Annotated in this window: 48 protein-coding genes, 2 tRNA genes and 2 pseudogenes (1 of these 52 cut by a window edge); 13 read left to right on the top strand and 39 right to left on the bottom strand. The window is 44.5% G+C overall.

Going from position 1 to position 57,671, the window contains the following annotated elements:
- Positions 1-29: 29 nt before the first annotated feature.
- The 13 genes and pseudogenes from HC752_RS24770 to HC752_RS08000 form a co-directional block, all read right to left on the bottom strand.
- A pseudogene (locus HC752_RS24770) lies at positions 30-161 on the bottom strand (GNAT family N-acetyltransferase); the annotation flags it as partial.
- 206 nt (positions 162-367) lie between these two features.
- Positions 368-553 (bottom strand): hypothetical protein, encoded by a 186-nt coding sequence (locus HC752_RS07945; RefSeq protein WP_190334600.1) that lies wholly within the window; start codon positions 551-553, stop codon positions 368-370.
- A 134-nt stretch (positions 554-687) separates the two neighbouring features.
- Positions 688-1,593, bottom strand: a complete 906-nt coding sequence (locus tag HC752_RS07950) for an AraC family transcriptional regulator (protein WP_190334601.1) — start codon at positions 1,591-1,593, stop codon at positions 688-690.
- The gene (gene xylB / locus HC752_RS07955; RefSeq protein ID WP_190334602.1) at positions 1,580-3,073 is read right to left on the bottom strand and encodes a xylulokinase; all 1,494 of its coding nucleotides are present in this window, start codon (positions 3,071-3,073) and stop codon (positions 1,580-1,582) included. Before xylB ends, HC752_RS07950 begins: the two co-directional genes overlap by 14 nt.
- A gap of 29 nt (positions 3,074-3,102) precedes the next feature.
- Positions 3,103-3,912, bottom strand: a complete 810-nt coding sequence (locus HC752_RS07960) for an L-iditol 2-dehydrogenase (RefSeq protein ID WP_190334603.1) — start codon at positions 3,910-3,912, stop codon at positions 3,103-3,105.
- Positions 3,909-5,288 (bottom strand): mannitol dehydrogenase family protein, encoded by a 1,380-nt coding sequence (locus tag HC752_RS07965; RefSeq protein WP_194717312.1) that lies wholly within the window; start codon positions 5,286-5,288, stop codon positions 3,909-3,911. Before HC752_RS07965 ends, HC752_RS07960 begins: the two co-directional genes overlap by 4 nt.
- Complete coding sequence (locus HC752_RS07970; protein ID WP_190334605.1) at positions 5,278-6,387, bottom strand: ABC transporter ATP-binding protein; 1,110 nt, start codon at positions 6,385-6,387, stop codon at positions 5,278-5,280. The genes HC752_RS07965 and HC752_RS07970 overlap by 11 nt, the downstream gene beginning before the upstream one ends.
- The gene (locus tag HC752_RS07975) at positions 6,384-7,196 is read right to left on the bottom strand and encodes a carbohydrate ABC transporter permease (RefSeq protein WP_190334606.1); all 813 of its coding nucleotides are present in this window, start codon (positions 7,194-7,196) and stop codon (positions 6,384-6,386) included. Before HC752_RS07975 ends, HC752_RS07970 begins: the two co-directional genes overlap by 4 nt.
- Before the next feature lie 8 nt (positions 7,197-7,204).
- Positions 7,205-8,065, bottom strand: a complete 861-nt coding sequence (locus tag HC752_RS07980; protein WP_190334607.1) for a carbohydrate ABC transporter permease — start codon at positions 8,063-8,065, stop codon at positions 7,205-7,207.
- 92 nt (positions 8,066-8,157) lie between these two features.
- Positions 8,158-9,471 (bottom strand): ABC transporter substrate-binding protein, encoded by a 1,314-nt coding sequence (locus HC752_RS07985; protein WP_190334608.1) that lies wholly within the window; start codon positions 9,469-9,471, stop codon positions 8,158-8,160.
- Positions 9,472-9,756: 285 nt separating this feature from the next.
- Positions 9,757-11,349: an ABC-F family ATPase gene (locus HC752_RS07990; RefSeq protein ID WP_190334609.1), complete on the bottom strand. Its 1,593-nt coding sequence runs from the start codon at positions 11,347-11,349 to the stop codon at positions 9,757-9,759.
- Between the two features lie 181 nt (positions 11,350-11,530).
- A complete protein-coding gene (locus HC752_RS07995) occupies positions 11,531-13,567 on the bottom strand; it encodes a sensor histidine kinase (protein WP_238930457.1) in 2,037 nt (678 codons plus the stop codon).
- Complete coding sequence (locus HC752_RS08000; RefSeq protein ID WP_190334610.1) at positions 13,557-15,041, bottom strand: sigma-54-dependent transcriptional regulator; 1,485 nt, start codon at positions 15,039-15,041, stop codon at positions 13,557-13,559. The genes HC752_RS07995 and HC752_RS08000 overlap by 11 nt, the downstream gene beginning before the upstream one ends.
- A gap of 320 nt (positions 15,042-15,361) precedes the next feature.
- On the opposite strand from HC752_RS08000, the pseudogene HC752_RS08005 reads away from it, so the two are divergent.
- The 6 genes and pseudogenes from HC752_RS08005 to HC752_RS08030 all read left to right on the top strand — a co-directional run.
- Positions 15,362-16,192, top strand: a pseudogene (locus HC752_RS08005) (substrate-binding domain-containing protein); the annotation flags it as partial.
- A gap of 125 nt (positions 16,193-16,317) precedes the next feature.
- The gene (locus tag HC752_RS08010) at positions 16,318-17,016 is read left to right on the top strand and encodes an ABC transporter permease (RefSeq protein ID WP_190334611.1); all 699 of its coding nucleotides are present in this window, start codon (positions 16,318-16,320) and stop codon (positions 17,014-17,016) included.
- An 11-nt stretch (positions 17,017-17,027) separates the two neighbouring features.
- A complete protein-coding gene (locus HC752_RS08015) occupies positions 17,028-17,732 on the top strand; it encodes an ABC transporter ATP-binding protein (RefSeq protein ID WP_190334612.1) in 705 nt (234 codons plus the stop codon).
- A complete protein-coding gene (gene mobA / locus HC752_RS08020) occupies positions 17,710-18,294 on the top strand; it encodes a molybdenum cofactor guanylyltransferase MobA (protein ID WP_190334613.1) in 585 nt (194 codons plus the stop codon). The genes HC752_RS08015 and mobA overlap by 23 nt, the downstream gene beginning before the upstream one ends.
- Positions 18,291-20,123 carry a bifunctional molybdopterin-guanine dinucleotide biosynthesis adaptor protein MobB/molybdopterin molybdotransferase MoeA gene (locus HC752_RS08025; RefSeq protein ID WP_190334614.1) on the top strand — a complete coding sequence of 611 codons (1,833 nt, stop codon included), beginning with the start codon at positions 18,291-18,293 and terminating at the stop codon, positions 20,121-20,123. Before mobA ends, HC752_RS08025 begins: the two co-directional genes overlap by 4 nt.
- Before the next feature lie 105 nt (positions 20,124-20,228).
- Positions 20,229-20,495, top strand: coding sequence for a DUF2960 domain-containing protein (locus HC752_RS08030; RefSeq protein WP_101113804.1), 267 nt, complete (start codon positions 20,229-20,231; stop codon positions 20,493-20,495).
- A gap of 100 nt (positions 20,496-20,595) precedes the next feature.
- Here the strand turns inward: HC752_RS08030 and nagK are convergent, their stop codons facing one another.
- Positions 20,596-21,504, bottom strand: a complete 909-nt coding sequence (gene nagK / locus HC752_RS08035) for an N-acetylglucosamine kinase (protein ID WP_190334726.1) — start codon at positions 21,502-21,504, stop codon at positions 20,596-20,598.
- Positions 21,505-21,669: 165 nt separating this feature from the next.
- Entirely contained in the window at positions 21,670-22,464 is a 795-nt protein-coding gene (locus HC752_RS08040; RefSeq protein ID WP_190334615.1) for a tRNA-uridine aminocarboxypropyltransferase, read from the bottom strand.
- 97 nt (positions 22,465-22,561) lie between these two features.
- Between HC752_RS08040 and HC752_RS08045 the strand changes: the two genes are divergently transcribed.
- A complete protein-coding gene (locus tag HC752_RS08045; RefSeq protein ID WP_190334616.1) occupies positions 22,562-23,350 on the top strand; it encodes a sterol desaturase family protein in 789 nt (262 codons plus the stop codon).
- A 191-nt stretch (positions 23,351-23,541) separates the two neighbouring features.
- Positions 23,542-23,994, top strand: a complete 453-nt coding sequence (locus HC752_RS08050; protein WP_238930458.1) for a C40 family peptidase — start codon at positions 23,542-23,544, stop codon at positions 23,992-23,994.
- 195 nt (positions 23,995-24,189) lie between these two features.
- Here the strand turns inward: HC752_RS08050 and HC752_RS08055 are convergent, their stop codons facing one another.
- The 3 genes from HC752_RS08055 to HC752_RS08065 all read right to left on the bottom strand — a co-directional run bounded on the left by HC752_RS08055 (position 24,190) and on the right by HC752_RS08065 (position 26,591).
- Complete coding sequence (locus HC752_RS08055) at positions 24,190-24,534, bottom strand: DUF3802 family protein (RefSeq protein ID WP_190334618.1); 345 nt, start codon at positions 24,532-24,534, stop codon at positions 24,190-24,192.
- Positions 24,535-24,672: 138 nt separating this feature from the next.
- Positions 24,673-25,629: a sensor domain-containing diguanylate cyclase gene (locus tag HC752_RS08060; RefSeq protein WP_190334619.1), complete on the bottom strand. Its 957-nt coding sequence runs from the start codon at positions 25,627-25,629 to the stop codon at positions 24,673-24,675.
- Positions 25,629-26,591, bottom strand: a complete 963-nt coding sequence (locus tag HC752_RS08065; protein ID WP_190334620.1) for a response regulator — start codon at positions 26,589-26,591, stop codon at positions 25,629-25,631. Before HC752_RS08065 ends, HC752_RS08060 begins: the two co-directional genes overlap by 1 nt.
- A gap of 259 nt (positions 26,592-26,850) precedes the next feature.
- On the opposite strand from HC752_RS08065, the gene HC752_RS08070 reads away from it, so the two are divergent.
- Positions 26,851-27,711, top strand: a complete 861-nt coding sequence (locus HC752_RS08070; RefSeq protein WP_190334621.1) for a fructosamine kinase family protein — start codon at positions 26,851-26,853, stop codon at positions 27,709-27,711.
- A gap of 381 nt (positions 27,712-28,092) precedes the next feature.
- Entirely contained in the window at positions 28,093-28,296 is a 204-nt protein-coding gene (locus tag HC752_RS08075) for a CPXCG motif-containing cysteine-rich protein (RefSeq protein ID WP_190334727.1), read from the top strand.
- Positions 28,297-28,392: 96 nt separating this feature from the next.
- Here HC752_RS08075 and HC752_RS08080 read toward each other — a convergent pair whose 3' ends face one another.
- Complete coding sequence (locus HC752_RS08080) at positions 28,393-29,001, bottom strand: riboflavin synthase subunit alpha (protein ID WP_190334622.1); 609 nt, start codon at positions 28,999-29,001, stop codon at positions 28,393-28,395.
- On the opposite strand from HC752_RS08080, the gene HC752_RS08085 reads away from it, so the two are divergent.
- Both HC752_RS08085 and HC752_RS08090 read left to right on the top strand, forming a co-directional pair.
- Positions 29,002-30,474, top strand: a complete 1,473-nt coding sequence (locus HC752_RS08085) for an MATE family efflux transporter (RefSeq protein WP_190334623.1) — start codon at positions 29,002-29,004, stop codon at positions 30,472-30,474. It abuts the gene before it with no gap.
- Between the two features lie 115 nt (positions 30,475-30,589).
- Positions 30,590-31,600 carry a DUF3080 family protein gene (locus HC752_RS08090; protein WP_190334624.1) on the top strand — a complete coding sequence of 337 codons (1,011 nt, stop codon included), beginning with the start codon at positions 30,590-30,592 and terminating at the stop codon, positions 31,598-31,600.
- Between the two features lie 15 nt (positions 31,601-31,615).
- On the opposite strand, the gene HC752_RS08095 is transcribed toward HC752_RS08090, so the two are convergent.
- Positions 31,616-32,458, bottom strand: a complete 843-nt coding sequence (locus tag HC752_RS08095) for a DNA ligase (protein ID WP_190334625.1) — start codon at positions 32,456-32,458, stop codon at positions 31,616-31,618.
- A 681-nt stretch (positions 32,459-33,139) separates the two neighbouring features.
- On the opposite strand from HC752_RS08095, the gene HC752_RS08100 reads away from it, so the two are divergent.
- Entirely contained in the window at positions 33,140-33,379 is a 240-nt protein-coding gene (locus HC752_RS08100; RefSeq protein WP_190334626.1) for an RNA recognition motif domain-containing protein, read from the top strand.
- A 234-nt stretch (positions 33,380-33,613) separates the two neighbouring features.
- On the opposite strand, the gene HC752_RS08105 is transcribed toward HC752_RS08100, so the two are convergent.
- The 19 genes from HC752_RS08105 to tssM all read right to left on the bottom strand — a co-directional run.
- Positions 33,614-33,690 (bottom strand) — tRNA-Val (locus HC752_RS08105).
- A 55-nt stretch (positions 33,691-33,745) separates the two neighbouring features.
- A tRNA-Val gene (locus tag HC752_RS08110) sits at positions 33,746-33,822 on the bottom strand.
- A gap of 330 nt (positions 33,823-34,152) precedes the next feature.
- Entirely contained in the window at positions 34,153-35,301 is a 1,149-nt protein-coding gene (locus HC752_RS08115; RefSeq protein WP_190334627.1) for a flavohemoglobin expression-modulating QEGLA motif protein, read from the bottom strand.
- Between the two features lie 108 nt (positions 35,302-35,409).
- A complete protein-coding gene (locus HC752_RS08120; protein WP_190334628.1) occupies positions 35,410-39,498 on the bottom strand; it encodes an RHS repeat-associated core domain-containing protein in 4,089 nt (1,362 codons plus the stop codon).
- Positions 39,499-39,511: 13 nt separating this feature from the next.
- Positions 39,512-40,423: a hypothetical protein gene (locus HC752_RS08125; protein WP_190334629.1), complete on the bottom strand. Its 912-nt coding sequence runs from the start codon at positions 40,421-40,423 to the stop codon at positions 39,512-39,514.
- Positions 40,424-40,465: 42 nt separating this feature from the next.
- Positions 40,466-42,277, bottom strand: coding sequence for a type VI secretion system tip protein TssI/VgrG (tssI, locus tag HC752_RS08130; RefSeq protein ID WP_190334630.1), 1,812 nt, complete (start codon positions 42,275-42,277; stop codon positions 40,466-40,468).
- A gap of 56 nt (positions 42,278-42,333) precedes the next feature.
- A complete protein-coding gene (locus HC752_RS08135) occupies positions 42,334-42,813 on the bottom strand; it encodes an Hcp family type VI secretion system effector (protein ID WP_101115393.1) in 480 nt (159 codons plus the stop codon).
- Positions 42,814-43,035: 222 nt separating this feature from the next.
- Positions 43,036-45,603, bottom strand: a complete 2,568-nt coding sequence (gene tssH, locus HC752_RS08140) for a type VI secretion system ATPase TssH (RefSeq protein WP_190334631.1) — start codon at positions 45,601-45,603, stop codon at positions 43,036-43,038.
- A 35-nt stretch (positions 45,604-45,638) separates the two neighbouring features.
- Positions 45,639-46,604 carry a type VI secretion system baseplate subunit TssG gene (gene tssG / locus HC752_RS08145; RefSeq protein ID WP_190334632.1) on the bottom strand — a complete coding sequence of 322 codons (966 nt, stop codon included), beginning with the start codon at positions 46,602-46,604 and terminating at the stop codon, positions 45,639-45,641.
- Positions 46,601-48,424, bottom strand: coding sequence for a type VI secretion system baseplate subunit TssF (gene tssF, locus HC752_RS08150; RefSeq protein WP_190334633.1), 1,824 nt, complete (start codon positions 48,422-48,424; stop codon positions 46,601-46,603). Before tssF ends, tssG begins: the two co-directional genes overlap by 4 nt.
- Positions 48,421-48,903: a type VI secretion system baseplate subunit TssE gene (tssE, locus tag HC752_RS08155; protein WP_190334634.1), complete on the bottom strand. Its 483-nt coding sequence runs from the start codon at positions 48,901-48,903 to the stop codon at positions 48,421-48,423. The genes tssF and tssE overlap by 4 nt, the downstream gene beginning before the upstream one ends.
- Before the next feature lie 9 nt (positions 48,904-48,912).
- Positions 48,913-49,716, bottom strand: coding sequence for a type VI secretion system accessory protein TagJ (locus HC752_RS08160; protein ID WP_190334635.1), 804 nt, complete (start codon positions 49,714-49,716; stop codon positions 48,913-48,915).
- Between the two features lie 14 nt (positions 49,717-49,730).
- Positions 49,731-51,236, bottom strand: coding sequence for a type VI secretion system contractile sheath large subunit (tssC, locus tag HC752_RS08165; protein WP_190334636.1), 1,506 nt, complete (start codon positions 51,234-51,236; stop codon positions 49,731-49,733).
- Positions 51,237-51,275: 39 nt separating this feature from the next.
- Positions 51,276-52,769: a type VI secretion system contractile sheath large subunit gene (gene tssC, locus HC752_RS08170; protein ID WP_190334637.1), complete on the bottom strand. Its 1,494-nt coding sequence runs from the start codon at positions 52,767-52,769 to the stop codon at positions 51,276-51,278.
- The gene (tssB, locus tag HC752_RS08175) at positions 52,769-53,299 is read right to left on the bottom strand and encodes a type VI secretion system contractile sheath small subunit (protein WP_190334638.1); all 531 of its coding nucleotides are present in this window, start codon (positions 53,297-53,299) and stop codon (positions 52,769-52,771) included. Before tssB ends, tssC (HC752_RS08170) begins: the two co-directional genes overlap by 1 nt.
- Before the next feature lie 18 nt (positions 53,300-53,317).
- Entirely contained in the window at positions 53,318-54,445 is a 1,128-nt protein-coding gene (tssA, locus tag HC752_RS08180) for a type VI secretion system protein TssA (protein ID WP_190334639.1), read from the bottom strand.
- Positions 54,446-54,447: 2 nt separating this feature from the next.
- Entirely contained in the window at positions 54,448-55,233 is a 786-nt protein-coding gene (locus HC752_RS08185) for a PP2C family protein-serine/threonine phosphatase (RefSeq protein ID WP_190334640.1), read from the bottom strand.
- Positions 55,234-55,246: 13 nt separating this feature from the next.
- The gene (gene tagF, locus HC752_RS08190; RefSeq protein WP_190334641.1) at positions 55,247-55,942 is read right to left on the bottom strand and encodes a type VI secretion system-associated protein TagF; all 696 of its coding nucleotides are present in this window, start codon (positions 55,940-55,942) and stop codon (positions 55,247-55,249) included.
- A protein-coding gene (gene tssM, locus HC752_RS08195; RefSeq protein WP_190334642.1) for a type VI secretion system membrane subunit TssM crosses the window boundary here: on the bottom strand, positions 55,924-57,671 show its 3' end. Its footprint extends 1,777 nt past the window's final position; 1,748 of the gene's 3,525 nt are visible here — the last part of the coding sequence; its start codon lies beyond the right edge, outside the window; the stop codon is at positions 55,924-55,926. Before tssM ends, tagF begins: the two co-directional genes overlap by 19 nt.

A 57,671-nucleotide genomic window follows, 5' to 3' on the forward strand; every position in this document is an offset into this window, starting at 1 on the left:
AGTGCTTGAGAGCACACTTTATAGTCTGGCTAAAGATCTCGGTAGAGCCTCAGCCTATCTTTGTGTTGTATGCCATTTTCAAAGATTGGATCGGGGTAGTTAAGAAGAAAATGATCTTTAGCGACCGACTCTACCCTGAACCCAATTCATTGATAATATGTTCGTTTCTTCTAGCGCTTCAGATCTTATCTCTGTTAATAACGCCTCAATTTAGCTGAAAATGAAGCATTCTATCCTCTGTCAAATACACAAATCACGACAACATCAATTGTCGTGATGAACGCCGCAACCCTCTATTCGCGAAATTGACCAAACGTCCATAGTAAACGTCTTTGGCGCTCGTACCTTGAAACTCGTTGGTGCGACATCAAGCGGATTTATTCTGGTTCCACTTTTTCAGGATAAGATCGATGACCGTAGCAAGCACAATGTAAGTCACGATATTAATAGTGAGTAAGATTGGGTCAAATGGATCGGAAAAGACATTGTAACCATACCCTAAAAAGTCGGTAATAAAGCCCCCCAAGAAGACGGCGATAATAAAAGCCAGCATAGTAATTCACCTTCGTATAACTGAGTTAGTCGCTCAATATATCGCATGCACAGGCCGTTGTGTCTGCCTTGAAATATTTATTAACACGCCAGTTGAGTCACTTTTGCCTCATTTCATAATGAGTGGTTGATGCCCTATCCTTCCACCGTATTTTTCTTTCTATACGCGAGCGGGGTCAGCCCTTTTATTCTCCTGAACTGACGGCTGAAATTCGCCAAATTGGCAAAGCCAACCTGTTTGCTTATTTCAGCAATATTCTCTTTCGATTCAATCAGCTTGATGCAGGCTCGCTGCACACGAATTCGGTTCACAAAATCCGTGAATCGATGTCCCGTAGATTTATGGAAAAATCGAGAAAAATAGGACTCCGTCATATCGATAAGATCAGCGACTTCTTTCACTTTAATTGGCTTTTTGTAGTTCAGCATAACAAAATCAAGCACGAGGTTGATTTTGCTGTTCATCACCTCCGGATCTTTCTTAAGTGTAGGGGGCAGCGTCGATAATATTCGCGTCTTTTGAACGTTTAAGAACACCATAAATTTCAAAAAATGAATCAGCTTTTCAACGCCCTGAGAGCAACGAACCGCATTCATGTATTCCATGCTGACTTCCATCGGTACATCAATGAATTCGATCCCCATTTTGGCTTGTTCTATTAGCCGCAAAAACTGAGATAGCTCTGGGAAGATTTGCGTCGCTCGTTGAATGAGCTCTGGTTCAAAAAGAATCACCATATCACGCAACTTGTGCGTTTCCCCTTCAGACAAATAACTTACCCAATTATGAGGCAACCAAGGGCCAACAAGTGTCAAGTGACCGGGAGAAAAAGGCCCCACATGGTTACCTATCATGGCTTTCCCTGTGGTTTTTACGATAAGGTGCAATTCGTATTGCTCATGAACGTGCCATTTTATTCTATGGTGAGGAACACCATGCTCCGTGTAGCCCACCGATTCTTTGTCGAATTCGACAAACTCCCAAACAGGGCGTTCGCCGATACTCTCGTGGGTAAAGGGCTTAATTTCATACGTCGACATACGACGCTCCTACTCTATTCGAACGTGCGAATTCGTACTCTTTATACAAGGTTCGGAATTCGTCATATTTTTTGCGGTATACGCTGAAACAAGTCGTATCGGGGGTGATTTCTTCAATCACCTTTGGCGACGTGCACACGGACTCTACCGGATCTCCCGTATGGCAAATTTTAGCAAGCCTAGCGGCACCATAAGCTGGCCCACTTTCTCCCCCTTCGTATCGAATGATTTTTACGTTGAGGATATTGGCGACAATTTGTAACCATAATCGGCTTTTGGCTCCACCACCAATCGCACCAAGGCATTTCACTTGTGTGCCGCTTTCTTGAATGGCGTTTTGACAATCCAATAACGAAAACGCCACGCCTTCTAGAATGGCTTGCACCATATGGTGCCCTTGCGTTGCCCACGTCATATGGTGAAAGCTAGCGGTGGCAAACGGGTTGTTGTGAGGGGTTCTTTCACCCATTAAATATGGGAGAAATAAGGTGGGCTGCGCTGGATCGTATTGAGCTTCTACACCATCAATCAATTCACCGATATCTTGACGAGTGATATCTGCAAACCACTTAAGTGGGCTTGCGCCATTAAGCATGCACGCCATCTGAAACCATCGTTCAGGAATCGCGTGGGCAAAAGCGTGTACCAAGGCTTCAGGATACGGCTTGTATGAATCGGTGGTCACAAAATACTGGGCTGACGTACCGAGAGAAATAAAGGCATCACCTTGGTTGATGGCACCGATTCCAAGTGCACCACATGCCGCATCGCCGCCACCCGCGCAAACCGTCACATCGGCCGTGAGCCCCGTCAGCTCACATGCTTGTTTGGTTAAGTTCCCCGTCGATTCCGTTCCCTCTTTGAGTGAGACCATCCGATCTTTCGAGACCCCACTTAACTCAAGCAGTTCGTCTGACCAAGTGCGATGTTTTTGATCGAGCCATAAGGTTCCCGCCGCATCACTCATGTCCGTAGCCAGCACACCTGTCAGCTTGAATCGCACGTAGTCTTTGGGAAGCATTAAGTAGCGAACGGATGTCAACACGTCGGGTTCGTTTTCTGCCATCCAGCGAAGTTTAGGGGCGGTAAAACCGGACATGGCAGGCACGCCAGCAATCATGCCCAAACTTGGGTTCTCCCGATTCATGGCATCCGCATTCAGATGCGATCGTCCATCGTTCCACAAAATTGCTGGGCGAACGGGGTTGAATGATTCATTGAGCATAACGGCACCGTGCATTTGGCCAGAAAGCCCAATGCACTTAATGTCGATAAACGGGGCTGGATACTGATTCTTTAGCGCTTTCATGGTTCGAAGCGTCGCCTCCCACCACAGCTCGGGTTCCTGCTCCGACCATAGTGGATGAGGCGTCGAGGCTGGGTAAGATTCGCTGGTTGAACCGACGACCTGCCCGTTTTCATCCATCAGTAGGCTTTTAACTGAAGAGGTGCCGATATCAATCCCTAAATAGTGCGCCATTATCCTTCCTTCCCATTCGTGTTGTTCGACTAATTCATGACATTCCCACCGTCGACATTATACGTCTGAGCGGTGATGTAATCGGCCATCGGTGACGCTAAAAATAGCGCCATACCCGTGATATCATCTGGTCTCCCCATCCTGCCAAGTGGCACTTCTTCTCCAACGAGTCGCTTTTTCTCACCTGGTTGGCGGTTTTCGTATTTCGCAAATAGGCGGTCTACGTGATCCCACATGGGCGTATCAACCACCCCCGGTGATATGGCATTCACGTTGATCCCGTGCTCTGCCACGGCTAGACCTGCCGACTGGGTATAGCTGATAACGGTCGCTTTTGTCGCACAATAGTGAGCAACAAGCGGTTCACCTCGCCTGCCGGCTTGGGATGCCATGTTGATCACCTTGCCTCCATACCCCGCCGACACCATCTCTTTCAAGACGGCTTGCATGACAAAGAACATGCCTTTTACGTTGACGTTGTATAACTTGTCGAATTGTTCTGGGCTTGAATCCAGTATCGGCCCCATGTCGAAGATGGCCGCGTTATTGAACAATATATCTATACCGCCAAATTGTGCTTTTGTCTGAGAGACAGCTAACTCAATTTGATTAAGGTCTGTCACATCGGTTGAACAGTACAGCACAGAGTTAGGGTACTTTTGCATCAACACTTGTAACCCAGAAGATGGCGTGTCAGCAAGATCCAGTACCATGCACTTAGCGCCGTTGGTCACATACCCTTCGCAAACACTAAGCCCAATTCCGCCGTTCGCACCACTGAGTAAAGCGACTTTGCCATTAAGGATAAGTTGATCATTTTGATACGCGGTAATGCTCATGGTTGTTCCTCATACGCTTTGGACAAGTCTTGGATCTTAACTCGCATCCGCTCGGAGAAATCTGGGTATTGCGCGGTTAACCCTTGCCAAACGTCTTCATTTTTCAAAAAATCAGTTACACCGTCACTACTGTCAAGCCATTGTTTTGCCTTGCTGAAGTGCGGATCTTTGTAGTTAAACGCTAATTTTCCATTGTGGAATCTTTCAAGAAAGCAGTACCAGTGAGCAATCAACTCAATCGCATATTTAGGCATGTGGTTTCTTTCTAAATTGAAACGCACTGTGGGCAAGATGAATTGCGGAAACTTGCTTATGCTATCCATCGCGATGCGCTCAATTGAATCGGCTATATGGCTGTTACCAAATCTTTCTACAATTTTTTGGCGATATTGCTCTAAATCCACAGGGGGATTCGCGATGGTTGGAATCACTTCCGTTTGGTGATACCCCTTTAACCAGTCGGCGAGCTCATCATCCAGCATGTTTTGGTCAAATGTTTGGTAGCCTCTCAGTGCCCCTACGTAAGAAAGCAGAAAATGACCGCCATTTAGAATACGAATTTTGGTTTCTTCAAACTCGTGCACTTGGCTGGAAAAAGTGACGCCTACTTTTTCTAATGATGGAAAACCCGCAGCAAACTTGTCTTCAATAACCCACTGCTCAAAATCTTCCCCCATAATTGGGCAGTCGTCTTGTTCACCAACCACCGTAGAAAGCTCTTGCGCCAAATTTGGGGGTGGAACTGGGGTGATCCTATCCACCATACAACAAGGGAACGTAACGTGTTGGTTTACCCATTCCAATAAGTCCTTATTTTGGGTGGCAGTAAGGTATTGTTTAAATGCGTTCTCCAGCACCCTACCGTTATCGCGCAGGTTGTCGCAAGTCAGTACCGTGATGGCTCCAGCACTCGATGCTGCCCGAACTTCCAATGCGTGCTTTATAAAGCCATAGATCGTTTTAGGCCTGTCTTGATGGGCGATGTCCCAAGCCACTTCCGGATCGTTCAGGTTCAGATCGTTGGTATCCGTCAGATAATACCCGCCTTCCGTGACCGTAATGGTCAGTGCTTTTGTCTCTTGATCGGCAAATAGGCTGTTGATGGCATCAACGTTATCTGAAGCGTCAATCACACTTTCTAACGCTTCAATTTTTCGGATTTCGATATCGCCATAAGCGGATATTTTCTTTAGGTGATAGCGGCCATTCTGCTGAGATAATGCCTCAATAAGCCCTCGAGATTCTGAGCGTAAATTGACACCGGTGTAATACCATCTCTTACTGGGTTCAACCAGCCGATTATAACGGTCGATGTAGTACACTTGGTGACCTCGAAAAAAAGATCCGACACCAAAGTGGATGAGTCTATTTGGCATATTCACCCTCCTCATAAACATTTAAGGCAAGATCGCTGCCATCAAATAAGTACACTTGCTGCTTATCGAAAAACAGCCCAACGTCTTGCCCCAAAACGGGGCTGTCTGCTGGCGCGTGTTTTGCCACGACCGTTTCACCATTTTCGATGCGAACGTAGCTAAGGGTTTCGGAGCCAAGTTGTTCAATCACTTCCACAACACCAGAAATATCCCCCTGCATTGGCTCGGTCAATGTCACCGCTTCTGGTCGAATACCTAACGTGTTGGCTTCTAAAACATCATGACTGTATCTACATACAGGTATTTGTATTGTTGCGCTTTCCGTTAACTGAGCGGTCAGCTCTTTCGCTTCTACCTGCACGGTTCCCAAACGTAATATGTTCATTTTAGGCGTACCAATGAATGAAGCCACAAAGAGATTAGCGGGTTGGTGATAGAGTTCTAACGGTGTGCCAATTTGAGCGACTTCTCCTTCTTTCATGATCACGACTTTGTCGGCTAGGGTCATGGCTTCAACCTGATCGTGTGTCACGTAGATCATGGTTGTACCGAGCTCATGGTGGAGCCGAGAAAGCTCGATTCGCATCTCGACACGTAACGCTGCGTCTAAGTTAGACAAAGGCTCATCAAACAAAAACACTTTAGGGTTACGAACAATCGCGCGGCCAATGGCAACACGCTGTCTTTGCCCGCCGGAAAGCGCTTTGGGTTTTCTTTCAAGCAAAGGGTCGAGTTTCAACGCTTTTGCTACTTTCAACACTTTGGATTCAATTTCATTTTTAGGTGTGTTCGCCAATTTCAATGCAAACCCCATGTTTTCTTTTACCGACATGTGTGGGTAAAGCGCGTAGCTCTGAAATACCATGGCAAGGTTTCGTTTCGATGGATGCGTCTCGGTAATGAGTTCTCCGTCCAAATAAATGCTTCCGGCTGAAGAAGCTTCCAGCCCCGCAATCGTGCGCAGTAATGTGGATTTTCCACAGCCAGACGGGCCAACGAAAACCACAAATTCACCTTTCTCGATCTCGAAGTTGATGTTTTTCAGCGCCAACGCGTCGCCGTATTTTTTTTCCAGTTGGTTAACGGTTAAATAGCTCATTTTACTGCTCCGAACGTCAATCCTTGTACGAGTTGTTTCTGACAGAACCAGCCGAGCACGACAATAGGTGCGCAAGCAAGCGTGGACGCTGCCGATAGTTTTGCCCAAAACAGACCTTCTGGGCTGGAGTAAGTGGAAATCATGGTGGCCAATGTGCCTGCGTCGGCGGAGGTTAAGTTAATTGCCCAAAAGGCTTCGTTCCAACTCAACACAATCGACAGCAATGCGGTGGAGGCAATCCCACCAAATGAGAGTGGCAGCAGCACGTGCCGAATCTCTCCCAGTGTTGACGCGCCATCAAGGCGAACGGCTTCCAAAATGTCTTTGGGAATGTCTTTGAAATACGAAAACAGCATCCAAACAATAATGGGCAAATTAATGAGGGTGTAAATGATCGTGAGCGCTAAACTGCTGTCCAGCAGCCCCGTTTCCTTACACAAAATGTAGATAGGCACCAACACCCCAACCGCAGGCAACATTTTGGTGGAGAGCATCCAAAGCAGCATATCTTTCGTTCGCTTTCCTGGGTAAAACGCCATGGAGTACGCCGCTGGTATGGCAATAATCAATGCCAAAATGGTGGAACCAAAAGCGGTAATCACGGAGTTTTTGGCGAATTTTAAGTAATCACTACGTTCCTGAACGATGCCGTAGTTTTCTACCGTTGGCTCAAATAGAAACGTTGGTGGAACCGCAATGGCTTGTTGTTCGGTTTTGAACGATGTCATCAGCATCATAATGATGGGGAAAAACACGATAAGCGCGATCACCCAGCTCAATAAGGCTCTCAATCGATGTGTCTGATTCATGCAACCTCCTAGGCGACTAAGTTTTTGCCAATGGCACGGATTAAGAAAAACGCGACGATATTTGCGAGGATCACGGCGATCAATCCCCCTGCCGACGCAACACCCACATCGAATTGCATCAAGGCTTGCGCGAAGATCAAGAACGCGAGGTTCGTCGATTCATACCCCGGTCCACCGCTGGTGGTGACAAAAATTTCGGCGAACACCGACAGCAAAAATATGGTTTCAATCATCATCACAACCGCTATTGGTCTCGCCAAATGTGGCAGCGTGAGGTATCGGAATATCTGAAACCCCGTAGCGCCATCAAGTACGGCCGCTTCTTTTTGTTCGTTATCCATGGATTGCAGTGAAGTGATAAAAATCAGCAGCGCAAACGGCATCCATTGCCAGCTCAGCATCGCAATGATGGAACCCAGTGGATAATCGGCTAGCCAATCAATGGGTTCTAAACCGACGGACTCCCATAGCGACGCCAGTACGCCATACACCGGATGCATCATGAGATTTTTCCAAATCAGTGCATTCACGGTGGGCATGATAAAGAAAGGCGAAATGAGTAACACACGCACAATCCCTCGCCCTTTAAAGGGCTTGTCGAGCAACACCGCAAGCAATATGGCAAGCACAACCGTTACGAGGAGCACCATTCCAACCAGCGTTAACGTGTTGGTAACGGCTGGCCAGAAGGCTTCGTCGGTGTAAAAAAATTCAAAGTTCATTCCGCCGATGAAGTTATTCTCTCCCGGATACAACAGGTTGTATCGGATGACGGAAAAGTAAATGGTCATGGATAAAGGGACAACCATCCACAACAATAAACTGATGAAGGATGGGAATACCAATAATTTGGGCAACCACCTTTGCATAGAGACTTCCTTGTAAGGACAGATAAAGAGAAAAATACCCGAGAAATAAACAGGCGCTTGTTGCCCCTGTTTATTCAGACAGACAATACTGATTATTTGTAATAACCCGACTTACGCATTTCGCGGTCGGCGGACTTGTTGGCCGCTTTTAGCGCCTGCTCCACCGTGATATTCCCCGCCAATGCGTTCGTGAATTGCTGACCCGCAGCGATACCAATTGCTTGAAATTCGGGAATGGCAGCAAACTGAACACCGACATAAGGCGTGGGAAGCAGCGTACTGTTTTCTGGGTTGGCTGATTGAATCGCCTTCAGTTCTGCTTCTGCAAAAGCCGCGGCTTCTCGGAACTCCGGCGTTTCATAGGTGGATATACGTGTTCCCGTCGGAACGTTTGCCCAGCCGTTCTCTTTGGCCACCAATTTTATGTAGTCTTGCGACGTCGCCCATTTCACAAACTTCTCAGCTTCTACTTGGTTTTTACTGCCCGCCGGAACCGCAAGCGACCATGCCCAAAGCCAGTTTGCACCGCGTTTAGTTACTGCAATAGGCGCCTGTGCAAAGGCAACTTTGTCGGCGACTTTGCTTTGTTTTGGATCAGAGATAAACGAAGCGGCGATCGTGGCATCAATCCACATACCACACTTGCCTTCGTTGTAGAGCGCTAGGATTTCATTGAAGCTGTTGGACGTTGAACCGGGAGGACCATAGGTGGATAGCAGGTCAATGTAGAACGAAACGGCAAGGTTCCATTCTGGTGAATTTAATTGAGGCTTCCAATTCTCATCAAACCAGCGTGCACCGAATGAATTCGCCATGGTGGTGATGAATGCGGTATTGTCACCCCAACCTGGCTTTCCGCGCAGACAGATACCATACACACCGTTATCGGGATCGTGAATCGCCTTCGCCACATCACGAATATGCCCCCAAGAAGCGTTGTCTGGCACGGTCATTCCGGCTTTGTCGACCAAATCTTTTCGGTACATCACCATGGAACTTTCACCATAGAAAGGAACGGCGTACATTTTTCCGTCTACCGACAAGCCGGAGCGAATCGCTGGCAGAATGTCATCAGCGTTGTAGTTGGCATCATCTTTAATTTCGTTCAGCCAACCTTTTTTGCCCCATATTGGCGCTTCGTACATCCCAATGGTCATGATATCGAATTGTCCACCTTTGGTGGCGATATCGGTTGTTACACGCTGGCGAAGCACACCTTCCTCCAAGGTAACCCAATTGAGTTTGATACCCGGATTTGCCTCTTCATATGCTTTGCTCAGTTTCTGCATTTCGATCATATGACCGTTATTCACCGTCGCGATCGTTAACTCTGTTGCGGCCATAGCCGATGTATTCGTCATGGCAGCAAGAGCAATAGAGACAGAAAGTAATGTCCTGAATTTCATGTTCATTCCCTCGATGGTTATTTATTGTCGAGCTTGACCTTTAACAAGCTCGCAACAATAACAATTCAAAATAAGTCAAAAGAGAACGTGAATGAGTGCAAAAAAGTACTTTTTTCTGTATGAATGTACTTTTTCTGATCTTGGTGTCTTATTATTGAGAAGGGCGTGATGGGTTTGAGGCGAAAAAAAACGCTCAAGATTTTGAGCGTTTTGATTGAATTGAACAGTTCAAATAGAAAAGTGTTGTTCGAAAACTGACTCTTCTGCTTTCTTCTTATTTCTTTTCTACTCTTCTACACCGCGAGATTTTAGGAATTCCGCATACGTCCCTTTGAAATCGGTAATCTTGTTGTCTTTAATCTCGATGATACGCGTAGCCAAAGAGTCCACAAAAACGCGGTCGTGAGAGACGAAAAACAGTGTCCCTTTGTACTGCTCTAACGCATTGTTCAACGACTCAATAGATTCCATATCCATGTGGTTGGTTGGCTCATCCATCAGCAGCATGTTGGGTTTGTGCATCATCAATTTACCCAGCAACATACGACCTTGCTCACCACCAGACAGCACTTTTACCGATTTCTTAATGTCATCTTGCGAGAACAACATACGGCCTAAAAAGCTGCGGATCACTTGCTCGTCATCGCCTTCCTGGCGCCATTGCCCCATCCAATCCATGAGGTTCATGTCTTCTGCGAATTCTTCAGCGTGATCTTGTGCGTAGTAGCCCACATTTGAATTTTCAGACCATTTGAACTCTCCGCTGCGAGGTTCCAGTACACCGGCCAATGTGTTAAGCAATGTGGTTTTACCTACGCCATTCTCACCAATGATGGCAACGCGTTCACCTACTTCAAAAATCGCATTGAAGTCAGTGAAGAGATCGTTTTCGAAACCTTGTGTCAGGTTTTCAACAATCAATGCGTTACGGAACAATTCTTTGGATTGCTCAAAACGAATGAATGGGTTTTGACGGCTAGAGGCTTTCACTTCATCCAGCTTAATTTTGTCGATTTGCTTAGCACGTGAAGTGGCTTGTTTTGCTTTCGATGCGTTAGCCGAGAAGCGTGCAACGAATGTTTGAAGTTCGGCAATCTGCGCTTTTTTCTTCGCGTTATCGGCTAATAGACGATTTCTAGCTTGCGACGCTGCCGTCATGTATTCGTCGTAGTTACCTGGGTAGACACGCAATTCGCCATAATCGAGATCGGCCATGTGTGTACAAACACTGTTTAGGAAGTGGCGGTCGTGCGAGATGATGATCATCGTGCAGTTACGCTCGTTAAGCGTATCTTCCAACCAACGGATAGTATCGATATCCAAGTTGTTGGTGGGTTCGTCAAGCAACATAATATCGGGATCAGCAAACAAGATTTGAGCAAGCAGTACACGCAGTTTCCAACCCGGTGCAACTTCACTCATTAAGCCAAAATGTTGCTCAAGTGGAATACCCACCGACAAAAGCAGTTCGCCTGCTTTGGATTCGGCCATGTAGCCGTCCATTTCGGCGAAATCTGTTTCAAGATCCGCCACTTTCATCCCATCTTCTTCGCTCATTTCAGCCAAAGAATAAATGCGGTCACGCTCTTGTTTTACTTTCCAAAGTTCTTTGTGACCCATAATGACAGTATCAATTACTGTAAACTCTTCATAGGCAAACTGATCTTGACTCAGTTTGGCGACACGTTCATTTGGGTCGTAGCTAACGTTACCAGAAGTTTGCTCGAGTTCTCCGCTAAGGATCTTCATGAAAGTGGACTTACCACACCCATTTGCGCCAATCAGACCGTAACGGTTACCTTCGCCAAACTTTACTGAAATATTTTCAAATAGTGGCTTCGCGCCAAATTGTTGTGTGATATTCGCGGTAGAAATCAAAACCAAACCTCTTAGATAAAAAAACGCGGTGCCACGGTACTTGCCAACGCGTTCTGATGCAAGTGTTAATTGGGGTTTATCCCTTTTAACATTAGGGGCGATTGACCTTTCGCGGTGACATTTGATTCAAGTTCGATGCGTTTTAATCACAGCGCAAGGTATGTCGCCACTGAACGGAAATCTAGTCCATGACGACTAACTCAACCGAGTTCGACTTCAAGGGCAAGTAAATCGAAAACTGGCTGCCCAATCCTACTTTAGACGTCACTTTAATCTCGCCACCTGTCTGACTGAGTATGCTTTGAGAAACAGAAAGCCCTAATCCGGTTCCATCTCGTTTGGTGGTGTAGAACGGGTCAAAAATGCGTTTTAGCTGCTCATCTGGAATGCCGCATCCTTGGTCAACGACATGGACAATAGCGCCTTTTGATTCTTCCTCTTCATCCAACCAGTCTTCGGTGCGAACGGTTAAGACTCCTTCTCCGTTCATGGCATGAATGGCGTTCATTTCTAAGTTCACCAAAATTTGCAGTAAATGATGACGGTTCACTTCGACCACGCATTTTGCATTCAGCTCTGTGACAAACTGAACATCGCGCTTCTTAGCCCCTGTTTTCACAAGTGTGAGACTCTCTTCAACAATAGGGTTGACGTGTTGCCACGTAATTTCATCTTGCACACCACCTTGACGGCTGTATTGAAGCAGGCTTCGTGTGATGTTTCGGATGCGGTCGATTTGGTCGAGGATGGTTTGAATTTCCTCTTCAATGGAATCCGCTTTGTCACCAAGAGAGAACTTTAGAAGCTCTACATTCCCTAAAATAACGGCGGTAGGGTTGTTGATTTCATGTGCGATACCCGCCGTCAGTTCACCCAGTGCGGCAAGCTTTTCATTCATGACCAGCTTATCGCGAGTTTGATTCAACAATTGGATATGCAGTTCGAGCTGTTCGGTTTTCTCACGCAGTTTGGCCGTCCGGTTTTGCACGGTTCCCTCAAGCTGCTCAGCGGCTTGACGTATCTCGGCATTACGCTGAGCAAGCAAATCAAGCATGTTATCGAATTGCCGTGCTAATTGCGTTAGTTCGTGTTCGTCATCCAAACCAAGCTGACCAATGCGTTTGTCTCGCCCAGCTTGAACCGATTTAACAACATGATGAATCCGTTCGATTGGGTGAAATAAATCGCGAGAACCGCGATAAACAATCATTCCTGAAATCAATAGCAAAGCAATAATGGTTAAGCTGATCTCACCAAGGTTGGTGATGTAAATTTTAATGAGGGGCCAAATCAAATAACCGGTGTACAGCATCCCGATGACGTCGTTGTATTGATTATAGATGGGCTGATAAGCGGTAATGTACCAATCGTCATACACATAGGCGCGATCTATCCAGTTTTCTCCCCTTTCTAAAACAGCTTGTTTCACTTGAAGTGAAACCGTTGTGCCAATGGCTCTTCCTTTGTGAGCTTGGCTATCGAGTGGCACGTTGGTACTGATGCGTAAATCGTCCATGAACAGCGTGACGGTTCCGATTTGTGGCTGCAATTCGCTTGGTTTGGCATAGATAAGATCGCGAATTTGGTCAACGAGACCAGTACTGTTATTGAGCAACATCCCCCCATCCAAATACCCTAAAACGTGTTGGTCTTCATCCCACACGGGTAACACACTGCGACTGACTAACCCACGGGATTCAATGCCTTTCCCATTCAACAATGGGATCTCGGCGCGAACAGCAAGGTTGTTGTCGTACTCCACCATTTGCTCAACGTTAAAAACTTCGAAAAAGGAGGCTTTCTTCGCAAGAAGTTGATGATTTGAGGCTTTTTCTATTGGAACCCACCGCAAGAAGTCGAGCTGGTACTTGCGCTTTTGCGATGCCACCCAATCTTCAAGCTCTAACGCTTCGCGGTAATCCGACATAAGGCGAACCTGAAAGGGATAAGAATTGGACAGGGATTTTATGCTTTGAAATTGGCGTGCTTGAAGAATTTGGATGCTATTGTCTGCAACGGAAAGTTTTTCAGCGACATTAACCAACGCGTTTTGCCAAGTGTAATGCGTTGACCAATAAAAAGTAATCCCCACTAACGCAAGCAAAATAAGAAGAATCGGCGCGGACGTTAAAAACAGTAGCCGATAGCGAACCATGGACTTCAGTCGTAATCGCCACAAAGTATAAACGTTGGGCGTTCCGGATTTGCTATACCGCATCGTCTGACCCTTCCAATTCCCATTCTTTGTATTTCCTTTCTAACGTTTTTCTGGCTACACCCAATTGGCGTGACGCTGCCGATTTATTGCCATCATGATGGGAAACAACCTGTTTAATGTGCCGTTTTTCGACTTCTTTTAAACTCCATTCATTGGGGTAACCTAATATTTCATCGCTTCGGTAATCGGGTAAGCTCGGCAGTGCTTCTAGTGACGTTGTCACGGATATGCTGGTCTGAACAGGCTGTGAGTAATCTGCGTTAAGCTCTCGCCAATGATGTGCCGGTGGTTTGCCGAGTAGAATGCAGCGCTCCATTAAATTTTTTAGTTCACGTATGTTGCCTGGCCAATCGTAATCGTGCATCGCAAGTATGTCTTCATGCGCCCATTTTGGTTCGGGCATGCCCAGTTCTTTGGCTAGCGTTTTGGTAAAAAAAGGCACTAAATCGATTAAATCGGTTTTTCTTTCCCTCAAAGGCGGCACATCGATTTTTAGCACGTTCAGTCGATAGTAGAGATCTTTTCGGAACGTACCCGCATCCACTTCCTCTTTAAGGTTTCTGTTGGTGGCCGCGACGATTCGGACATCGACACTGATTTCTTTTTCACTGCCCACTGGACGAATGGTTCTCTGCTCTAGAACTCTAAGGAGAGAAGATTGCATGGCAATGGGCATTTCTCCGATTTCATCCAAAAACAGGGTGCCGCCACTGGCCACTCGAAAGAGACCTTCTCGGCTTTTTTTGGCACCAGTAAACGCCCCAGCCGTATGACCAAACAGTTCACTTTCGAGGAGCTCTGGCGCAATGGCTCCGCAATTGATGGGCACAAAGGGACCGGTTCGACCACTGGCGACATGGACACCACGTGCGACCAATTCTTTTCCGGTCCCCGATTCACCTTCGATTAAGATGGAGGCCCGAGATGGTGCAAACTGCCCCATTAATTGTTTGAGTGATTTCGTTTTTTCCGAATGGCCAATCATTTCACTGCTGATGAGGCGCTGAACATCGCGCGTCAGAGCATGATTGAGCCGCTGCGATAAGCGCCTATCCATACAGCGTTGAACGGATTGCAGCATTTGTTCTAGGTTAAACGGTTTAAGTATGAAATCCGTCGCGCCCAGTTTTAATGCACTGATTGCCGTATCTAAATCCGCATACCCTGTCATGAAAATGACGTCGCAGCGGCGGTCGTCGTCGTTAAAGGCTTCTGCCCATTCAATTCCAGACCGACCCGGTAAATTAATGTCTAGGATGATCAAGTCGTAATGATTTTCTTGCCGCGATGTTTCCGCTTCTTCAATGCTGCCTTTGCAGTCAACTTTAGAAAACCATTTGCCCAGCGCTTTTTTCAATATCGTTTGCATGCCCACTTCATCATCGACCACCAAAACGGAAAACGCTTGGTATTTGCCGATATGGTTTGGGTTGGTATCTTTGTACTGCATGCATGGATCGAGAGATACTGACATATAAAGCTCATCTTCAGGTTCGGAAAAACTGGGACAGAGTGTACCAGCAGAGATCAATTGGAAATCTTAGTATGTGCGACATTTTGTCCTAGCTCAAATGTTTCGAATGTGGTGCGATCACAAAACAGAAGACTTCCCTCACAAAAATAAGGGGTTTTTAGGAAAATCAACTTGGCACTGAGATTGCAACGTCTTTCTTGTATCCGTTTTTCAGCGTCCGTTGCGCCAAGGCTATCGATTCTTTGCCTACGGTTTTGCTTTTTATATCGCGATCGGTACAGACCAATGCATTCAAATACTCAATTAAATGGAACTCAGTAATGAATTACACTGCGATCACCTTCTCCATTGCCGCAACGGTTCTTTCCACAACTGCTCCAGCAACGCTTAGTTCTAATGTCATCGCAGACCAAGAGCAGCCTCATGTTCGCTTGGCCACCACTACCAGCACTTATCATTCTGGTCTTCTGGATTATCTTCTTGCGGAATTTGAAAGAGACACTGGATACAAAGTGGATGTCATTGCTGCGGGAACGGGAAAGTCACTGAGAATGGGACAAAATGGCGATGTCGACCTCGTGATGACACATGCCCCAAAAGCCGAAGCCATATTTGTTGAAAAAGGGTATGGCATTTTGCCCCGTTCCTTGATGTATAACGATTTTGTCGTCGTTGGTCCTAAAAGTGACCCAGCAGGTGTATACGGAGGGGACGACGTGGCTCATGCATTCCAAAAAATCGCAAGTACCGAATCGACGTTTGTTTCTCGTGGCGACGATTCAGGTACACACAAGAAAGAATTAAGCCTTTGGGCACAAAGCACGATAGAGCCCAATTTTCGCGGTTATCGATCCGTTGGTCAGGGTATGGGGCCAACATTAAATATGGCGTCTGAGATGCAAGGCTACACGTTAACCGATCGTGGTACTTGGCTGGCTTATCAAAATACCGTCGAATTAGGCATTGCGATTGAGGGCGATAAGCGCTTGTTTAACCCATATCAAGTGATTCTTGTGAACCCTAAACGATACCCAGACGTCAACTACCAAGGTGCCAAGGTTTTAAGCGACTGGTTAGTGAATACGAAAGGACAGTCGCTCATCAGCAACTATAAACTGCAAGGCAAACCACTTTTCGTCGCAAATGCTAAGGTTGATATGAGTGACACGGTTGATATGAGTGACAAGGTTGGTATTAACGGTAAGATTGGCACTGAGGTTCAAGCTGGGACTGACACCAACGCGGTGACCGAAACCAAGATGGAGAGCCAGTAACCATGTCGCTTTGGCAAACCACTTTGGAAGCACTTCAACTGCTGATCAGTTTTGATCCTAAACTGTGGACAATTGTCAGCGTTTCATTCAGCGTGTCATTTTCTGCTTTAATGCTGGTTTTGGTTCCCTCACTGCTGTTTGCTTTCATACTGGCTTATTGTGACTTTTTTGGACGTTGGCTGATTCTGTCTTTGGTAAACACGCTCCAAGCCATACCAACCGTGGTTATTGGTCTACTGTTATATATGATGTTGTCACGAGCGGGACCACTGGGTGATTGGCAAATGCTGTTTACGCAAAAAGCCATGATTTTTGGGCAGATGTTGATTTGTTTCCCTATTTTAGTCTCGATGATGCATGGTGCTTTGCAGGCAAGTGATCGTCGAGCATTGGAAACGTCGCTGACGTTAGGTGTTTCCATTCCTCACGTTACATTTACGTTGTTATGGGAAAATCGATTCCCGCTGATCGCCGCAACCATCACTGCATTTTCAAGAATCATTACCGAAGTCGGCTGCTCTATGATGGTGGGTGGCAATATTATGGGGGTCACGCGCAATATCCCCACCGCAATAGCAATGGAAAGCCAAAAAGGGGCATTTGCTCAAGGCGTCGCTTTGGGTATTGTTCTGCTTTGTTTGGCGCTGCTATTAAACTTCTCTCTTTCCTCGTTGCGTGGGAAAGGGTATTTGCGGACATAGGAGGCACACGGATGACGCTAAAACTGTCTGCTCGCAATCTTTCCATACGATTTAAAGATCGAGTACTGTTTTACATACCGGAACTCAAGATTGGACCCAATGAAGCGGTCTATCTTCAGGGTGACAACGGCGTTGGGAAAACCACGCTGCTCAAGATCATGGCGGGGTTGATTGAACCAACCAGCGGCGACATAGACTTTCCGTCGCCTTCACTGCTAAAACGGATATTAGGCGCACGGACACGCTCCGACATTATTTACTTGCATCAGTCCCCCTACTTGTTTGATGGCTCGGTGTTTCAAAATGTGGCGTATGGCGTAAAATACGCATCGGAGAGCAAGCAAGCAAAACGCAATAAAGTCATTACGGCTTTAAGGATGGTCGGGCTTGAAACACTGGCCGACGAACATGTCTCTTTGCTTTCCGGTGGAGAAAGGCAGCGCGTTGCGATGGCAAGAGCATGGATTCTTAACCCATCCATTTTATTAATGGATGAGCCAAGTGCCAGTCTGGATCAAGAATCGATTGAGCGGTTGGTGTTAATGTCAAAAGACTTATTAAACCGAGGCGCAAGCTTGGTGATCACCAGTCACCAAAGTAACTCGTTAACTCGATTATGCCAAAAGCAGTGGTGTATTGAAGGTAACGCTTTGATAGAAAAGCCACTATTACACTTAATACAAGAGAAGAAGTATGCCATTTCCAACGCCAATTAGTTGGGTTATTTTAGCTGGCGGTAAAGCAACACGCATGGGCGGGCAAGACAAAGGGTTAATCACTCTCAATGGGCGCCCACTAATTGAACACGTTCACACCATTTTAAGTACCCAAACGCACGACTTATTGATCAATGCGAATCGCAACCTTGATGCCTATCATAAGTATGCGCCCGTTGTTGGTGATGAATTTAAAGATTTCCCTGGTCCCCTTGGCGGGATACACGCCGGTCTTAAACACGCACATTGTGATTGGGTTGGGTTTGTTCCTTGCGATAGCCCATGTATTTCATCCGATCTGGTCGAGCGTTTTCAAAAGGCGATTCAAGCCGACTCCGATATTTTAGTGGCGCACGATGGCGATCATTTACAACCCGTTTTCACCCTCTTCCATAAGCGCGTTTTGCCTAAACTCGAAGCCTTCCTTCAGCGTGGCGATCGTAAAATTATTCTTCTTTATCAAGAGTGTATCACTCACCGAGTGGATTTCTCGGATGCTGTGCAATGCTTTATTAACCTCAATACTCCTGAAGAACTGGAACAATTTGGTACCGTATTATGACAAAACCTCGTCTTACCTCCCCACCAGTATTAGGCTTTGCAGCATACAGCGGTACAGGTAAAACAACACTGCTTGAATCGCTTCTACCCAAATTAACCGAGAAAGGGTTTCGCATTGGTGTACTCAAACACGCCCACCATCACTTCGACGTTGATAAACCGGGAAAAGACAGTTACCGACTGCGCAAAGCTGGGGCGAGCCAAATGCTGATTAGCTCGCGCTACCGCCACGCTTTAATGACAGAAACCCCAGAAAATGAAGCCCATTTTGACTATTTGATTTCTCGATTTGATCACACCCAGTTGGATTTGATCTTGGTTGAAGGGTGCAAAAACATTGCTTTCCCTAAAATAGAGTTAAACCGCGAGGAGGTTGGAAAACCATGGCTTTACCCAAACGATGACAACATCGTCGCAATAGCAGCCGACCGAACTGTGAATGTAAGCCTTCCGCAGATGGACATCAACGATCTCGATGCCATCGCTCGCTTTGTGATTGATTACGCGAGTAGTGAGCAATTCAACCGAACAACACACCAAGGTGACTCTCTCTGTGACTCTACAGCAGGAGAAACCTCTACAACCGCAGAAGCCTCTACTTGCTGCGATCTTGTTGCTCCTGCTTTTTTGTCAGTAGAGCAAGGGCGTGAAGCCATTTTATCCGCCGTTACCCCTATTTCAGACACCATTCAGATTTATGTAGAAAAATCTTACGGGAATGTACTGGCACAAGCCGTTTCATCCCCGATTAACGTACCGGCATACACCAATTCCGCCATGGATGGCTACGCGATTCGTGGTGAAGACATAGGGATGGACGCGTTCCAAGTCGTGGGTGATGTCATGGCTGGCAATGCCTACACACCGTCGCTGAAAAAAGGCGAAGCGGTGAAAATCATGACAGGAGCACCGACTCCGCATGGTGCCGATACCGTCATCATGCGTGAGCAAGCCAACCAGAAAGGTGACGGCGTCACATTCACCACATCAAACATCCTCGTTGGGCAAAACGTACGCCAAGCTGGCGAGGACCTGACTGAGGGGCAACCCGTATTCGAGAAAGGCAAGCGTATCGGATCGGCTGAAATGGGCATGATCGCTTCGCTCGGAATTGATCGTTGCCGTGTTGTACGCCCTGTTCGTGTGGCGCTTTTCTCTACTGGTGATGAAGTCCAAGCACCAGGAAATGAACTGAAAGACAATTGCATCTACGATTCCAACCGCTACACATTAAAGGGGTTGTTAGAACAACTTGGTTGCGAGGTGATGGACCTAGGCATATTAGAAGACGACCAACACATCATCATGCAGGCCCTAAAAGATGCAGGAGACACCGCCGATGCCATCATCACATCAGGTGGAGTATCGGTAGGCGATGCCGACTATATTAAGCTCGCATTGGATGCACTTGGTCAGATCAACTTTTGGCGTATCAGTATGCGACCGGGTCGCCCTCTTGCGTTCGGACAAATTGCGGGTAAACCTTTCTTTGGCTTACCCGGCAACCCAGTTGCTGTGATGGTCTCATTTATTAATTTTGTGGAACCTGCCATTCGAAAACTCCAAGGGGAGCAAAACTGGACACCTCTTAAAGTGCAAGCGATAGCCAGCGAAGATTTACGATCTCGCCAAGGTAGAACGGAATTCAGCCGCGGAATTTACAATGTAAACTCAAACGGGCAATTGGAAGTAAAAACAACGGGTAAGCAAGGTTCGGGAATACTTCGTTCTATGAGCGAAGCCAATTGCTTGATAGAGATTACGCCTGAAGTCGACACGGTAAAAACTGGTGAAAGCGTCACCATTATTCCATTGCAAGGTCGCGTTTAGTTATGCTCACGAGTCGCTAAGGAAAAAGAATTTGGCATCACTCTGCCTAGTTGGTAGAGTGTGCCAAAATTACTGGCTAAACAGCCCCTAAGCAGGCAAAAATTCATGGCTCGCACCATTATTTACACCTATAAAGATGAAGAGAAAACACTGTTATTTTCTTATGAGAAATTTCGTTCGATTCACGAAGCCGTCGCGGACGCAGAAGGTATCGACATTTCCAATTACTTGAAAATGGAACAGCAAGTGGAAGCGGTATCCGACACCAAAGCGGTGCGCGATTACCGCGACAACCATTTTAGAAAGCTTGGTTTTGGTAAGATCACACTCGCCCAAAAAGAAAACCTAGGTGTTGGTAAAAAGAAAAGCTAAAACCGACTTAACCTTATATGAGGTTACTGGCTTGTTGAGGTGAGGTGAACTTATCACCTAAGAAAATAAAAAAAGTGAGCCAATTGGCTCACTTTTTTATTTATTTTAGGTTTAGGAAAGCCGCGCCACGAACGCCACCAGAATCTCCGTGTTTCGCTTTAATGATTTTGGGCGGTTTTGCAACAGAAAGTAGGTATTTGGGAATGCGTTTTGGCATCTCTTCGTAAATCAGTTCGAAGTTCGACAATCCACCACCCAGCGCAACGACATTTGGATCGAAAGAGGTAAATAGATTGCCAAGGCAGATCGCTAGCAACTCCATGAAGCGCTCAACGTGTTCAACGGCTTGGGTTTCGCCTTCAGCATGGCGTTTGATCAACTCAACCGCTTTAATTCGCTCGCCGTAGTAATGTTCATAGAGTTGCTCAAAACCACGGCCAGACAAGTAATTATCTAAACAGCCTTTCTTGTCACAACCGCATCCAAACAACGGCGCATTGTCTCCTAAATGGAACCAAGCATCGATAGGCAATCGTGCGTGCCCTACTTCACCCGCTACGTGATTTCGACCAGAAAAGACTTTGCCATCAAAGACAAAACCCCCGCCAAAACCCGTACCAAGAATCAGCCCCATGACCGCGGGCTCATCTTTCAATTCGTCGTCCCATGCTTCAGACAAAGCAAAACAGTTGGCGTCGTTGTCGATTTTAACGCTGCGACCAATTCTCGCTTCCAGATCCTTACGCAAAGGCTTTCCTTTCGCCGCTGGAACGTTTGTTGTCAGTACCGTTCCGTCATCTGCGTCTTCCATGCCTGGAATGCCGATGCCAATGGTGCCCTCGACTCCGAATTCGGCATCGTATTTGGCGACAAGACCCGCAATGGTTTCAACTAATTTTTCATAGTCATCACCAGGGGTGGGTACACGCTCTGTTGCTTTACGTTCTAATTTTTCATTAAACGCGCCAAATTCAATCTTGGTGCCACCGACATCAAAGCCGTAGTACATGTTTCTCTCCTGAATCCCAAAAATTAATGCATGCTCTCTATGACCAGAGACCGCTTCATGGGCGGTACTGTCTAACGAAACGAGCACAAAATTATCTTGGTACGCATTATCCATAAACTGGCTAAATAGTCCGTGATACAACACAAATTAACGTTGTCAGTAAGGTCAAGTGGTGACTCTCTGCTCAATATTTTTGCTATATTCGGTATATTTAGCCAACATGGGCTTTGAAAGATCGTGCTTTAGGCGGGTTTTGCTCAGCAAGTAACCTTCTTTAAATGCCTCGAACCAGAGCGATAACGTTTTTGATGCCGTAAAGTCACCAAGCATATTAAGCACCAAGCTGGCGACTTCTGCCGTCGCAAGGTGATTTTCATTATCGGACTTTCTCATCATATAATTGGATACGGTGTCTGGATTAACAGACAACACAGGCAAATGAGCAAGGTAATCGGACTTTCTGAACATTTTTCGAGCTTCTCGCCAGCTCCCATCAAGAAAGATGAGAAGGGCTTTTTTCCCCGAAATGGTATCTGTATCTTTTGAGAAGCCATGCCCTGTAAGTTTTACTTGCGTAACAAGGTCTTCTACTTGAATGAGCCGTGATTTTTCATCGACATAGTCTTCAGGAAATATAATAACGGGTAGATATTTGTCGTTATTTAGTAACGCCAACAATGCCTGTTCAGGTTCCGTACGTGACCATTGGAAAGCGTGGGTATCCTCTAACGTATCGGCGATTAGCCTGCCAGTATTACTGGGCTTGAGGATTTCGTTATCCGACATGATGATCACAGCAGATACATTCGATTGAATATTGGGCTGGTGTGAACAAATACAATGCTGCTCTGTTACTTGACAGAATTGACATCGTACAACTTTAGAACCACGAGCATTAAAGGGTTTCGTCGCTCTGTCGAGCCGTGATTGATATAGGCGATGAACCTGATGTATGCGCATGGTGATAGTGCCAGTATTACAGGAAATTTGGCAGATTATACCCAAACAGCCTCAAGATACTAGATTCCATATTAGAGATGCATAAAGGTAGGAATGAATGGAAGATCCAGTGATAATTCGGTTGAGCTTTTTTATTGGCGGATTGATTCTTTTTGCTTGTTGGGAATACTACGCACCTAGAAAGGCACTGACCCAAAGGAAATTAACCCGCTGGGGAAACAATTTAGGCTTGGTTGGGCTGAACAGTCTCTGTCTGGCGGTGATTATGCCAATTGTTGCGTTCGATAGCGCGTTGCAAGCCCAACAATTTGGATTTGGGTTGTTTCACTTTCTCGACCTTCCGGCTTTAGTTAACATTCTTCTTTCTGTGCTCATTCTCGACTTTGCCATCTATGTTCAGCATGTGCTGTTTCATCGTCTGCCTTTTTTGTGGCGACTGCACAGAATGCACCACGCGGACCAAGATATTGATGTCACAACGGGTAGCCGATTTCACCCTATTGAGATAATTTTGTCCATGTGGATAAAAATTGCGCTCGTCCTTGCTTTAGGGGTTTCTCCGATTGCTATTGTCGTGTTTGAGATCATTCTGAATGTGAGTGCGATGTTCAACCACAGTAACGGTAAACTCCCACTTAAACTGGATTATTGGTTGCGTAAGATTCTTGTTACCCCTGACATGCACCGCGTTCATCACTCGACTGAAGTGCAAGAGACACATTCTAATTTTGGTTTTTTCTTATCGGTATGGGATCAGTGGTTTGGTACTTATCGATCTCAACCAAGTAAAGGACACGATGGTGTGGAAATTGGGCTTCCTATATTCAGAAGACCCAAAGAGCAACATTTATGGAAGATGCTGACTCAACCCTTCAGACATGATTAGCGGTAAACTTACTCTCATTTTCACTTTGCATTCCTTAGTTTATTCGCTTAACTTGGGTCGTATTGGGCGGATAATTCCGCATTTTTCATAGTCCGCGATTGCTCGCTCATGACAGCCGTATTTCGAAGATAATATATTTAACAATCAAAACGAGTATGTGTTTTAAAAAAATTGTATCGATAAAGTTATTAATGGTAAGCGCGCTCTTGGTCGGCTGCTCTACCCCACAATCTGACGTTACTGCTGACACATATGCGCCAAGCGCTACGCTAAATAGTGCGACACAGAAAGCTCTGAGCAAAGTGTATGTAAAGTGGGAAGGCGTACCTTATCGATTTGGGGGAAATGATCGCGGTGGCATAGATTGTAGCGCCTTCACCAGAGTGGCTTTCAATGAAGCTTTTGCAACGCCGTTACCTAGGACAACGCAAGAACAAAGCAAAGTGGGAAAACAGGTGTCATACAAGGAAGCTAAAACCGGAGATCTTGTATTTTTTAAGATAGCTCGCAAACAACATCACGTTGGTGTGTATATGGGAAACAATACATTTATGCATGCTTCTACATCGAAAGGGGTCATCATCTCGCGCCTAGATACCCCTTATTGGACCAACGCATTTTGGCATTTCCGAAGAGTAAACTAGCGGACTGTTCTCATTTTGTGATGACGACTCAAGGGCGATAGCTAGACTCAAGGGGGACAGCTAAACTCAGGCGAGCTCAGGTCGAGATTGCTTACGTGTAAATTCAAAAGGGGCTAGTCAAAGACCAATCCCTTTCCGTTACCAATAATCGGTTAATTGTGTGCGCTTTCTGTACTTAAAGTACCGTCATCAAACTTAATCGTATATTGCCACAGCAGTATCGAACAGGTTTTTAACCAGTGCTATATATTCATCTAAAAAACTAATTTGCTCATTTGTGGCTTTCTTGTTCCACGCGCCAGCAAGCACTTCACCCAAATCGTCAACAACAGCATCCGCTTCTTTAAGCAGTTTAAATCGTACGCTTGAGTGCAGTTCAGGATTTTGTTCAAAGATAGCCATAATATTGGTTGCAATGAGATCAGTAACGACGTCTTCGATACTCTCATCGCCCGTATCACCTTCGACTTGGGCAAATATGTCTAGGTTCATTGTTAAATGCTCAATAAGAGCAAGATAGCCATCAGTTTCTACAACCACTATTCATCTCCACCGTGTTGGTGTCTTATTACTTCTACCTAAATTCTAAGACATATCTGATGAATTTGATATATCAACAGAACCAAATGACCAACAAATAACGTGGTAATTTGATCTCGTTATAATTAACCAAGGGCATTAAGTATAGATTGTAGACTGATTACGTCCGTTTTGCTTTGAGCTGTATAATGCCTTATCGGCGGATTCAAGCCAGGCTAAGTAATTTTCCATTTTGGATGAAAATTCACTGATACCAAGGCTTATTGTAAACACAATCTCTCCCTTCTCTGTTGAAACTAGAGTTTCTTCAACGCGTTTTCTGAGCCTTTCAGAAAAATAGTAAGCTTGATCGGAATTGGTATTGGGGAGGAGCACCGTAAACTCTTCTCCCCCATATCGACCGCAAAAGTCCGCCTGCCTCGCTGTTTTCTTCAACAAGTGAGCGGTTTGCCGGATAACACTATCGCCCGAGCTATGACCATAGGTGTCATTAACCTTCTTGAAGTGATCAATATCGAAGATGACTAACGATGCTGGAGTACACAAGGTCTGACACTGAATAAATTGCTCACTGAGGCACTGTTCCCAATGTGCACGGTTGTATAAACCGGTTAACCCATCAGTTCGGCTAAGGTGGCTGAGTTTTTGGTTGGTTTCTCGAAGGTGTAATTTCTTTTTTGCTATGTCAGAAACATCATGAATCATTAGACAGACATGCGTCACTTCTCCCGTTAGCGCCTTAAGTGGTGTGATGACAACATTTTGGTACATCACCGACAAGCCATTTGAGACAGGGGAAAAGTTATTGAATTCAAAAAGGTAAGGTCTGTCCTCCCAACTGGAGAATCCGCGCATTTTTAGCTTTATCGAAGCTTCAATTTTTGATTTTAACCACTCAGACGGAAGTTGAGGAAAGAGATCAAATAGATTATGTCCCATGATGATGTCGGCAGTGATTCCGCTGTAAGACTGCATAAAGCTATTCCATGTGCAGACATTGTAACTCTTATCGAGAACAACCAGCCCTGAATCCATATTATCCATCACTTGCAAAGCCCAGTGAAAATCTGCAATATCAAGGGTTATATCTGACATTACATCGTCTCCAGAATACGTTTTATTTTGCCGACAGACCGTGAATCAATAAGGAAGAGTACTTCACATTCAAAGTTAATTGACTCGGCAAAATACGTGTACTCGATCGTAAACAGCTCCCCCATCCCGCCAACATTGAGTGAATTAATTTCTTGATGGAAATGATCAATCACTGCGGGTTGACGCAACGCAAACTGTGTACACATCTGTTCACCAAGCGATACGAGGTAAGACGCCACTAACAAATTGGCAATATTAATGACCACTTCGTTGTATGAAGATTCTTTCACCTTAAACCCAAGGCTCTGCCCCATTTCCTCTATTTGGTTACCCCGCATACACACCAATGCTTCACCGTGTATGCCTCCGCCAACAAAGCGCTGAGCAACCGCTATGGATCCTTCTCGATGCAATACATCTTCAAGCGTCATCGCGAGCTCACCAAGGCTTAACAAACCAACACTTGGGATAGGAATATGAATAAACTCACCCAAATGGTCTGAAATGATCGCGGCTCCTCTACCTAATGAGATATTGGTTAACTCTTTAAACTTCGTCATAGGATCGAGCTTAGGTAATGGATCCGAAGAGGCGTTTTGAGCAAACGTGAGTCCAATACGAGGAAACAAAGGCATTGCAATTTCAGGGTTGAGAGGTTTCTCTAAAAATTCATATGCCCCAAGGTTTCGGCAGCGATCTTTTGCGGCTTGTTGTACATCGCCGGAAACAACAATCACTTTTGTGGGGTAATCATTTACTGGGAGAGCAGAAAGTACTTCATAGCCATCAAGAACGGGCATAGTAAGATCCAGAAACATAACGTCTATGCTCTGTATCTTCAATATGTCCAGAGCTTCCTGACCGTCACCAGCAAAAAGTATTTGTTGGTGCGCAGAATTAGCGATACAACGAGCGACTGACTTTCTAGCCAGCACCGAATCGTCACAAATAAGTACTTTCATAACAAACGCATGGGGATTATATTCCTGAATCAACATCACACTATAGTGTATTGATTTTACAAACCTATGCTTTAGTTTATTTTTTGTCTTCAAAATCTGAGTTGCTTCACATCTACTCATGAAAAGAAGATCTTGATCAGATCGCTTAATCATAACCGCATAAATTGTATTGGCTATATGTGGCGGATTTAACAGTAACTAAAAAAAGTTATGGGCTAATATTGGTGTGAGACTATTCAATTATTAATAGGGACCGGATATGTGGCAATCCATAGCGCAGCAACTTTCTGAAGTACTCGTTTTTGATTACAAAATTTCCGAAAAAGTCCGTTTGAGCGGCGGTGACATTAACCAGAGCTATATGATCAGCGACGGTGAACAACGTTATTTTGTTAAGGTTAACGACCGTTCTTTTCTTCCTCGATTTGAGTCGGAATCGGAAGGCCTTACTGCTCTAAGACAATCCGACGCATTATTTCTACCAGAAGTCGTTCATGTGGGTCACTGCAAAGATCATGCGTTTCTCATTCTTAACTACATACCATGCAAACCCTTAGAAAGTGCGAAAGCCAGTTATCGATTTGGCTTGCAGCTTGCTAAACATCATAATTGGGGCGATCAACGGGAGTATGGCTTTGACTCAGATAACTACATTGGTACAACGTTACAACCCAACTCTTGGCATAAAAACTGGGCTCGTTTCTTTTCTGAACAACGTATTGGTTGGCAACTTCAATTAATGCAAGAAAAAGGCGTAGAACTTGGACGAGCCGATGAAATTGTTGCCTCCGTATACGATCGGCTTGCTGCCCATCACCCTACTCCTTCATTGCTCCATGGTGACCTGTGGAGCGGAAACATATCGAACACGCCAGTTGGTCCGATGTTATATGATCCTGCGCCTTATTGGGGCGATCCAGAATGCGACATTGCCATGACAGAACTTTTTGGTGAGTTTATGTTGGATTTTTACCAAGGTTACGAAAGCGTAAGACCACTCGATTCCGGCTATCAAACGCGCAGAGATGTTTATAATCTTTACCACATTTTAAACCACTACAATTTGTTTGGTGGGCACTATCTAGATGATGCTCAAAATATTGTAGATAGCTTACGGTAGGTATATTTTTATTGGGAGGGGGACAGTTTAGATCATACCTAGTCAGTGGCGCGTGTCAGCGGGCAAAATTGATTGGTCGGATTTGTGTTGTCGCCGCTCTAATATCGGCACATAATTAATATTTCAAATTATTACGGTCTTATTTCCCTTTACTATGGCGAACAATTCATCGTTTTGGGGCGGGTCGTAATATTCCTCATCTGCTATTTTTTTCAGCTTATCTGTTTTTTATGACCCTCAACACGTGGTCTAAATCATTTTCCCTAAAAAATTTGCACTTAAGCATATTTCATACTTAATTCAATTCTATTAGCAAGGCAAAAGTCTAGTATGAACACGAATTCATTAGAGGATTCTCAATGGTGTTTGGCAGGGGGGGATATGAAAAATTACACAGAAAAAAGTGTAAAGTGTCCACATTGTGGATACAGAATAGGCATTACTTTGGACTCATCAAATGGCAGCCAAGATTTTTACGACGACTGCCCATCTTGTTGTTATGCAATTCATTTTAATATGTTAGTAGACGAACAGCATGATAAGGTGCAGCTAACTGTCCATGCCGATGACGAACAAATACACTGAACTCAATGAGTTTGGTACTGTTTTTAGTTACATGACAAATTAAAAGAGCACCAAATTCAAATTGGTGCTCTTTTTAATCATCAATCCGGTTGTCCATTATTCTCGATCGGCTAGTACTCTTTCCACTGTATCGACGATGGCTTGTGTTTGCGGATCAAATTCTATATTGACTAGATCGCCAATTGTTCGACTTCCGAAAAGAGTACGCGTCAATGTTTCAGGAATAAGGTGAACGCAAAATCTGTTTTCTTTCACACTGCCTATGGTGAGTGAGCAACCATCAATACCAATGTAGCCTTTTTCCAACACGTAGCGCATTTGATTAGGTTCTAACTCAAACCAAAGAGTGCGATTGTTCTCTGTGCTTTCAACATCAGAAATTTTAGCAACGGTCGAAATGTGTCCCGACATTGAGTGACCACCAATCTCGTCACCAAACTTTGCTGCTCTCTCTATGTTTATTCTGTCACCCGCTTGGCATGCCCCTAAGTTTGTGAGTTTTAGTGTTGCTTGCATCAAATCAAACCACACATGGCTACCTTCTCTCTTCGTTACGGTCAGGCAACAACCATTATGGGCAACTGACGCACCTATTTGCAGATTTTCACCTAAACTGCCATTCAATTCGACAATGTGAGTTTGGAATTCCTTTTTCTTTTCTATCGATACGATCTTCGCTGTACCTTGTACAATTCCAGTAAACATATGGCTCTCTTTTCTATACTCAACAAAGTTATTGGTATCTTACGATCAATTCTTTATTATGCGCCACTCTATCCCCGTTTGTATGCTGTATCGGAGCTGTCTGTGCATCGCTATCAAAAAGAAGCCGCTAAACTCATTACGTTAGCCACCCCGGTTCTCATTGCGTCCGTCGCCCAAACAGGCATGGGGTTTGTCGACACCGTAATGGCCGGCGGTGTCAGCCCAACCGACATGGCAGCAGTCGCTATCGCTACAAGTGTTTGGCTACCCTCTATCTTGTTTGGAATCGGTCTGCTTATGGCCCTTGTTCCCGTGGTTGCGCAATTAAATGGCTCTAGTCGTCAGGTTAAGATTCCTTTCCAAATTCAACAAGGGATCTATATGTCATTTCTTTTATCGGTTCCTATTATTGCGGTGCTTTTTCAAACACAACAAATTCTAGATTGGATGCACGTTGAAGCGCTCATGGCAGAGAAAGCCAGTGGGTACATGTACGCCATTATGTATGCCGTACCGGCATTTTTGTTGTTTCAAACACTGCGCAGCCTCACAGATGGTCTGTCGTTAACCAAACCAGCGATGGTCGTCGGATTTCTTGGTTTACTTCTTAATATTCCGCTTAACTGGATATTCGTATACGGTAAATTTGGTGCGCCTGCCTTGGGCGGTGTTGGCTGTGGTGTAGCAACGACCATCGTTTACTGGATCATGTTCGGCATGATGCTTTTTTATGTCGCAAAGGCAAAGAAACTCCACCACATCAATTTGTTTGGTGCATTTCACCCTCCACAGTGGAAAGCACAGCTTCGCTTATTCAAGTTAGGTTTGCCTGTCGCAGCTGCACTGTTTTTTGAAGTGACTCTGTTTGCAGTTGTTGCATTACTTATTGCCCCCCTTGGACCGACAACGGTTGCTTCCCACCAAGTCGCGATGAACTTTTCATCATTGATCTTTATGCTTCCTATGAGCATTGGCGCAGCCCTAAGTATTCGAGTTGGACACAAGCTGGGGGAAAAGAGTACCGAAGGGGCAACAATAGCGTCTCGAGTTGGTATCATTGTTGGCTTAGTCACTGCGTGTTTCACAGCATTGATGACCATTGTTTTCAGAGAGCACATTTCTCTGTTGTACACCGACAACCGAGAAGTGGTCTCTGTTGCAAGCGCCCTTTTGGTATACGCCGCCGTTTATCAGTGTACGGATTCAATTCAAGTCATTGCTGCTGGTGCATTGCGCGGTTACAAAGACATGAAAGCCATTTTTAATCGAACGTTCATCGCGTACTGGGTACTAGGATTGCCAACCGGATACATTTTAGGCATGACGGATTGGGTTACTGAGCCTATGGGCGCAACGGGTTTCTGGATAGGTTTTATTATTGGGTTGAGTTCTGCCGCCGTTATGCTCGGACTCCGCCTTCATTGGATGCACAAGCAGCCCAACGACATTCAGTTGGAATTCTCGTCACGTTAGATCCTGAACTATAATTCCCTGAGTCCCTAGGCATTATAGTTTCCATTGATGTATCTTTGGTTTTAAGACGTATTAAGTGTTTATACTCCACCAGTATATTCGAGGAAAACTTGTCGTGCGTGCCATCGCTATTCTTTGTATCACCATGCTTTCAGGGTGTAAGGAGCCGCCAGCACTCTCCATGTACGAAGACTACCTAACTCGTATAGCCCGTGTGCAAGGCGTTGCCCCTTTGAGCCCACCCGATACGTATTTTGTTAGCCTTCCAGACAAAAAACATCTTCAAACCCCTATCCCACGCATTTCCCTTGGGTTGCTCGAATCTTATGAGTTAAGGCGCTGTGGACTATTTGAACTGATCGCGGAAAGGAATTCATCACTCGGAAAAGTTCAAGATGAATTTCATCAGCTAGATTATGAAACGCGATTTCTTGCTGGAGTAGAAAAGTGCCTGAATCACTCTAATGTATCTGAAGGGGTTCAGCGAAAACTCCGCATTGCCTACGAGCAAAAGTTAGCGCATTACCCGCTACACCTTGCGCATACTATTACTCAAAGTGACGCTTGGCGTACTCAGCTCAGTGGCAATGACTGGTTGCCTATTGAAGGGGCTTTCGGGTTAACGGAGCTAGATCTGGCACTTAAACCGTTTTACCAAATTACATTGCAATTGTCCGATACCTCAAAAGACAAAGAGCATAATACAGTAAATAGTCAATATGTTACGTCGTCACAGAAAGTAATAGAAACGACTAATGTCATCGGTGCTCTGAGTTTTAGCTTAGCTAATAGTACCTTGTGGCTCAATCAAGCAACGGAACAACTTAATCAATTCGATGAAAACATTCGCTGTGGAGAGAAACGGGATAACACGCAGTTCACGTATATGAAAAACGTATTTCAAAGCCAGTATGTCGAGAAAATTCAACCGTATTTATCAAGGCTAGATAAAACATACAGGAAACTGAATGTCGAGCTGGCGGTCATTCTGCAAAAAACCAATGAAAGTTACCCAAATTTCTACAAAATAGAGCAACACCATAAGGGGTTCAAATCTGCGATACTGAGTCATGTTAAATACTGGCAAGGGCTGTTCGCTAGATGCGGAGGCGCTCCAGGTTCTTAAACTCGATCGTTTTAGCTACTCTACTCTTTCACGCAGGAAACGGGCGAATCGCGGTTTTCCAGATTCAGTACGTCCGTTGAAGCGGTAAGTGATAGTCGCACCAATGGGCAGTGGTTGTTTTCTCATTGAATCTTTTAGCCCGCTTCCAATATAGAACTCTTTACCATTGGCACAACGCACCAGATACGAGCCCAGCATTCCGTGGTACTTTCCTTCTCCCGGCTTGTACCCAATGATTGTTGCTTCGGCGTCTTCATATTTTTTGAGCTTGAGTAAATCGTTTGAACGCCCTGCTCGGTAGCTTTGATTTACTCTTCTAAGCATCAAACCTTCGCCATAATTGTCATCGACTCTGTCGAGCATTTTCATCAGCTGAGAATGATTAGATGCGGAAATGTGCTCTACATATCGAATATGGTGTCGATCGACGGTTTTTACCCAATTTTTTATATCGTAATAACGTTTCGCATAGTCACCCGCTGAGTGAGGCAAATCGAAAATCATAAATTGGATGTTTTTCCAGGCGATATCAGATGGGGTTTTGTCCATAACCGTTTGCTGAACAACATGAAACTTCCCTCTTCCAGCCCATAACTCGCCCTCCATTTTCAAAGAAGGGAGCCCTTCGGTGAACCAAGCAGGCGCGTGAATCTTGGTCCCTTTACGTGTGTAAAGCGATGTACCGTCCCAGACAGCGCGAATGCCATCAAGTTTTTCTGATACCCAATATTCATCTAGGTCAATTTCAGACGAATACTCGTTGGCAAGTAACAACGCGGGTTCTGCTGGCCTTTGTGCGATTGCCGATGCACCAGATAGTGCAGCAAAAATAACACACGCTAAAATCCTTTTTCTCATATCTACCCCTTATATAACCCACGTGAACTCAGTCACTTGAAAAAATTGGGTTACTCAGGGTAGTTGTATCAAATTGCTCGCTATTTTCGCGACGTAATCATCCGGTATATGCGAGCTAATCACTTCAATAAGTGACCATGGATGTAAACGGTTGCAAAAAGTTCGGAGAACAATCACTTTTTCTTTTCGATTTGACCGTTATCTTCTGTGCATAATGATGCTATTGAAACGGTCTTCACTCCGCATTACCGATAGATAACAATCCATTTTGTGACTTCCATTCCTGTGAATGTTTTCACTATTTTCTCGGACAGTTAACCATCGGCTTTCTTGTGATGCCTATAATAGCCTTCATATTTATTAGACAGAGTAACCTATTCCCCTGCCCGCGAGACTACCAGTTTAAGCCCCTGTCAGACTAGCGATAACGGCAAATAATAGAATTCCGTTTTGTGTATTAACTTACACTCCCCCAATGACGTTAAAAACAAGCTGAAAAAAGGCTTTGCACTGCACAAAGCCTTTTACGTTCTACATTTTTAAACGGTACATTTTTCACCAATGAATTTTACTCTTTACCCTGCTACCAAGTTTCCTGCATGGACCGCTAAAAATCATTCCTTGGTTTTAGTTACATTAGCTGCGACAATCCACGCGTAATCAATACACCAACGGATACTTATGAAACTTTTAGTTCGCAACCTCGCTCGCTCCACTTCTGAACAAGACATTCGAGTTCTATTTTCTACTCATGGCGCTGTCGCGGAATGTAATCTCGTATTAGATCAAGAAACGGGAAACTCAAAGGGTTTTGCGTTTGTTGAGATGCCGAACGATGACGAAGCAAAAACAGCAATCAATGCGCTAAATATGACGAATGTTGATAAAAGTAAGATCCGCGTTAAGCGAGCGGAAAGCTAGAATATCCGGTCAAAAGCCAACCGCATTCTCGTTGGCTTTTGATTGTGTTGAATTACAAAGCAGAGTTTTGAACTTCGCCAGCTTATGTCCAACACCGTACTCGCACTCTGACCAACTACGATAAGACTATTCTACTGTGTTAGTCGTAAGCCAAAACGGGTTAAGTAAGTGAAAGAAATGGGCGAGTCACAGATACAAAAAAACCTGCTCTAAAAGCAGGTTTTTTGTGAAATTTGGTGGGTCCGGGCGAACTCGAATCGCCGACCCCCGCCATGTCAAGGCGGTACTCTAACCAACTGAGCTACGGACCCAAATAACAACGTTCGTCATGCAATGTTTATAAAACAACGCATATTCAATAAGGAATGGTGCGTCCGAGTGAACTCGAATCACCGACCCCCGCCATGTCAAGGCGGTACTCTAACCAACTGAGCTACGGACGCATTCCCTTGGAACGAGGAGGATATTACCCATTGCGGCTCAGGGGTGCAAGCGGAAATTTTATGTTTTTGAACTGGTTGGCGTCTTTATCATCATGTTGGCTGTAAAACACCCAATAAGCAGAGTAATGGAAAACCAATTTGCCCATCACCAATCACTATAATGGGCGATCGTCTTTGCAGTAACTGCTTTTCCGATTCTTCCACTCAATCAGATATCAGGCGTTGGCCCAGCTCCGTTTCATGGACATGAACAAAGAAATACAGTGGCAAAAGAGAAAACTCTTAGTTTTTCGCTAAAGAGACCGGTTTCCTTGAACTCCCTTTTAGATGCTATTTGAGCGCGTTGGCGACAAACTTATAGATGGGATCGGTCAACGCAGGTTTAGCGATTGCTGGGCTAATGAGTTTTGGAGGGAGGAGGATACCCTCCTCGACTAACGCTTTGATTGTAGAGAAATACCGTATTTCTGTTTTGCCCGCGAGCAGTAAATTAAACTCATCCCCAAGTTGATCATAGGCGTTAAGAATCTCTCTAAATCCACTTAGGTAGAGATAGTCCTTAGTATAACCACCTCCTCGATATACACGGCTTGTTATAGTGAAAGCCGTCATATCATCCGTCTTGTATTGCTCTTTGAGTAATAAGAAAGTACGTCGAAAATCGCGGTCTGTAATCATCGATTCCACGGCCGCAACACGAAGTGCTAATGTTCTAAGACGTTTAAGACTAAAGTGACCGGATAAAAACTCACACAAAATTGCCAACCCTTCTTGAGTTGTTGTGTTGACAGGGCATCCCAAACTCAGCAGTTTCAGCGGTTGCATACGAGCATTGATGGTGGTGAGTAAGTGGACTCCTAATTCATGATGAGCGAGGGCATGCATTTCTTGGGTGGAGATACTAGCAGCGGCATTGATTTTCACTTTGCTACCAGAAACGAGAGCATTGGCTATCATGCTCGTGCTAATTTCAATTTCGCCTACATAGCCATGTTCGGTGCAAAATTGCTGCATGAAAGCGGCAATCTCATTACAGTCATGGTGAAGAGAGGTATCTTCTTCAATGGGAAGATGTAACAAAAAATGGGCATTACGCACATCTTTACTGCTTGGTTCACCATAGTAACGCAGCGAGTTGTACAGAAAATCTGCGCCGCCTATTGAACTGAGTTGATCGAGTTTATCTGCATAGGATTGAATCACTTCTGCATAGAGTAAGCGAAGTTTCTCGTTGTCGATTTTCTCGATAGGAAGAGAGTAGAGGTCTCGTTTAGCTTGATGAACATCAAACGTTTGCTCTTTGTACGTAAAGCTTGGCTCGACGGAAAAACGATTGTCGAAAAAACGTTGCCGCTCTTCAGCGTAATTCAGTGGGGTGACGCTGCTTAAAATATCTATATTTTCAACAAGTGAAGAGAGATGTTCATCTATCTTTCCAGCAACAGCCAATATCTGCTTATTTTCTTTATTAACCATCATAGTGTACACCGCCATTTTTATTCAGTGTGTATCAACTAATATGTTTTTACCAATAAAAACTCATCCTTAGGCGATAAAAAAGAGAGCGATAAGAAAGAGCTATAAACCCTAATGCTGATCAGTTAGGCTGAACGCTTTCTCAGAAGCATTATCACTATCAAATTGAACGGTTATACTGACCTGAGTGGGATCTTTCTTACGCTTAAGAATCGCTTTTCTTAGCACTTTGTAATGCTCCTCAAAAGTCAGAAGCTGATTCCCATTCTTGGTGCAGTTTTCCAGCAAGCCAGTAGTGGGGTTTGGGTACTCAAGGTTTTTAACTCTCCGGTACCGTGGCAACCCTGTTGCACTCGCTCCATGTTTTTCCAATAAATGAACCTTATCTGTACCGTATAGCCACTCCAAAAGCACAATTCTATCTCTAAAATCAGACTCAGACATCTTAGAAACTACTGTCTTACTAGGGTTAGCCGTGCGACCAGAATCTGTAGGGAGCACTGCCATTGCATAACGCCCAAAACCAGCAACGTCTTCACATGCTCGCATATCCACCAGATCATCTGGAATTGGGTGGAATGCAGGTATAGAAGCGTTCCCCTTGTATACAATTCCAAAAGCCAGATCACTTACCATTGTTTTTGAGAACCCCAGTGAAGCGCAGCTATTCATCGAAGTAATGCTTCCAAAAACATGAGGCATCACTAAATTGGAAACCACTTGGGTTTCAATGACTCCGCTACTCGCTACGTTTGGGCTGACTATCGCATCTGGTTCTTCGCAACACAAACCTGATGGAGCTATCCACATTACTGGGTTTGGGGCATATTGATAGTGGTTGATCCCACCCAGTAAACCAATTGGGTCAGGTTGGATAAAACGACCAGTGAGCGGATCGTAGTATCGGGATAGGTTGTAGTGCAGCCCAGATTCGGGGTCGAAATACTGTCCCTGAAAACGGATCGGGTTGGTGACTTGCTCTATCTCAACATTCGCCTGCCCTTGCGGATTGTAGTTGGCTTGCCATACAACCTTGCCGTTATGATCCACCATCCGTATAGGGGTACCTAAGTGGTCGTTTTGATAGAAGTAGCATGCTTCCCCCATCACCAGCATTAATGGTGCGTGGCTATTAGGCTGGTAGAGATACCAACGATAACTGCTCTGAGTCACTTCTCCTATCAGTTTGCTGCCTTGCCATATAAATTGAGTAACGCCCGTTTCTGTCGTCTTCTTACTTCGGCGGCCTAAAGCATCGTATTCGTAGTGTGCAAGCTTGCCATTGTGGTTGACCGTCACCAATTGATTCAGTGCATTAAACTCACGCCTTTGCAAGTGGTCGTCACCTTCTACCTTTACTTGATTGCCTTGGTCGTCGTAGTGATAACGCAAACCTTCAAATTCAAGAATACGGTCTTGCTCAACAACAATGTCATCACCTACAGGATTGCCAAAGCTATCAAATCGATACTTATAGACATCATGGGGTGTTTTAACACGGGCCAGCTGGGTCAGCTTGTCGTAATGAAAGTGTGTATGCCCTAGCTCGTTATCGGCGTAACTGGCAAGATTATGCGCGACGTCATAGCGGTATTGTCGGCTACGAGTGCGCCATTCTTGAGATTTTAACCGACCGAGACCATCGTACGTTCTGACCTCATTTAAGTTGTTACCATAATTCAAAGAAGCCAACCGCCCCATTGGGTCATATTGGATTTCGATGTTTGATGGGAGCGGTTCACCTCGGCTTTGGGTCGCTCGGGCAATCGTGACTAAGCGACCAAACTCATCGTAGCCGAAGTACAGACACTCTCCACAGGGTAATTCTAGTGCTTTACAAAGCCCGTGGTCGTTGTATTGATACCCTATATAAGCGGTCGATTGCCATTCAGTACTTGGAAGACCTTGCTCGGTGTATTCAAAGGCGAGGCTCGTCGATTCATTTGAAGCGCTTAGGAGTTTACCTCCAAGGCTATGCTGAAAATGACACTCATTAAAGGTGTGCCTTGTTTTGGCTTTGATCGACGAAATGTCGCCGTGGGCATTGTAGGTGATTTTTACGGCTCGATTCCCCGACTGCAATTCGCGGATACGACCGGAAATATCGTACTGGTAGTGCTGCTTGGTTCCATCAAACCCTTGCGTCTGGGTTAACAGCCCATCTGGCGAAAACGTGAGATGGTAGCCTAAGTCATCGCTTCGAAGAATAGATTTGAGATTACGCTCTCCATCGTACTGGAAAGACAGGGCACTGCCGTCATTACGGTTTAGCTCTTCTGGTTGAGAAAGTTCACCCCATACAAACCCTGTTAATCCGCTTGGCGTTCGTATGGACGTAATGCGACCTGCATCATCGTAAGAATACGAATGTTCACGGCATACGCTTTTATCAAAACCATGAAATATACGCTGGCGAATCAACTGACCTGTGTCGCTTTGTTCGAAGGTGACGAGCATACCGTCAGGATAAGCCATACCGTTGATTCGATTGTTTGGGTTGTAGCTGTATCGAATTAATGAGCCGTTCGTTTGTAAACCCTGAAGTTGATTCTGTTCATTCCACCACCATCGCTCACTGTTGCCATTCGACTGGGTTCGCTCTATCAAGCGACCTTTTTTATCATAGTGATAGTGGCTAAAAACCTGGTTTTCATTAACACTAGAAACGAGCTGACCAAGGCTATTGTATTTACGACGGCTGGTTTGACCATCTGGCGTAATGATGGCTTCAGGTCTTCCCATTTCATTGTACCGATACTGGGTAACGGCACCACTACTATGGCGCTTAACTGTCAACTGCCCAAATTCGTTGTAAAAATGTTCAGTAAAAGTACCATCAGGTTGAATTTCTTTCGCGAGCCGCCTTAACTCGTCGTATTGCCATTCTTGAATACGACCCTCTGGGCTGGTTTTCTTTAACAGCTTACCGCTATTATCATGGTTGAAAAGCCAGCGGTTACCCAAAGTATCGGTATAGCTAGATTCTCCATTGCCAAAGACAAAGTGGTAGTCATAAGCACCATTGTCTCCATAATTTCGTGTGCACTTCGCTTTTTTCCCATCACCTTGCCACTCAAAGTAATGAGTGAATCCGCTCGGACGTGTTCTGGTCAAAAGCAATGCGTCATCTCGATACGTGTACGTTTCACACAGCCCAGATTGGTTGGTAGCAGAGGTAAGTAGCCTGTCTTCCACCTTGTATTCCACAACAAAACTTTCCGTATTCGGGCACTTTAATCCGATGAGCTGCCCTTCTCTATCGTATTGGCAATACAAGGCGAGGACACTGTTTGAATGCAATTCAATCAGTCTCCCATGAGAAGAATATTTTAAATCGATTTGCTTGAGCGCAATGTCCCGTATTTGAATCAGTTTCCATGCGTCATTAAATGGAAAGAACTTGTATTGAGTTCCATCTGATAAAGTGACGATTCGGTATCCATTTGCATGGTGTAAACAAGAAGCCCCTGCATATATCTGGTGGCTGATCGCCCCTTTACCTACAGGCAAGAACTCAATGGCGTAACCAAAATCATCCACAAAACGCCAACTTTCTACCTTTTTTTCTTCATTCTCAATTTCAAAAAAATTAAAGCAATAGTTATGGCGCCAGCCAAACCCCAACCCTTGATCATGCTCGCAGAGTGATGAGCGGTAATGACGTACCCATTTCAAACCATCTAAGTGAACAAAATCATCAAGAGATAAGAGCTCTTCACCTGTCACCATGGAAATAGAGCCTCCACCGGTTTCGTGTTCTTTGGCACTCACTGGTGTATGGGGCTCGGATGACGCACTTGCATTGTCTTGTGCTTCTTCAGATTGACCATCTGATAGGGCTTTTTCTTCTGTCTCTTCATACACCACTTTCCTAAACGCGGTAGCTGTACTAGAAATGGAAGGGGTGGACACTTCGACATAACAAAATAACATTCCGTGCGCCAAAAAATACGCTAATGCTTGAATTTGGTCATGTTGGCGCTCAAATACCTTAAGTGGTACTGACGTACTAGGCGACAAGAATTGGCAAAGCAAAGCCAGAGATTGGGAATCTGATTTTGTAAATAAGAAATGTGCAAAGTTTTTCGCTTCACGTTCGTCTTGAAAGGACTTTAATTTCCCTTTCCCTTGCTTAGTTCTAGAGAAGGTGTAAAGCTCTGACCCGCACCGAATCACTTTACTGAAGTTATCCTTAATCATTCAATCTAGCTCGTTATACACGCCATGTAAGTGCCGCCGCCGCCCTAAACTTGTTGTTCGACACGTCAAGTTGAAAACAGTGAAACCCCTCCACCGGATTTGTTCTTTGCTCATGTTCTAGTTGGAGGAGTTTCCATAGACCGCTGTTCGCCCCTAAATCACCGACTTCTGTTTCAGTGAATAAATAGCCGCTCTCTTCGTTCACAACGTTATGAATATGATGAAGTTCATTGCTCCATTCTTCGACAACATTATCTGGCACACCAAACGGGAGGCAGATATTGGTAAATGAAGAACGCGCTGACTTCGCGCCAGCTCTCATGAGAAAACGAATGCTGTCGCCAGGCTGTTTATCCATCGTTGATGCATCAATTTGTCCCCACTCAAAAACTAAGCCGTCCGTTGAACCAACGGCTTTAACGAGGAAAAAACTGTCGTTGATCGAGATAGCTGACTCTGTTACTTCGTCTTGAACACAAAACGCCGGAGATGAATCGATACCCAGCAACCAAACACCTGAATCAGAGTACTGTTGGATTAACGTATTGAGCTTTGTCAGTGACATCAAAAATGACGCTCTTCCATACGTATAAATGAGCTTAGGCGCTGAACTTCTTAATGGGTAAAAGTACTTTTTCAGTTCCTGATACAAGGGGGTGAAATCATCTGACGTTTGTTTTTCTGGCAAAAACACAAGACACGGAGCAGGCTCAGATACTTTCTCCAAGTCTGAGCGACACGCTTTAACAATATCGCAAAGCCGAGTAACTACGCTTTCTGATTGACTTGAAATCATTCGATTCGCAGGACCTAAAACGTGCTGCGAATTCTCCATATTTACCTTGTAGTTTGATGTTTTCATCAAAATACTATTCAAGTTTTGGTGACCAGCTTTTAGTGCTACTGGTCTAAACGTAAAAGGCATTCGTATCCTAACTTAAGTAAAGCTTTCTCTCTCAAGAAAAACTTAATTGAGAGCGATCTTCCCTGCTTTTAAATCAATAGCCGATCCATTTATTGCAATTTGATTACCTTTAATATTGATTTCGCCAGAGCTAGACATCGTTATCGATGCTCCGCCCACTTTAATCTCAATATTCTTGCCTGCGCTAAGAGATAAAACTTCACCAACGTCAATGCTGAGGTTTTTCCCAACGTTATGCGCTTCATTGTTGTTAACCGTTTCGACTTTGTCTTTTTCCACCAAAATGTCGGCACTGTCTTCAACCACTGACTGAAAATCCTTTTGCGAATGCAGGTAAACCAACTCTTTACCTGGTTTATCGTCAAATCTCAGTTCATTGAAATCACTCGCTCCCCCTTTCACACTTCGGCTCTTGATACCACTTTGTGTTTTCTTATCCGGCAGCGCATAAGGAGTTGCATTGGCACCATTATAAAGCGCGCCCATAACAATAGGCTGATCTGGATCTCCGTTAATAAATTCAACGATAACCTCTTGCCCTACTCGAGGAATGAACGTACTTCCCCAACCGTTTCCGGCACTTTGCTGGGCTACACGAATCCAGCAAGAGCTTTGAGCGTCTCGCTTCCCTTCCCGATCCCAATGAAACTGAACCTTGATTCGACCATATTTATCTACGTGAATATCACCTTCAGAAGGTCCCGTAACAATGGCGGTTTGGATGCCTTGAATTCTTGGCTTTCCGAGGGGAATGGAAGGTCGGAAGAGCTTTTTGACATCCATACAATAAAATTGGATTTCAAGACCTTGTGCTGCGTTACCATGGCTGCCCGTCTGGTTAAAAACAGAAGCGTTTATTGATACATGGGAAAGAACAAATTCTTTACCGACGAACGCTTTATCTTCATGATCTTCAAATTTGAAGGTGTGCCCAGTGGTAAACGTGCGGCAGCTTGAGTTACCAGAAAACACTTGGCTTTCTCTTTGCAAGGACTCAAGAATATGCTGATTTCTATACGCGTACTTATCAGCGGTTTCCTCTTCCCCCATGTACTCATAATATTCACTCATCGGCGGAGTATAAGACACAGGCTTCATTAGCACGTTGTGGCTCGGTAGGCTATTGGGTTTCAGCATATCGAAGCCAGATAAACAACTTGCTTTGGTTGTAATCGTTTGGGTTTCTTGCCAAGAAGATATGTGAGCTTGATCTGAGCTTCCTGTAGTATGGATAACTTCAGCTTCGATACTCGGCTGGTAAAAGCTCAAATCATCAAACAATTCTAGCTTGTGACCTGATTCCTCATGGAGGAAACTAAAACCAATCCCTTCTTCTGCTAAAATTCTCAATATAAAATCAAGATCAGTTTCGTTATATTGAACTTTAAACGTGTACTTTGAATACGATTTACTGAGCTTTAAATTAAATTCGACGGCATGCTCTCCTAATAATAAAGATACGATCTCTTTAACATCTTTATTTTGGAATATTCGATTATTTTTTCTATAAGAACAAAGTGCCAATCTAGGTTTAATTGTCAACTCAATGTCTTTGTAATTTTCACCGTCATTACTTGTTGATACTCGACTCCCCAAAATACGAGCACTAGTCACCACACCATGAAAATATCTAGGTGTATCGGTTACTTCTATGGAGTTATCCATTAGAATGATAGCTGGCTTACCAATTATTTGACTGAGTTCGCCTTGAGTGCCATTAAAATAGGCTAAAGCTTGTAGTGAGAAAAGTTCTGAAAGACCTTCATAATATTGAAAGCTATTCAGAATGATTGTGTCATACCCAAATGCAGTGGATATTTTGATGAAATTATTACTTTGTGTCGCTTTTTTCATTACAGACTTCTTACTGAGTGAGACAAGTGCGGGGCAAAGCTGCCCCGCAACATGAATTACATTTGCTGACCTTTAACGCCGCTGTAACCGTAAACAAGAGGAGCAACAACGTTGTTCTTGTCATCAGTTGGAGTAACTGTCATCATCATTTCTGTGTAAGAAATAGTGATAGTCTCTACTGGACGGTCGTCTTGGATAGAAACGGCGTAGTTTGAAATCATTGCATCGGTAAGTTCGATCTTCATGATTTCTTCCACTTTTTCACCTTGCTTAGTGATGTGGAATACAGCTGGCTTACCTTTACCGATGGTCGCTTCTTTGAAAAGATCTGGAGAAGCGCGGTCTTGTAGTTTAGTGATAGTCAAGTCGTACAGACGAGTAGAGCTTGCTTCACGGTCTTGAGCAGTACCAGTGTAAGAAGTAATTTCACGACCTACGCTCCAATCAACAGAAAGTAGAGTGATCAGATCCTTGTACTGCTCAGCAGTAGCTTCACCTTTAATATCCGCGTATTTAAGGTATGTATTTGCCTGCATGCTAATCTCCTATAGCATTGATAAATTCAACTCATATTTATGAGCAAGTAATATCCCAAAAACGATTAAATCCGCTAAGGGGAGTTAATTATAAATAAGTTATTTACAACTAATTAAATACGCGTTTTTATAACTTATATTCAATCATTTTAATAGCTTAAATTAATAAAAAAGCACTTAATTTGAATTGCACCGCAATTAAATATGTTATTGATAATTCACTTATTCGACATTTATAGAAATAGTATTCACCTCACCTAATATGACTATTTTATTAATAGCCTTATCGTTAGAAATTGCATTTAAAACCTCATCTGATATTTTTGGTAATAGACTATTTTGAATAATGGTTTGGATGGCTCTAGCCCCACTACCTTCTTCATTACAATTGTCGATTAAGCTGGAAATCAGCTCATCTGAATACTCAAATTCTGCGTTGTAGTTTGCTGAGATGCGCTTTCCAATCTTATTCAATTGAATGCTAGCAATACCTTGCAGTACCTCTCGATTCAGTGGGATGTATGGAATCACATTCACTCGGCCTAAGAAGGCGGGCTTAAAGCTTTCCAATAAATCGTCTCGCAGAGCCGTCTTTAGACCATCAATATCGGGAGCTAATTCTGGGTCTTGGAATAACTCCATTGTCGTGTCTGTCCCCGCATTAGACGTCATGATGATGATTGTGTTTCTAAAGTCGATGTCTCGCCCTTCCCCATCTTTGATGGTTCCTTTATCGAAGACTTGGTAAAAAACATCCTGGACACCTGGGTGAGCTTTTTCCATTTCGTCCAATAGAATAACGCTATATGGCTTCCTTCTAACAGCTTCAGTAAGCACTCCACCCTCACCATAGCCAACATACCCAGGGGGCGACCCCAGCAACAGCGAAACTTTGTGCTCTTCTTTAAACTCAGACATATTAATGACGGTGACATTTTCCTCGCTGCCATAAACCTGCTCTGCAATCGCAAGGGCAGACTCGGTTTTACCAACGCCACTTGGTCCCGTAAGAAAAAATATGCCATTTGGCTTAGATTCTTCATTGAGTTGAGCACGAGCAGTTTTAATGACTTCAGACATCGTATGTAATGCATGATCTTGACCAACCACACGTTCACACAATTTATCCTTTAGTGATAGAAGACTATTAATCTCATCATTTTGCAGCTTTCCTAATGGGATGCCCGTCCAATCAGAAACGATCTCAGACACCAGCGCTTCGTTAACATGTGAAAAAACCATTGGCGTCTTGTTTTCTGCCAATGTCGCTTCAACTTCTATCAACCTTTCCAGCGCTCCTTCTTTCTGCTCTTCAAGAACGTCAAACTTCAATTGATTGGACTCATGGACCAATCTTGATTCAGTTTCCCAGATCGTTTTTAACTCTGCGATCGCATCCGCTAGCGTATCGCTTTCTTCCTTTAGAGAAGCCAAAACCTCAGTGTGAGCGTGACCAAGAGCTTGCTCTTTTTCGAGCTGGGCGATTTGTGCCGCTTTTTGTTCTCGTGTTTTCTCAAGAGATTCAAGCTGCCCCGGTGTCGCAGACTGGCTTAACGCTACTCTTGAACAAGCAGTATCGAGTACCGAAACGGCTTTGTCCGGCAGTTGACGACCGTTGATATAACGATTGGATAGATATACAGCCGCTTTCAACGCTTCATTGGTGATGTGCACACCGTGGTGCGCTTCCATAACAGGTACAAGCCCGCGTAACATTTCTACAGCGAGTTCAGGAGCAGGCTCATCCACTTGAACAACTTGGAATCGTCGGGTTAACGCTGCGTCTTTCTCTACGTATTTTTTGTATTCAGCCCAAGTGGTGGCAGCGATGGTTCTTAACTCTCCTCTTGCCAATGCTGGCTTAAGAATGTTGGCAGCATCACCTTGCCCGGCTTGCCCACCACTTCCTATAAGCCCATGTGCTTCATCGATGAACATAATGATCGGCGTCGGCGATTCATTGACTTCTTTGATCACAGATTTTAGGCGATTTTCAAATTCACCTTTCATGCCTGCGCCAGCTTGAAGTAGCGCCAAATCCAATGACTTAATCGATACGCCTTGAAGCGCAGGAGGGACATCCCCTTGTACAACTTTGAGTGCAAGACCTTCTACGACTGCAGTTTTACCAACACCCGCTTCACCCGTTAAGATGGGGTTGTTTTGGCGGCGTCGGAGTAAAATATCGATCATCAGTCGAATTTCATTATCTCGACCCACAACAGGGTCAATGTGGCCCTTTTTAGCTTGCTCAGTTAAGTCAATGGTGAATTGATCCAAAGACTTAGTGGATACCTTTTGCGTCGATGATTTCTCTGTAACGCTTCGCTCTTCACTTTTCCAAAACTGCTGTAACGCTTCAGGAGTGACTTTATCAAGCTCATGACCAAAGGCAGATGAAACCGCAAATAGCGTGTCGTCATTTAGCAGTGCGTAGACCAAGTGCACAATATCAATTTGCTCGTCGGAGAAATCGATGCTTGAAGCCATCCACGCACTTTTTAAGATGGTTACCGTGTGAGCGGATAAGCCTGGTACGGTTTGACAGCCTGTTTTGAGTTTTTCTAAGCTTTTTTGAATATCATCTTCTAGTTTGAATACATTCAGGTTGAAATGATCAGATAGTGCCTGAATAGCCGAGCCTTGCTGTTGAAGTATCGAAATTAGCCAGTGTGTCATTTCAATACTATGATGAGTTCGAGTGCTCGCTAGCGCTGCCGCTTGCTCTAATGAAGATTTCGCATCACTAGAAAGCCTCTCTACTAACGCGGTTAGAGATAAAGATGTCATTGATATTTCCTTATGTGTCGCCTAACTGATTTTGCTTAAATTCGAATTGTGATGGTGCCGTTTTCTGAACGTTTGTGAGGCGCAAGGACGCTTCCCAACGCGAGTCTTCCTCCCCCTTTTTTGAGTTGGACTTTAGGAAGGTGCTTGTATTGCGCCGTAAGGCTCCATTCAACAGAAGCGGTATTTCCAAGCAAGTCTTTACACAGCGCTTTGATTTCACAAATTCGTTCGCCATTAGGCATCATGCCGTGTACCTGTTCTTGCCCTTGAGCAACAAACTCAACCATGAATCCTGCATTCACATTCCATGCTTTTCTTCCAAGACTTGCCCCGCGTCCAAGTTCTGAATACTGACCTTCGGGTAGACGCCTAGAGCACAAACGCGTTTGCTCGCAGTCAGTGAGATGCATCCACTTTCCTTTAAAATCACGAATAATCACATCGCAGCCAGAGAGAGACTCCATACATGCTTGTATCGCCCCTCGGCTCTTCACGGGTTGGCTAAATATTCCCCCCCAATGAATCGCTCTGTGACCTAACCCTCCAGTCAAGGATTCTAAAACTTGATTCCATGGCGAAAATTCATTCACGGAAACTTTCCTATGCTGAACCGTCGGTTGGAAGCTCTGCCAGGTTCGATAGAAAAGCGATAAGATTCGATGGTTAAAAATGTCTAAAAAATCTTGCAACGTAGGGTCATTATCTTTGAGCCGCTGTAAAATCAACTCACTATAGTGCTTGGGTAACACACCGTTCTCACCCGTTAAGCCAATCAAATTCGTCATAACAATGAAGCTTTGATTACGCTTTTCTTCAACGGTCGTAAATTCGCCAACTTCGTATCCCAGCTGTTGAGCTACTTTCAGCTCGATGGTTTCTTGACTGGGTAGATGGTCGGTGCCTAAGTTCGCATTAGATTTCAGAAGAAACTGTTCAATTAAGTGCAAGGATTCGAAAAGCTGTTCTTTGTCTAGCGCTTCTATAAAGTTCTCTCGCTTCATAGCAACACCTTTTCGCCACATAACGCTGGCCAACAATGAAACACATCGCCAGCCCCTTTCAATGTAATGCGCAGTTTCGTAAACGTATTGATCTCTGCAAATTGGGCGAAGTAGGTCGACAATACATTTCCTAATAAGAATATTTGCTCTTTAGATTGCGCGCTTTCAGAAACTTCCAGCGTAATTTCAGTCCCATGACAAAAACCCACTCGCCCTTTTTGATTCACGCGACCCGTTGCAGGCTCCACTTTCATGGAGACAATGGAGTCAATCATGGATTTGGACTCTGGCGACGCTTTGAAAGCATACAAATTCAACGTTTCTCTTAACGTTTGGAGCCCACCATCATCTGAAAAATGCGACAACGTAAGTAACTTTGCGAACTGCCATCGAGAGCTTGAATCCATTGAAGGTCTTATGGTTTCCGTCGGCGCAACCAAGCATCTAAGGCTGTCAAAATTATCTTTAACATCAGGCATATTTACCTTAGGCATGCCACCACCAAAAGGCAGCTTCTTGGGAAGGTTACGGTTGCAACACCAAGCTTGAGCCGACATGACCCAATTGTCGCTTGCTCCAGGGGTGAAGATTTTATGGTCTTTATCTATGAATGAAACGTAAACATCACGCCCAGGCTCATCAAATCCTCCCGCCCAACTTTTGTCTTCCCTTCGCATAGTCCAATAAATCTCATGCTCTGATAGATAATTGGTATGTTCGCCAGCGTAAAATGGCGGTAGGCTTTGGTATTTCATTTGCCAACTGCGCACGCCAATCTCTTGAATACTAACGACTTCCGTTGTATCAGGCTCCAAATGTTCTGGGTGTAACGGGAATTCGTATTCGGACGCAACCACCCTTGTCGGCTCCATCGCATGGCTGAACATGTTGATGACAGGAGTACAACCTAACAATACGCTGTCTTTTGTAACTTGCTTCTCCAGCCAATCACAGCTCTGGTCGAAATAAATCCAAATTTCAGCTTCATCATTACCACCAAACCAGCTTGGCTCAAGACTAATGAGATCTGAAAAAAGAAACTTCTCAGGAAACAAGAAATATTCAACCAATAATCGGCTTCCAACAAAGCTTCTTTTGCTGTAAGGAACCACTGAAAACTCGTTGGTATACCCCACTGGGCTAACATGTCTTGGCGTAAGTTGACGCGTTGTTTCATCATCGACCACTACAGCCATACCTATCGAAGATTGAAGTAAAAGCTGCAGTAGTCGATAGGAAACTTGCGGTTGTCCATTAAAGAAAAGTCGCAACGAATCAAAATCCAGTTGGTTTAACTCGATTTCTTTACTTGCACCTTTTAAAGTGAGTTTTAGAACCGATTTTGCTTCTTTTTCAATATCCAATAGCTGCCCACGAAAAGGCGCATTTTCAAACGATGCTTCACTGATGTTTATGGGTAATACATCTGTTTTGTAACATGTTTTAAACTGACAAGACTTAAACCCAGGTGCTTCAAACGAAACGCTCTCACCTTGCTCAACCGTTACCTTCGATGTTGCTGATTCATCGCTGCTAATTTTAATCACGCTCATCGAAGGTATAGGGGCATGAAAATCTGGAAATAATTGCCCAATAAGCGCTTCCGTCAACTGTGGAAAACTGTTATCCAAACTCTGCCTTATTTGTGCAGTTAGAAAAGCACACCCCTCCATAATTCTCGCGACATGGGGGTCTTCGACTTGTTCTTCGCTAAGTTTGAGCCTTGCGGCAATTTTAGGATAAGTGCTTCCAAACTCTTGACCTTTGTGACGCAGATAAGCAAGTTCACGATTATAGTACTTAAGAAACTCATCACTCATGTCGTTTCACTCACTTTCATACCTAGACTGACTGGCTCTACTTCTGAATCAAGCACCAGTTCGTGATATTTTTGACCCAGTTCGTAAACAGCGCTAATTCTCAAACGTAACACTCGATCAACATCATCTTTGTCATTGATTATTGACACCGAGAGCTCCTTAAACCTTGGCTCGAATTCAAGCAGTGTATCTTTAACAATTTTACAAAGATGCTGCTGCCCATCTTTGCTGCTAAATGGCATAGATGAAAAATCGGGTAAACCATAGGTAAGCAAAGATTTCCTAAGCTCGGGTAACGTGTTGTCCACTTTTACCCAACTGAGTCTCGTATTTAATAGAGCTTCCACATCTCTAATTAAGCCTCGGACAATCTGCTGACTGTTAAGCGGGAAATGCACGTCAGTGCTATTTCTAGGGTCATGATCAATGAGCTTATCTAAAAGGGAAACACCACTACTAACGTGAGCACGCTTTTCCATGATGGCTTACTACGCTTCGATGGTTTGTGGTACAGATTCAATGGAGGTCACCGTTGCTAGTGGCAACGCTCCCTCTCCTGCTAACCACACTTTTTGCCCTAATCCAGCAAAGACCGCTTCCCCAGACACTGGCTTCCAATCGGTTTCTTTCCCGAGTTTATTGCCATCCGTTTCATTACGAGCATAGGTCAGTGGAATGTGAGCTTCTCCCTCTATGATGCCCTTAATTTCAAACTCGACAGGACGCCAAACCGTCTCTAACAGATTGCTCGCTGGTTTGATGTTGAGGTAGACCAGTTGATCCAATGGCGCTAAGTAGTAATTACCCGTTGAACTGAATAATTCAATAAAACCGTTCAAGGAGTCGTCGATATCACGCACATCTTCATATTGCGTACCATTGATGAGTAGAGGGGTTATAGGTCGAATCTGTTCTAATTCACTACTGATTAACTCAACATCCCCTTCTCTTTGTTCATGTATCGCTAAATTCAGCTCAGCCAATTTTGTATATTGCTCTTCATTAGAGCCTAGGAAATTTGCTGTCGCGCCACCTTGGAAAAAGTCTACTCGCGCCTGAGCAGCTTTGACTAAATGTCTAATCTGGCTAGCACCCGCCAAAAACTCTGGGAACAACTTTATAGCTTGCATTAACTGTTCATCTGCTCGCTCTAACTGCCCGTCTATGCACAAAAGCTCAATGAAATAACTGCGAAGGGCTGCATCTTTTGGATTGGATTTAATCGACTGAATTACAGAATCGATCGTTTCTTGTAACTTTGCTTGACGTAGTAGTAGTTGCCAATCTGACATATGACTTTCCTTATTTAAAACGCTTTATCTGGAGAAAGCTCTGTGATTAACCGAACACTTGAGACCATTTGATCAAGTTGAAAATGCGGTCGTAAATGTAATATTGAGTAATAGTGCCCGGGACTGCCTTGTTTTTCTTTTACCTGAATTCGAGCTTCATTAAGTGGGTACTTGGCCCTTAATTCATCTGAAGCTTCATCTGATGCTGTTGTGTACTGATGCAACCAACGTTGGAAATCGCCTTCTATTGACGCTGCATTTTGATAACTGCCGACTTTGTCCCTTCCCATAACTTTTATATAGTGAGCGATGCGTGCGACACAAAGGGTGTATTGCAGCATTGAGGAAAGCCGAGAATTGACCGTAATTCCTTTTTCTTCGAACAGCTTAGGTCTGTGTAAGGATGAGTTCGACGTAAATGCAATAAGCGGACTGTCTGATACGGGGGATAGGGGTATAAAACCACAATCCGAAAGTACCAATTCTCTCGACTCAGACACTTGATAGTTGACCGGAGAACGATATCGCTTAGCTTTTCCTGGAAATTGCGTTTGGCTATTTACGGGAGGCACAATGACACCCTGCCCATAACTTCCCGCTTTCAGCCCTCTAATATGTGCAAACCACCCTGATTCGCTATAAGCTCTTAATACCGTTGCGGCAAAACAAAAAGATGCACTTCCCCAAAGAAAGTCATTTTCTGAATCACTCACTTTTTCTTTAAACGCAAAAGCGTCTAATCGACTGCCGTCATATTTATAGGGTTGTCTCATAAGAACATAAGGTACGGTAACAGCAATGAATTTGGCATCTTCACTTGCCCTTACTGCGCGCCAGTTCTCATATTCCAGTTGGTCAAATTGGGCTTGCACATCCAAAATTGTTGCCAAATCGGCGAACGTATCGACACCAAACAAACTCGGTGTCGCAGACACCAAAAAAGGACAAAACGCCGCCGCCGCAGTTTGGGCTATTTTACGGACTAACGTCATGTCTCTATCAAGCAAATTCGTGCCAGCTTGATGTGAGATACAATAGTCTCCAACAATCAACCCGAATGGTTCACCCCCTGGGGTGGAAAACTCATTCTGATAAACCAGTTTGAACAGGCTACTTTGATCGAATTCGATGGCGCGCTGACTATCGCGCCTTAACTCTTCCCAAGTGCATGACAACACTTTGATTTTTGATTCTTGCTCGGAACCAAAGTCTTCCTTCTGATTCACCAAATACTGCACACCACGCCAACTCGATTCCAATTGCTGGAAACAATCGTCATGGAGAATGGCATTCAATTGTGCATTCAACGTTTCGTCGATCAAATCAATAACGCTGATTAAGCTTTGATTCATCTCTTCAAAATTAGAAATATTGTTCGCATCACACCAAAATCGCAGTGAGTGTGAGTCTGACTGAATGTCTAAGAATCGGTCGAGCCAAAGAGCATCTAATGTAGGCTCATTTGGCTTTTGTACGTCATGAACGAGCTGATCTGGGTCTGCAAATTGAAGTTCTGTCATAGTGAGTGTGGCTGACCCTAGGGTCAGCCATTTTATTCATTAACTTCCTGACTCAGGAATTTTCGCAACTAATCGTAATGATGCTGTCAATTCTTCCATTTGTAGCCATGGCTTCAACCATGCAACCGCATTGTAAGAACCTGGGCTTCCTGGAATTTCTTTCACCTGAACTTTTGCGTCTGCCAAAGGATAGCGCGCACGAATTTCCTGACCGCCACCTTCCGATGCATTCACATAGGTTAGGATCCAGCGGTTTAGCCATGTTTCTACATCTTCCGCTTCCATAAAGCTACCAATCTTGTCTCGAGCCATAACTTTCAAGTAGTGGGCAAAACGAGAGGTCGCCATCATATAAGGAAGACGAGCCGAAATGGCGGCGTTTGCCGTTGCATCTGGGTTATCGTATTTCGCAGGTTTTTGGCAAGTTTGAGCCCCAAAGAATACAGCGTAGTTCGTATTCTTATAGTGACAAAGCGGCAAGAAACCGAGCTTACCTAGCTCTGATTCACGGCGGTCCGTGATCCCAATTTCTGTTGGGCACTTCATGTCTGGATCGCCATCATCACTCTGGAAGAAGTGTGTCGGTAAGTTTTCAACACGCCCCCCCCCTTCAGCCCCACGAATCGCCGTACAGAACCCATATTTCGCAAACGCATCCGTTAGTTTCGCGCCCATTACATAGGATGAGTTCATCCAACAGTAATCATTGTGCTGAGCATTGATCGCGACGCCAGATACCGGATCCACATCAAACTCTTCGTAACCAAATTCTTCAACGGGTGCTGTGGCTTCACCATAAGGAAGACGAGCAAGCACTTTAGGCATCGTTAAAGAAACAAAGCGAGAATCATCACTTTCACGGAATGAACGCCACTGTGCATATTCTAAAGATTCAAAGACTTTCTCTAGATCACGTGGCTTAGACAGTTCTGTCCACTCATCAAAGCCAAACAATGCTGGCGACGCTGCAGATAGGAAAGGAGCAAACCCAGCCGCTGCAACGTTAGACATCAAGCTTAGTGTCTCAATATCTTCAGGGTGGTTGGTGAATTCGTAATCACCAATAATGGCACCATAAGGTTCACCACCCGCACTGCCAAACTCAGATTCATATACTTTCTTGAAGATCTGGCTTTGGTCAAACTCCACCGCTTTACTCAGATCTTTGTGCAGTTCCTTTTTGGTTAGACTCATCAATCGAATCTTAAGCGTTGAACTGGTTTCTGAGTTGGACGTGAGGTAATGCAAACCACGCCACGTTCCTTCAAGCTTTTGAAGTTCGGGATGATGCATCACTTCAGCAAGCTGTTTGGATATCTTCGCATCTAATGCTGAAATCGCTTCGCGGAACGTCACCGTTAAGTTCTTGTTCCATGTAATCGTGCCTTTCATTGCTTCTTCAGTTAACGTTTTGATTAACTCTTCAGCACGAGATGCCTCGGTTTGCTTAGTCGCCCCGATGGCTTGTTCCAAGAAAGATACGCTCTGTTCACCAGTAGTAGGATCTAACTGCTGCTCAGTTTGAGTACTCATTACTCACCTCCTTCTTTCTTATCACCAGAGCCATCTTCACTCAGGTTCAATTCACCTGCCAACTTGTTCAAGTTGTCGGTATTATTCAGAACAGATTCAAGGACATCTTCAAGCTCCTCTGAACGGTCCACTTTTGTCATAAGATCACGAAGCTTATTACGCGTTTCCATTAGCTTACGTAGTGGGTCAACTTGGTTAACAATCGAAGCTGGCTCAAAATCCTTCATCGACTTAAACTGAAGATCAACGCTGAATGTGGAATCATCATCCGCTAACTTATTGTCAACTCTGAAAGAAAGACTCGGACTCATCTTTTTCAAAACATCATCAAAATTATCTCGATCAATTTGAATAAAACGACGATCTTTTAAAGGCTTCAAAGCTTCCGTATTGTGACCTGCAAAATCACCCATAACGCCTAAAACAAAAGGCAGCTCTTTTTTAAGTGAAGCATTTTCAGTTTCTACGTCATACGTAATATGGACACGAGGCTTCCTTACTCGTGACAGTTTCGAGTGGATACTCGTCATAGGACTCTCCCTTTTTTGTTATTCACCATTTTGGTCTACTATGCCAACTAAACGGAAGTAGCCATTTTTGGCTTCTCCATCAGAAATAAGCTCTGCCAGTAGTTCCGGCAAAGGCATATCACACCACCTCACCACCTGTTCGATTGAGTACGAAACGGGAGAGTGCGGTTCAGTTTCTTTAAAAAATTCGGCTATTTTCTGCAATTGTTCAATTGCGTGTTTCCTTGAAGTTAAATTGGCTGCAAGCAATTGCCCTGATTGAATAGGCGAACTTGCTTCAATAGTGTCAGAGTCATCTGAATCCACAGGCATTTCTTCCTGTACTGGATCAGCTTCCACTTTGAGCTTGTCGCCCGCTAGGTGATTAAGTGCAGATTGAATGGCTTCAAGCTTCTTCTGAATATGGGAGCTAGGCATGACCTCCCCACAAGCCTCATCCATGGAGCGGCTGTATCGCTCAAATGCGGCTATCGCCTGTTCTAATTCACTTCCCAGCCGTAAGTAAAACTCTTTGGAGGTTTGCGCGACTGCCTCTTGAATCGCTTTTAGATCAACGGCTCCGGAATCAATTTTTTGGCGCTTTTTATCGTCATCCAAACGTTCTAAATCTATCGCTTGCTGATATTCCCAGTAAGCATAAGACTGGCCTGTATTAACGTCAGTCAAAGGAATAGACGAAATAGGAAACAATAATGTCCCTTCTTTTTCCAATCCATTGAGGCCGATAATCGGCGTCACACGCGTTTCAATCCCGTCTTCGTCAGGCATGGGGTGTAGCGTTTCCCAGAAGTTTTCTATTAAGCCGGCTGCAAGCGAATACCCTTCTGCAAACCCTTTGAATCCGTAGGCGCGAGTCATCGCCTCGATTAACCATGCGACGAGCTCCAGATCTTTAGATTGTTCTGTAAGTTGTTCAGGTACTGTTTCTAAAAATGCGCTCCAAAGATTCACATAGTTCAGCAAAGGCTCTTCCAAAATGATGGCATTTCTTTCTTCATTTCGGGCAACCATTCTCAGGTCTTTTAATCGAAAATAGGCAGATTGAGGGCTAATATCTTGCCTTGGATCAGTACCTGAAGGGAGTTCTGACGAAATAGGCAACAATGCCTGCTCTATCCATTCAAAATCTGACGCTTCATACATCATGGTTAGCGACCTCTTGCAAAAATGGGAACGGTTGCGTCGTTCGAATGTGCGACTTCTGAGGAATACTCCGCAGCCATCGCTTTGATCAGTGCGCATGTCACATTATCTTGTGCTCCACGCACTAACGCAGAATGCATTAAGGCTAAGCCTGATTGGCTCACCGCATCAGCCTGTAATGTTCGTAAAATTTCCGTGTTATTAAGCTCTTTGGTTAATCCATCGCTGCACAGAAGAAATTGATCACCGGGAACCAATTGACCCGATACCTGATCAATGACGACATCGGGTTCCACACCAATCGCTCTGGTGATCACATTGGCCAGTGGATGGCTCTCTGCATCCTCAAAATTCAGCAGACCTTGGTCAACCAAATCCATGACTTGGCTGTGATCTCGCGTCTTTTGAACAAGGTGGTTATCTCTCATCAAATAAATGCGGCTATCCCCTACCCATAAGCAGTGATAAAAGCCATCTTGGATGTACAACAACACCAAAGTTGTACCCATGGTTTTGCCATCGAGATTTAATTTCGCGTATTCATAAATTGACCGGTTAGCCTGCTGCACTGCACGTCTAAGATCATCAATAGAAAAGTCTTGATGTTCGTTTGCATACTTTTCAATGGTGTCAACCAGCATCTGGCTCGCGATATCACCGGCTTCATGCCCGCCCATTCCGTCTGCTACCACCCAAACTCTTTTAGCAGACAAATCAAGAAGTGAATCTTCGTTATAAGGTCTTACTTTTCCAGGATGGGTTTTTGAAAAGGTAAAGATGTTCCAATTCATACTGTTTTACTCCTTACCAATTCCATTGGTCCCAATTACCATCCAACATCGCAGAAAACTGCCCAACGGCTGGTAAACCATCAGTAAAGGTCGAAATGGCAGGAATGCTTTCCGAACCTTCCGTCCACCAGAAACACGTTCTTGGAAGCTTGGTTCTCAATAAATGTTGAAGAAGATCGTTTCCCCCTAGTGGAATCTGTTCCTCGTAAATGAGGTTTTGAAACTCTCCAGAAATTGGTGTTGCTTTAAAAACCGGATTACGAGATAGAACGGCTTCCCAATGTTCGTTTAGCAACTGAGTATTCCAATGCTCTATCTGAAAATTATCCTCTAGCACAGCTAGTGCCTGCTCTTCTGCTCTTTCACTCCAAGACCTATCCAACCAGTATGAAATGGCCGTTCCGTCTACAGGCCGAGCTAAAGTAAAGAAGTAATAACGACCTACCGAATCAACACTGGGAATCATCGTGCCAATAATGACTTTTTCACCGCACACATTGGCGGGTAATGCGAAATTCCAAATGGGCGCATTCATGTAATGGGTAGTCCAGCTCTCCTCTAACTGCTCGCGGCTCACGGCCAAGACAGCTTGCTGCCAATCTTGCCAAGTTTTCAAAAAATCGAGTGGCAGAGATTCTTGTATAAAGTCTCCCTTTGCTGGAATTTTTCCAAAATAGCCCCATTGCTCGGTTATAAGGTTTGAGGACATGAGAATCGCTCCATATCGTTCGACCAAAATGGGTTAATGGTGCTGCTCGGAATCAGCTCCAATTGAACTTTATTGCCTTTAAGATCAATCATCACAATGTTGTCTTTCCTAGTTTCAGGGCGAGCTTTTAAGGATTGATCCAACATTTTGTATAACCCCCACTGCCCTTCGTAGGTATGAGATATTTCTCGTGAAGAGTTGGGCGGTATGAATATAATGCGTGTTTCAGAACTGCTTGAAGGCCACGACAATCTTTGCGTCCTTTCAGGTCCATGGCTATAAACCAATTGCTGAGATCCCAGTTCTAGCTTGAATTTTGAGATATGCTGATCAAGGTATTTGGGTCTCAATCCGAAATCGATCTTGACTGAGTTATCGGCTTCGAAAAACGTTTGACGTATTTTTTCTGCGCGCTGGAATACAATCAGTGTTTCTTGACTCACTCCGATTTCTTTTTCAAAACGCCAATGACGTCCTGAGGTATCAACGAACGGTTCCAAGTAGTCGGTGAAAAAATTGTCTAGCGTACCGCCATAGCCGAAGAATCGTTTGAAATCCTTCAGATTGACCTCATGTTTAGCCGCAGGGCTAAAAGGATAACGTCCCTTGATACTGCGTTCGTAATCTTTCACGACTTGTGATTGCCAAATCTGATTAAGGTGTACTTGAGAACCTTTTTCTGCCAAGCGTGTTGATTCATTCGACAAGCCAATTAACCATCGATTAAATGGCGATGGTAAGATGGCATTGGTGCGCTTGAGAGAACGAGCAACATCTTCGGTCACTGTGCCATCTAAAATGCTCTTATAGGCCAGCTTCTGATTGTTCCCTGAGCTGGAAAGATCGGCTAAGTACTCTCGTAAACCAACCAGCGACTGATTGATCAGTTCAAAGTCTTGCTGCTGTATCTTAACGATGCCTTTAAATGCTCTTTCTACTTCTTTCCCCGGAAGCGAAATGGCGAGATTGGTATTCTCGGTAGGCATAAATCGCCCTATAGCATTCTTCTTATTATGGAGTGCCACGTCAGCGGCTTTTGTCGCGACTTCTGCTGCCACTTTCTCATTTTGACTCAATGAAACCTTGGTCAGTGATACCTCTTTTTGTACTGCTTTTAAGAAGGATTCAATCGGTCTTTCTGAACTGGAAAGTATGCGACTTTGAATCAAGCTTAACTCTAGGCTTGGCGTCGCTTTCAGAGAAATGTCATTTATCAGAGATTCCCACTCATAAATGTAGTCTCGGTAGTATCGCTCTCGTACTCCTTTAACAGCTAAATCGTGATCAACGGCCTGAATATCAATGTTGTCTCCGTAGACCCAATTGTCCTCCATTAAATTCTTAACGGTGCGGCTTATTTGCATTTGAAAAATACTGTGGAAGCCATTGAATGTGTAAAAGCCAGGAACCCCCGCAGATAAAGGCTTTCCGCTCTTTCTTTCAAATTGGCTTAAACTTTGTGAGCCCAAAACATCCGTAATTCTAAAAGATGGAACATGACTTTTGATGAATTGTAACTTCATACGCTGGTAAGCACGCTCCGCCAAAGGCAACTGTGTAAGCACGTTTCGCGCATCTCTTACCGCATCGTGATTGACGTATAGCCCTAAGTCATCATTGAGAAGCAAGTTTTTAGTATGCTGCATTAAAGAAGCGCGCTTTTCTTCATTGAATTCCCCTGGGAAATTCTTTTCAAAATAAAGCTCAAACCAACTTTCTACATGGACAA

The sequence above is a fragment of the Vibrio sp. S9_S30 genome, from assembly GCF_014694455.1.
Lineage (GTDB): Bacteria > Pseudomonadota > Gammaproteobacteria > Enterobacterales > Vibrionaceae > Vibrio.

Coding starts and splice junctions, on each gene's coding strand:
- tssA (WP_190334639.1), bottom strand. CDS start 54,445: ATGATGTATGAAGCGTCAGATTTTGAATGGATAGAGCAGGCATTGTTG.
- HC752_RS08060 (WP_190334619.1), bottom strand. CDS start 25,629: ATGTCAGATATAACCCTTGATATTGCAGATTTTCACTGGGCTTTGCAA.
- xylB (WP_190334602.1), bottom strand. CDS start 3,073: ATGGCGCACTATTTAGGGATTGATATCGGCACCTCTTCAGTTAAAAGC.
- tssG (WP_190334632.1), bottom strand. CDS start 46,604: ATGAAGCGAGAGAACTTTATAGAAGCGCTAGACAAAGAACAGCTTTTC.
- tssC (WP_190334636.1), bottom strand. CDS start 51,236: ATGACAGAACTTCAATTTGCAGACCCAGATCAGCTCGTTCATGACGTA.
- HC752_RS08080 (WP_190334622.1), bottom strand. CDS start 29,001: ATGTTTACTGGAATTGTACAAGGTACAGCGAAGATCGTATCGATAGAA.
- HC752_RS08025 (WP_190334614.1), top strand. CDS start 18,291: ATGACAAAACCTCGTCTTACCTCCCCACCAGTATTAGGCTTTGCAGCA.
- HC752_RS07965 (WP_194717312.1), bottom strand. CDS start 5,288: ATGCCAAATAGACTCATCCACTTTGGTGTCGGATCTTTTTTTCGAGGT.
- HC752_RS08085 (WP_190334623.1), top strand. CDS start 29,002: ATGGCTCTCTTTTCTATACTCAACAAAGTTATTGGTATCTTACGATCA.
- HC752_RS08125 (WP_190334629.1), bottom strand. CDS start 40,423: ATGCCTTTTACGTTTAGACCAGTAGCACTAAAAGCTGGTCACCAAAAC.
- HC752_RS08160 (WP_190334635.1), bottom strand. CDS start 49,716: ATGTCAGATTGGCAACTACTACTACGTCAAGCAAAGTTACAAGAAACG.
- HC752_RS08010 (WP_190334611.1), top strand. CDS start 16,318: ATGTCGCTTTGGCAAACCACTTTGGAAGCACTTCAACTGCTGATCAGT.
- HC752_RS08000 (WP_190334610.1), bottom strand. CDS start 15,041: ATGTCAGTATCTCTCGATCCATGCATGCAGTACAAAGATACCAACCCA.
- HC752_RS08100 (WP_190334626.1), top strand. CDS start 33,140: ATGAAACTTTTAGTTCGCAACCTCGCTCGCTCCACTTCTGAACAAGAC.
- HC752_RS08075 (WP_190334727.1), top strand. CDS start 28,093: ATGAAAAATTACACAGAAAAAAGTGTAAAGTGTCCACATTGTGGATAC.
- HC752_RS08115 (WP_190334627.1), bottom strand. CDS start 35,301: ATGATGGTTAATAAAGAAAATAAGCAGATATTGGCTGTTGCTGGAAAG.
- HC752_RS07945 (WP_190334600.1), bottom strand. CDS start 553: ATGCTGGCTTTTATTATCGCCGTCTTCTTGGGGGGCTTTATTACCGAC.
- HC752_RS07975 (WP_190334606.1), bottom strand. CDS start 7,196: ATGAATCAGACACATCGATTGAGAGCCTTATTGAGCTGGGTGATCGCG.
- HC752_RS08030 (WP_101113804.1), top strand. CDS start 20,229: ATGGCTCGCACCATTATTTACACCTATAAAGATGAAGAGAAAACACTG.
- HC752_RS08135 (WP_101115393.1), bottom strand. CDS start 42,813: ATGCAGGCAAATACATACCTTAAATACGCGGATATTAAAGGTGAAGCT.
- tssF (WP_190334633.1), bottom strand. CDS start 48,424: ATGAGTGATGAGTTTCTTAAGTACTATAATCGTGAACTTGCTTATCTG.
- HC752_RS07960 (WP_190334603.1), bottom strand. CDS start 3,912: ATGAGCATTACCGCGTATCAAAATGATCAACTTATCCTTAATGGCAAA.
- HC752_RS08120 (WP_190334628.1), bottom strand. CDS start 39,498: ATGATTAAGGATAACTTCAGTAAAGTGATTCGGTGCGGGTCAGAGCTT.
- nagK (WP_190334726.1), bottom strand. CDS start 21,504: ATGTACTACGGCTTTGATGTCGGTGGCACCAAGATTGAATTTGGCGCG.
- HC752_RS07985 (WP_190334608.1), bottom strand. CDS start 9,471: ATGAAATTCAGGACATTACTTTCTGTCTCTATTGCTCTTGCTGCCATG.
- HC752_RS08185 (WP_190334640.1), bottom strand. CDS start 55,233: ATGAATTGGAACATCTTTACCTTTTCAAAAACCCATCCTGGAAAAGTA.
- HC752_RS08040 (WP_190334615.1), bottom strand. CDS start 22,464: ATGCGCATACATCAGGTTCATCGCCTATATCAATCACGGCTCGACAGA.
- HC752_RS08015 (WP_190334612.1), top strand. CDS start 17,028: ATGACGCTAAAACTGTCTGCTCGCAATCTTTCCATACGATTTAAAGAT.
- HC752_RS07980 (WP_190334607.1), bottom strand. CDS start 8,065: ATGCAAAGGTGGTTGCCCAAATTATTGGTATTCCCATCCTTCATCAGT.
- HC752_RS08065 (WP_190334620.1), bottom strand. CDS start 26,591: ATGAAAGTACTTATTTGTGACGATTCGGTGCTGGCTAGAAAGTCAGTC.
- HC752_RS07950 (WP_190334601.1), bottom strand. CDS start 1,593: ATGTCGACGTATGAAATTAAGCCCTTTACCCACGAGAGTATCGGCGAA.
- tssE (WP_190334634.1), bottom strand. CDS start 48,903: ATGGAAAAGCGTGCTCACGTTAGTAGTGGTGTTTCCCTTTTAGATAAG.
- HC752_RS07970 (WP_190334605.1), bottom strand. CDS start 6,387: ATGAGCTATTTAACCGTTAACCAACTGGAAAAAAAATACGGCGACGCG.
- HC752_RS08050 (WP_238930458.1), top strand. CDS start 23,542: ATGGTAAGCGCGCTCTTGGTCGGCTGCTCTACCCCACAATCTGACGTT.
- tssI (WP_190334630.1), bottom strand. CDS start 42,277: ATGAAAAAAGCGACACAAAGTAATAATTTCATCAAAATATCCACTGCA.
- tssH (WP_190334631.1), bottom strand. CDS start 45,603: ATGACATCTTTATCTCTAACCGCGTTAGTAGAGAGGCTTTCTAGTGAT.
- HC752_RS08095 (WP_190334625.1), bottom strand. CDS start 32,458: ATGAGAAAAAGGATTTTAGCGTGTGTTATTTTTGCTGCACTATCTGGT.
- HC752_RS07995 (WP_238930457.1), bottom strand. CDS start 13,567: ATGCGGTATAGCAAATCCGGAACGCCCAACGTTTATACTTTGTGGCGA.
- tssC (WP_190334637.1), bottom strand. CDS start 52,769: ATGAGTACTCAAACTGAGCAGCAGTTAGATCCTACTACTGGTGAACAG.
- HC752_RS08045 (WP_190334616.1), top strand. CDS start 22,562: ATGGAAGATCCAGTGATAATTCGGTTGAGCTTTTTTATTGGCGGATTG.
- tssB (WP_190334638.1), bottom strand. CDS start 53,299: ATGACGAGTATCCACTCGAAACTGTCACGAGTAAGGAAGCCTCGTGTC.
- tagF (WP_190334641.1), bottom strand. CDS start 55,942: ATGTCCTCAAACCTTATAACCGAGCAATGGGGCTATTTTGGAAAAATT.
- HC752_RS08070 (WP_190334621.1), top strand. CDS start 26,851: ATGTGGCAATCCATAGCGCAGCAACTTTCTGAAGTACTCGTTTTTGAT.
- mobA (WP_190334613.1), top strand. CDS start 17,710: ATGCCATTTCCAACGCCAATTAGTTGGGTTATTTTAGCTGGCGGTAAA.